Here is a 55,340-nt window from a genome sequence, read left to right on the forward strand (position 1 = left end):
AGTATCGCAACTACCCTAGCAGAGCCACTAACCAACAACATTCAAGCACGACTTCCAGGGCATTATGAAAACACTAACAACCGTTTCCGCCGTTGTCTTATCCTTGGCTTTGGCCGCCTGCTCCACCGCGCCTCCGGCGCCCGTGGTTGCAGCCCCGCCTCCGTGGGCCGAACCCAGGCTTGCCAGCCTGACCGCCGTCGCCGAGGCACAGGGTTTTGTGGTGATGCGCGAAGGCGAAGAGATCCGTCTGATCATCCCCGTCGATGGCACCTTTCACCCGAAGCGTACGCTGCTTCTACCATCAGGCCTGGCGCCACTGGGCAAGGTTGCACAGGCCCTGAAGAGCGACATGGGCAGCCAGTACGCGGTAATCGGCCACAGCAGCAGCGATGGCGACCGGGAACTCAATCGTCGTCTGAGCATGGAACGGGCCCAGGCGGTAGCCAGCGTACTGATGCTGGGCGGCGTCAGCAGCCAGCGACTGAGTTTGCACACCATGGGCGAAGACAAGCCGATGGCCGACAACTCCACTCTGACCGGCCGCGACATGAATCGGCGCGTGGAAATCCGCATGACGCCCTACCCCGCCCGCAATATCGTGCTGGCCAACACCCAGCCCTGAGCTGCAGCTAAACTCCCTTCTGCAAAGCGTTAAAAAACCACCTGCGGGCATCGCCCGAGGTGGTTTTTTATTGCCTGGCTCACTCCCTGCAATCAGGCAGAGATGGGTGCGCGCCAGTCGTCGGAGCCAGAGGTTCCAGAGACTTCATGGGTCCAGATGATCTTCCGGTAGGTAAAGTACACGTCTTCCAGGTGGGTGAAGTGGGACAGGTTCGGATCCTGGCAGTTGGGCATGCGTGACTGCACATCGACGATGATCGCGTCCTGCAGTTCTATGGTGTAGTAATGCTCCTGAGTACCGGTGGCCGAGGTGCGATACCACTCCAGCCGGCAGCTGCTCAAACGCTCGCCGGAGGTCAGGGCGTTGAAGATCAGTGGTGAGGACTTGTCAAACACCTTGGTGATCATCAGCGGCTTGTGTACGCGCTGACCAGTTGGCTGACCGGACTGCGGATCACGCGGGATGATCACCTGGTGGTCGAACGCCTGGACCAGAATCTGGTCCTCATGGCCTTCCTGGAAGATGTTACCGACCGAATCCTCGGTAAAGGTACCGGCAGTGATCAGGCCTTGTTTGGTGCCTTCGAGGGACATATAGGCGGGTGTTGGCATCGGAGCTCTCCTTGCGGGTTTGTGGACGAATCACGTCCTGGAGCTCTTATCGTTACAAGACCCGTGCCGAACCTACTTTATCTATTAATATCAAATACTTGGAAGTGAAAAAACACGCCGACCAGAGAAGTGTGACCCAGGTCACAGGAAAGTGCGCAACACCTTGCGCAACGCGGTGCAGAAAGCTGCCATCAGGTCTGAACCCTCGGAATCACCGCCTTCGATGGCCGGAACAAGCCTCGACTCGCATTGCCCTGCGCAGGAACCTGCTCAGCCGCAACCTTTACTCCCAGGGCTTGCCCCGCGTTCTCTCGACTTTACCCAGGCGTGCGTGCATCGCGGCCTTGGCGAGCATATGCGCACTGACCGGCGCGGTCATGAACAGAAAAAGTGTTATCAGCAGCTCATGCAGGCTGAGGCCCTCGCGCGCGGAGCTGAAATACACCAGTGAACCGATCACCAGGGCGCCTACTCCCAGCGTCGACGCCTTGGTCGGCCCATGCAGGCGCATGAAGAAATCCGGCAGCTTCCACAGGCCGATGGATCCGACCAGCGCAAAGAGACTCCCCAACAGGATCAGCGCAGCGACGATCCATTCAACAGCCGTGGCGCTCTGTATGGCTTCCAGCATGTCAGCTCCCCTATTCAATGATGTCGCCGCGTAACAGATGCTTGGCAATGGCGACCGTGCCGACAAAGCCCATCACCGCTATTAAGAGCGCCGCTTCGAAAAACAGATCGGAATCCAGATACAGACCGAGCAGCACGATCAGCGCAATGGCGTTGATATACAGGGTATCCAGAGCCAGGATGCGATCAGGCAGATCAGGCCCCTTGAGCAGGCGAAGCATGTTCAGCACCATCGCAATCGACATGATACCCAGGCACAGAAAAATTACGGCTGAGAGCATTCGAACACCTCCATCAGGGGCCGTTCATAGCGCTGCTTGATCGTCTCGATCAGAGCCTGCGCGTCGTCCACGGTCAGGGCATGAATCAACAGGGTGCGGCGATCATCGCTGATATCGGCGGATACCGTACCCGGTGTCAGGGAAATCGTGCTCGCCAGCAGGCTGATGGCAAAATCGTCGGTAAGCTCCAGCGGGTATTCGATAAACGCGGGATGCAGGTTGGCATTGGAGCCGACCACCAGTTTGGCCACTTCCAGGTTGGCAATGGCGATGTCGCCCAGCACCCGTACGGCAAATCGCAGAAGCACCAGCGGGTGATGCAGTTTTGGCGGATTGGGCCAGAAAACGTCGGTCAGTTGCGGTATGCCCCAGGCGAGAATAAGCCCCAGGAGCCAAGTCCCGGCGGACACGCTGTTCATGATCAGCAACCAGACCAGCAGCAATACGAGGCTCAGCCAGGGGTGAGGAAAAAACGCACTACGTGACATCATGGCTGGTCTCCCGACGCTACTGGAACGATCGACATGACCTGCTCGATATAGGTAGACGGTGTAAGCAACTGCGCCGCAGTGGCATCAAGGTAGACCAGTACCGGATTGGCCAGTAACACCAGCGCCGGACTGCCTGCGAGTAACAGCAGAGCCGCAACCAGACGCGCGCGGTCCAGCGGTTCGGCAATCGCCGGCGCTGCATCGTTGCGCCAGAACAGGGTGGTTCCGGCCCGGCTCATGGCTACCAGCACCACCAGGCTGCCACCCAGCAGTGCGGGATAGAGCAGTGCCGCCTGCAAACCGGTCCCGGCTGCCGACAGCAGCATCGCCTTGCCGAGGAAGCCTGACAGTGGCGGCATGCCGATCACCGATATCGCGGCAATAAAGAACAACGCACTGATCAATTTGCTGTGTTCCATCTGCGGCCCGGGGGTCAACCGGGACCCGAAACGGGGACCACGCAAGCGGCTGATAATCCCCGCCAGCAGGAACAGCGCGCCGCTGACCCAGGTGGTGTGAACCAGATAGTAGAGGCTGGCAGTCAGCGCCTCCTGCGTCCCCATCGCGATGCCTGCCAGCAGGGTCCCCACCGACACCACAATCAAGTACGAGACAAGCCCGTTCAGACTAGCGGCGGCCAACGCGCCGATCGCGCCCAGGACGATGGTAATCAGCGCTACCGGCCAGAGCCAGCCACTGGCGAGGTTCGCCAGCTCTCCGGCTTCCGCGCCGAAGATCAGGGTGTATACCCGGAGGATCGAATACAGCCCGACCTTGGTCATGATCGCGAAGAGCGCAGCCACAGGGGCGGTCGCGGCGGCATAGGCCTTGGGCAGCCAGAAATACAACGGAAAGATCGCCGATTTGAGTCCGAATACGATCAACAGCAGCATGCCGGCTGCGCCCGCAACCGGAGCGTCAGCCGGTCCCAAAGTAGCGATCCTGAGCGCCATGTCGGCCATGTTCAGGGTACCGGTAATACCGTACAGCGTACCGGCGGCGATCAGGAACAGTGCCGAGCCGAACAGATTGAGTACCACGTAATGCAAGCCGGCGCGCACGCGGGCTGACCCTGCCCCGTGCAACAGCAGAGCATAGGAGGCGATCAGCAGGATCTCGAAAAAGACGAACAGGTTGAACAGGTCGCCGGTGAGGAACGCACCGGTAATACCCATCAGCTGGAACTGGAAAATTGCGTGGAAGTTACGCCCCAGGCCGTCGTCACCCCGTGCGGCATAGATAATCACGCCGCTGGCCAATACGGCAGCAATCCCCAGCATCAACGCAGCCAGCCGGTCGACCACCAGCACTATGCCGAACGGCGGCGCCCAGTTGCCCAGCGCGTAAACCAGGGTTCCGGCGTCTGCCTGGCTTATCAGCATCAGGGCCAGCGGCACCTGTATCAGCGTTGCCAGCAATGAAAGGGTGCGCTTGAGCGTCATACTGCTGCGCGCCAGCAACAGCAGGAGAGCGCCGACGAACATGGGTATCAGTACAGGCAGGACCGGCAAGTGATTCATCAACGGTCTCCCTTGCCATCGACATGATCACTTTCGAGTTCACCCTGGGCACGCAATGCCAGCACCAGTACATAGGCGGTCATTGCAAAACCGATAACGATAGCCGTCAGCACCAGAGCCTGGGGCAAGGGATCAGCGTACTCTTGCGAGCGTCCGAGAATGGCCGGCATACCCGTCGCCAGGCGGCCCATCGCAAAGAGAAACAGGTTCACCGCATAACTGAGCAGGGTCAGACCGACGACCACCGGGAAAGTACGCGCCCGCAGCAGCAGATAGACGCCGCAGCTGGTCAGGACGCCCAGCGTAATGGCATAGAGCAGTTCCATCAGATTACCTCCCCGGAGCTGCGACCACTCGACAGTTTGCCCAGATTGGTCAGGATCAATAGCGTTGCACCTACCACAGTCAGATATACCCCCAGATCAAAAAGCAGCGCGCTGGCAAGTTCGACCTTGCCCACCAGCGGGATCCCAACGTATTCAAAGGTGCTGGTGAGGAATGGATAACCGAATACCAGACTCCCCAGCCCGGTCAGGCCGGCGATGATGACACCGACCCCGGCCAGATGATGGTAATCAACGCGCCAACGAGCGGCGGTCCACTGCACTCCACTGGCGAAGTACTGCAGAATCAGCGCCACTGCGGTAATCAGGCCGGCGATGAAGCCGCCGCCGGGCAGATTGTGACCACGCAGGAAGATATACACCGATACCATCAGGGCCAACGGCAATATGAGCCGCGACAGGTTCACCAGCATCAGTGGATGTGCATCACTGGCCCACGGGCGACCCTGGACATCGGTTTCCGGGGTACGCAAGCGCAGCCCGTCGATCAATGCATAAATGGCGATGCCGGCGATAGCCAGCACAGTCACTTCGCCCAGGGTGTCGTAACCGCGGAAGTCGACCAGAATCACGTTGACCACGTTGGTGCCGCCGCCGCCGGTCTTGCTGTTGGCGAGGAAGAACCCGGCGATGGTTTCATACGGGCGCGTCAGCACCGCAACCGCCAGGCCGCTTACCAACAGGCCCGAGCACGCGGCTACCACCAGATCGCGAACCTGGCGCAGGCTGGAGGACTCGGCAGGCGTGCGCCGCGGCAGAAAGAACAGCGCCAGCATCAGCAGCACAATGGTTACCACTTCAACCGAAAGCTGGGTCAGCGCCAGGTCCGGAGCTGAAAAACGTGCAAATGCCAGCGCAACAAACAGGCCGACCACGCTGAGCATGACCAGCGCAACCAGGCGGTGCCGGTGCCAGAACACGGTCGCCAGGGCAGCTACCATCAGCATCAAGGCACCTGCCAGGGTGACGCCATCAACCGGGCTCATCGGGATGTCACCCCGCAGTGCCGGCAGTTGCAGCAACCAGAACCCACTGGTTATCAGTGCGGCGACAAGCATCCAGGCCAGGTAGCGCTGCAGGGACGCGTTTTCCAACAAAAGCGTGAACTGCCCAGACCGACGTACAAGGCCTTGTACGGCTCCCTCGAATACCAGCCGGGCATCGAACTCGGGCAGTCCCTCATACCAGTCGTAAAGCCGGCGACGTCCGGCATAGACCAGCACGCCGCCAACCAGAGCAACAAAGCTCATCGCCAATGGAAGGTTCAAACCATGCCAGATCGCCAGACTGTAATACGGCAGTTCGCCGCCAACTGTGGCGCTGGCCGCAACCGCCAGCAAACCGGCAACGGTAAAGGCCGGCACCAGACCTACCAGCAGACACAACGCCACCAGTACCTCAACCGGCACTTTCATGTAGCGCGGCGGCTCATGGGGCGGGTATTTGGGCAGGTTGAAGGGTTTGCCGTTGAAGAACACGTCATGGATGAAGCGCAATGAATAGGCAACCGAGAAGACCCCGGCGAGGGTCGCAACGAGCGGAATAACCCAGCTGAAATTGCCGAACTGGGTCTGCTGCAGCGTCTCGGTAAAGAACATCTCCTTGCTCAGAAAACCGTTGAGCAGGGGCACGCCCGCCATTGCCGAGGCGGCTACCATGGCCAGGGTGGCGGTGTGTGGCATGAACCGCCACAGGCCATTGATACGGCGCATGTCGCGCGTACCCGTTTCATGATCGATGATGCCAGCCGCCATGAACAGTGAAGCCTTGAAGGTGGCGTGGTTGATGATGTGAAAGACACCGGCCACTGCAGCAAGCTTGGTGTCCAGGCCGAACAGCAACGTAATCAGACCCAGATGGCTGATCGTCGAATAGGCCAGCAGCCCCTTGAGGTCATGCTTGAACAGCGCGGTGAAGGCGCCGAGCAGCAGGGTAATCATCCCGGTAATACTAACCAGGAAGAACCAAAGGTCGGTATCAGAGAGCGCCGGGTACATGCGCGCAAGCAGGAATACCCCTGCCTTTACCATGGTTGCCGAGTGCAGATAGGCGGAGACCGGCGTGGGGGCGGCCATCGCATGCGGCAGCCAGAAGTGGAACGGGAACTGGGCGGACTTGGTGAATACACCCAGCAATACCAGCACCAGCACCACCGGATACAGACTATGGGCGCGGATCAGGTCACCGGCGGCCAGCACCGCCGAGAGCTCGTAACTGCCGACGATGTGGCCCAGCAGCAACACGCCGGCCAGCAGTGCCAGCCCGCCACCGCCGGTCACCGCGAGCGCCATACGGGCACCCTTGCGCGCGTCGGTGGAGTGCGACCAGTAACCGATAAGCAGGAAGGACGACAGGCTGGTCATCTCCCAGAAGAACATCATCAGCAACAGGTTTTCTGACAGCACCACACCGAGCATGGCGGCCATGAACAACAGCAGATAGGCGAAGAAACGGCCCATGGGGTCGCTTTTCGACAGGTAATAACGCGCGTAGAGAATGACCAACAGGCCAATACCCTGGATCAGCAGCGCAAACAGAAAGCCCAACCCGTCCAGGCGGAAACTCAGATTCAGACCAATCTGTTCGAGCCAGGGCCAACTCTGCACCAGCACTTCGCCGGCAAATACCCCATCTGACAGCCGCCATAACAGGAAGAGTCCAATTGCCGGCGGCAACATGGTAGCCAGTGCACACAGGGAACGGCCATAGCGAACCGTCAACAGGGGTAACACGCATCCCAACAGGGGAAACAATACAATCAGCGCCAGGGTCATGCAGGACTTACTCCATCAATGGCCTTTGAGGCTTCTTTAAGCAGGTCATTATCCACACACAGCCCTGCACTGTCATGGATTCGGCCAATCGACTGGATGAGGCCTGCCTATTTTGACCGCTCCCGGTCCCGGGAATTCCCCGACTCCCGGTCCGGATCGAATGCATCCCCGAGCGGGCCGACCCGGGGCCTGACTCCGGCCATATACCCGGCACGGGAAATCGCGTGGGCCGCCAGGGGCGCCGTAAGCAGCAGCACCGCTATAGCCAGGAGTATGCTGAACCAGGCCATGCCGGCAGTAGCACAAAGCACTCCCAGCAGCACCAGAATAGCGCCGAGCGCTCCGGCCTTGCTGGCCGCATGCATGCGCGTATAGGCATCGGGAAGACGCAGCACCCCAAGAGCCCCGAGCAGGCTGAACGCAGCGCCCAGCAGGATCAGGGTCGAGCCGGTATAAGCAAGAAAATCATTCATTTTCATCTCCTCTCTCGCTGCCCGGCCCGTGAAGATTGTCGCTGCCGTGAGTACCCCTGAATAACAGCGCGAAGGCCACGCTGCCGAGAAAACTGACGATTGCCAGCACAAGAGCCACATCCAGCAATACCGCCTGCTCGCTCATCATCGCCAGCAGTGCCACCCCGGCGACCCCGATCATCGTCATGGCATCGATTGCCACCGCGCGATCGGGTCTGCTCGGCCCGGCCAGAAGCCGCCACATGATCAACAGCGTACTGAGGATCAACATGCCCCCTGCCAGCGGCAGGACCCAGTCAGCTCCGGCCAGAACCACAGTCATTGTCCCTCTCCACCAGGCTGTACCCAGCGCATGAGACGCAGCTCTATCTCGCCAACGGCAGCGGCCACGCAGTCCACCGAACGGGTATCAAGCACATGTATGAATATTTCCCCATCCCGCGCCCGGTAATCCAGGGCCAGCGTGCCTGGCGTCAGCGTCAGCAGACAGCCGATCAGGGTAACCAGCCGCCTGTCACGGGTGCGCAACGGCACGCTTATCACGGCGGGCTCAAGCGGATAGCGCGGGGTGAGAACGATCTTCGCCACGTCAAAGGACGCGCGCAACACCTGCCAGATGTACCAGGGCACGAATACCGCGCCCGCCTCGATGCGCAGCGCATACACACGGCTGCCACGGTGAATCAATCCACATAGCCTGAACAGCGGGTAGATCGCTGCAAACGCGCTCAGCCAGTACAGCGGGCTCAACGACGCCAGAACCGCAGCCAGCACGGTGGCGAGCAGCAAATGCACATAGAGCATCATTCGGCCCTCCCGTTCAGCAGTTGCAGATAAGCGGGCGCTTCGATCAATTGTATGGATGCGGCCATCGCGTACTCCATCACAGGGCCCGCGCCCAGACCAATCGCAACAGTAATCAGCGCCAGCACGCTTACCGTGACCCAGGCGCCCCGCGGGCCACTGCCGGTCGCACCCAGTTGGTCCGGCCGCGGGTGCGCCTTGAGAAAACTTTCATTCCAGATTTTGCTCATCGACAGCAAGGTGAATATGCCGGTAAACAGAGCAAAGAACGCGGCAACCCAGACACCCGCTTCAAGGCTTGCCTTGACCAGCACAAACTTGGCCCAGAAGCCCGACAAGGGCGGTATCCCCGCCAACGACAATGCCGGCACCGCGAACAGAACGGCGAGCAGCGGTACCCGCCCATACAGCCCGCCCATTCCTGCCAGACGTTCGGAACCGGTGATACGCGCAGCTATCCCGCCAACGAAGAACAGGTTGGCCTTGACCACGATATGGTGAACCAGATAGAAGACCGCGCCGGCCAGCGCCAGCGGAGTAGCCAGCGCCAGACCCAGCACCATGTAGCCCACCTGGCTGACGATGTGAAATGACAGAATGCGCCGGACCTCGGTCTGTGCCGCCGCGCCCAGCACTCCGATAATCATTGTGGCGCAGGCCACCCAGAGCAGAACCGAGTGAACCACACCCGGCTCCGGCCAGAGCAGCGTGACCAGACGAATCAGCGCATACACGCCAACCTTGGTCAGCAGCCCGGCAAACAGCGCCGAAACCGGGGTCCAGGCCACGTGATAGCTGGCCGGGAGCCAACCGAACAATGGAAACAGGGCAGCCTTGATCGAGAACGAAACCAGCATCAGGATCACGCCCAGCCAGGCGCCATCGCTGGCTTGTTCGGCACGGAACAACAGCGCCAGCTCACCCATGTTCAAGGTACCGGTGGCCCCGTAGACCAATCCTGCTGCAAGCAGGAAAAGCAGGGTCGCCAGCATGTTCAACACCAGATAGATCATGGTGCCGGACAAACGCCGCTCCCCGCCTCCGAGCGCGATAAGCGCAAAAGAGCCAATCAGCAGCACTTCGAACCAGACGTATAGATTGAACACGTCGGCGGTAATGAAAGCACCGCAGATGCCGGCGAGCAGGCCGTGGACGAATAGATGCGTGTCGCGCAGGAACGCGGCCGGCATCGGCTGGCGAAAACAATAGAGCAACGTCGCCAGGCCAATCACGCCGCTAATGGCGACCATTACAGCGGATAACCTGTCTATCACCAGACTGATCCCATAGGGCGCTGGCCAGCCACCCATCTGGGCACTCAGCACGGTGCCTTCGGCAGCCATTGCCACCAGATAAAGACCGGTCAGCAGTAACAAGGACGCCCCGATGAGACTGATAGCCGTCACCCAGGAGTGATGCCGTTTGACCAGCAACGCCAGCAGGAGTGTTGTCAACGGGATGAGGACCGGCAGGACTATCAGCGTATTCATCAGTCCTGACCCTCGACCGGCGGCCGTTTGCGCTCTTCATCCTCGTCCGGAGAAGGTTGCTCGGTGACATGACTGACGCTGTCGGTGTCCTTGTCACCGTGCAGTTCATGGGTGCGCTTGAGCACTGAGAGAGCAAACACGAACAACGCAAAGCCAATCACGATAGCTGTGAGTACCAGCGCCTGGGGCAAGGGGTTAGCCGCATCCAGCCCATGCTGGCCGGCAAAGGTGAAGGCCGCTTTGCTGCCGGCAAACCGGCCTGCGGTAAGTACACCCAGATTGATAGCGTTACCCAGTACGGCGATGCCAAGCACCACCCGCATCAGATGCCGGTCGAGCATCATCCACACTCCCAGCGCAGCCATGATGCCGGCAGTTATAGCGCCTATCCATTCCATCAGACGCTCCTCCCGATCAGATTGCGCAGCATATGCATGACCGACCCGAACACGGTCAGAAATACTCCCACATCAAACAACAGGGGCGTCCCCAGCTTCACGCCGAATGGTTCGACCCACAATCCGGTCATGAACGAGGCGTCGGTGGCCAGGCCGAACAGCCCGGCACCCACCGCACAGGCCAACCCCAGACCGATGATCGTCGGCGGTGCGATGCGCGACAATCCACGCTGAATGCCCCGGCCGAAAGTCACGATCAACAGGGTAAAGCCGGTTGCCGCCACCAATCCGCCGATAAAACCGCCACCGGGCAGATTGTGCCCACGCCAGAGAATAGCCAGCGATACCACCAGCAAAATGGTCGCCAGCGGACGCATACCCTGGCGCAGAAGGACTGAACTGAACTCGGGAAGCCCGCGCGGCCTCTTTTCCGGCAACTGCCCAGCACCGAGCAGCGTCGAGGCGGCCAGCGCGGCAATCGCTACAACCAGAATTTCGCCCAGGGTATCGACCGCCCGAAAGTCCACCAGAATCACATTGACTACATTGCTGCCATAGCCGCCGGGCAGGCTGTTGGCCAGGAACCATTCGGCCAGATCGCCCGGCAACGGCTGACTGACCGCCGTCATGATCAACAGAGTGACCGCCAGGCCAAAGACAATGGCTACCCCGGCATGCCACAGGTTCATCGTTGTGCTGTCGTCACCACTGGCCGGCACCCTTGGCATGCGACGCAGCACCAGAGCCAGAAACACCACCGTCAGGGTTTCGACCATCAGCTGTGTCAGAGCCACGTCCGGCGCATTGATTGATACAAAGAACAACGCCAGACCCAGGCCGCTGGCGCCCAGCGAAGCCACCAAAGCCAGCCGCCCCGGCATGAAGGCTGCGCCAGCAGCGCCGCCCAGAGCCAGCAGACAACCCAGCAGCCCCGGCACCGACACCTCTGATAGAACGGGAGCATGGAAAGGCCGTGCATTCATCAGCATCAGCCCGCCCAGCACACTGACGCTCACCACCAGCGTCATAAGCGCCATATGCAAACGCAAGGAGCCATGCTGGAACAGCCCGGCCACAGCCCCGGCAAACTGGAAAAGGCGTTTCAGCGACTTGTCCCAGAGCAGATCGCCACTGAACTCCCAGACACTTCCCAGGCGCCTGGCCAGAGCGCGTACCGAATCGGCGCGGAAATAAAAAAATGTCCCCAGTCCCAGGGTCAATACGCTTGCCAGTACCGCCGGTGTGATGCCACCCCACAGATACAGGTGGACGTTCACTTCGCCGCTGGCAGCGGCCTGCACAGCGGTGTTGACCAGCCAGATTTCCGGCCACTGGTTCCAGGCGCCCAGGCCGAACCCGCCTATTGCCAACAACAGGGGTCCGGTCCACATCAGCGGACTGACTTCATGCGGCTGCCCCTCCCAGTTACCGCGCGGCCCAAAAAAGGTCTTGAAGAAAATGAGAGCGGCAGCTGCGACCAGCAGAGCATTGGTCAGCACCATCACCAGAGTGACCGTCCAGCCGACTGCGCCCATCTCGATCAGCCCCGCATACTTGAACTCCTTGGCTATGAAACCAAAGAACGGGGGCAGGCCGGCATTGGAAAACGCCGCCAGACCAACGGCTATACCAGTCACTGGCATCAGTGCAAACAGCCCGCCAAGGCGACGGATATCCCGCGTGCCGGTGGAGTGATCAATGGCGCCGACGGCCATGAACAGCGCGCCCTTGTAGAGCGAATGTGCGACCAGATACAACACGAAGGCCTGCAGGCCATAACTGGTATTGGTGCCGATCAGCATGGTCAACTGACCGAGCACCGCTACTGTGGTGAAGGCCAGCATGCGCTTGAGATCGTACTGGCGAATCGCGAGCACCGCGCCGAGCACCGCAGTCAAGGCGCCAATGGCGATCAGGGTAGTGCTCCAGCCCACCCCGCCCCCCAGCGTGGGATTGAGTCGGGCCAGCAGGTAGATCCCGGCCTTGACCATGGTCGCCGAATGCAGGTAGGCGGACACCGGCGTCGGAGCGTTCATCGCGTTCGGCAGCCAGAGATGAAACGGGAACTGCGCCGACTTGGTAAAGCAACCAATCAACACCAGTACCGTGATCGCCGGAAACAGCACGTGAGCCTGCACCACTTCAGCCTCCAGCTGGGAAAACTGCCAGCTTCCAGAGGCGATACCCAGCAGCACAAGCCCGGCAAGCAGAGCCAGGCCGCCACCCCCGGTGATCAACAATGCCTGCAGCGCCGCGCGACGCGACTCGGGCTTCTCGTGATTGAAGCTGATCAGCAGAAAACTGGCGATACTGGTCAATTCCCAGAACAGGAACATCGCGATCAGGTCGTCCGCCAGCACCAGACCGAGCATCGCCATCATGAAGGTCAGAAGATAGGCATAAAAGCGCCCAAGCTGGGGATGATCATGCAGATACACGCCGGAATACATCACTATCAACGTGCCGATCCCGGTGATCATCAACGCGAACAACAGAGCCAGGCCATCGAGCCGCAGACCCAGTTCCACGTTGAGCAACGGGACCCAGGTCAGACTCTCGAAAATCACGCCTCCGTTCGCCACACCAGAGATCTGCAGCGCAAACCAGATAAAGCAGGCTGCCGGGACTATTGCCAGCAGTAAACCCGTATGGCGTCTTGTCAGGCCATGTACGAGAGGCGCACACAGCCCGCTAACAAGAATCGCGAAAAGGCTAGCCAGCATGCCAGCAGGTTCCGTTCAGCTTCAGAAATGGCATCAAAATGCGCTCCATCAAACCTTGGTGCACTTAATTTACACATTTAGGTCCTGCGGGAAAATCTGGGCCAAATCGGCAAAGCGATAGAGCTGAGCTATGAAACGCGGTGTATAAATAAGAAGAGAAACGGTTTGAGCTCGTAATATCTTGAATTAAAAACCGTTCTGCCAGGGCCGGATGTACCCTCAGGATTCATCCGACCCGGCGAGCCGGAACCCAAGCAGATTACTTCACCACCCTGGTCTGCCCGTTGACAGTCTGTACCCGCACCCGATCACCGGGTCTGAAGGTCACCTCGGGCGAAGCCTCCTGAACGAAGGCGCGCACGGTGCCGTCATCCTCGCGAACGGTTATCTCGACACCCTGGGCGCGGGTGATGCCCTCTTCAGCCGCGGCGCCAGCCATGCCCCCGGCTAATGCGCCAATCACCGTGGCAATGGCGCTGCCGCGACCGCCGCCGACACCACTGCCGGCTACTCCGCCGATCGCCGCTCCAGCTGCGGGACCGATGATGGTCTTGGTTCCCTCGATCTGAACCGGGCGTACCGACTCGACAACGCCGGTGCGGACGATCTGTGGCCGTCTTGCCTCGTCACGGCTGTAGGTTTCACCCGTCAACTGCGAGGCACATCCGGAGAGCACCAGCAGACTACCGAGCATACAGATCAACACAAACTGTCTTTTCATGGGTCACTCCAAAAAGGGAAAAGGCCTTACCGTTGGACGCCGCAAATGCGCGGACGTTGCGCAGAAGAACAAAGATCGCACGCATCATCCCACCAATTGCGCGCCCGGCAAATACAGCAGATACAATACCTTGAAAGCCGGAACAATGAGCCTGCGGAGATCATCAACATCGCTATCGCCGCGCTCGACCGCGCTTGCGGCAAAATGAGCTGCGCCCAGCCTTCAGCCGGCCACTTCGGGCAAAAGCGCAAAGTCGACTGCCAGCATGACTCCTCCGCTCGCAATCACCGAACCGAGCATCCCGACGCCGTAGGCAACCGCTGCCGCCAGCGCCCCTACAAGCAGCATTTCGCCGCCGGCTTTCCAGGGGGGCAATCGCGATACGGCTCCACGACCGGCGCCGACGGCAAACAGAGTCAACAATGTGAGCACCGCAGCTAGCGGAAACTGCAGGGACGGGGCCAGAGGCAGCAAATAGGCGATCAACGGAACGATACCGGGCACAATGAACCCGACGAAAGTGGCGAATCCATGGCGCGCCGCTGAACCGCGTTCGCGCTGATCCTTGATGTCAGTGGGGGTGCGCTCGGAAAGATAATCGCTGGTCGCCATGGAAAACCCGTCTGCCAGCAACGAAGCAAACCCGAGAATCAGCACCACGGTATTGGACAAACTGGCGCCTGCGACCCCCGCCACAATAGCGAAGGTGGTAACGAGGCCATCGTTAGCGCCGTAAACCAGATCAGGCAAATATTTTTGTAGCAGCGACCGCCATTTCTGCGGCCTGTTCTGAACGTCATCATCAGGCATGCAGAAACTCCTCAATTGACCGAAAAGAGCAATATCGTTAGCCAGTTGGACGTCGGAAAAGCAGGAATGTGCCCGGAGCCAGCTTGGCAACCGTCGCGGACGGGGGCAGGAAGGATTTGTTGCTGCCGGAGGTCGAAAATGCTGCGCAGGCGCGCTATAATAATCGCCATTTTTTTAAGCGGAGGGTCGCAACTTCATCATCGGCTCCGCGCCTTTTCCAGTCGTATCGTCGTAGCCAGGCCAGCACAATAACAATACCGGGCAGGTTGCCGAACATCATCTTGTCCGGAGGTTTTCCCATGCCGCTGTTTCACGCAGCCTGGTTGTATTATCTGAGCAATCCCGCGTTGGTCATCAATGGTCTGGCGCTGTTCTACGCAGTAGCCGGCAGTTGGCTCGTTTTTGCCGGCCAGTGGCGATCCGGGCGCGGCACAGCTCAGCTCACTGCCGGCGTTTCGACCGGTCTGGACGATGACAGCGCAGCGCTGAACAACCGCGTCAGCCGCATGTTCGGCCGTATCGGCCTGGGCTGCCTCGCTCTGGCGATGCTGTTGAGTCTACTGAGCACCCTGGCCTGAGTCCGCTGCGCAAGCACTTGCCACCGGGTTAGCGTACTGGAGCAGGAACCAGTATTGCTCTGCCAGCGAACAACCGGCCAGCCGCTGTTCAAAACGGGCTTTTTCGCTGGCCAGCCGCTCGGGGCTGAAATTCGCACGCCAGTTTTCGATCAGCGCATTCACACCCGGATTGCTGCGGGTCTCGGGCAACTGTTCGGCGGCCATGAAGTTGCTTGGCTGTAGCCGGTAGTTCTGCAGTATCTGCCGATCCGACTCCCGCGCGACGGCCTTGGCGTCGGGATAATCGCCGGTCAGGGGCGTACCAAATGCCACGTGCACATGCCCCTTGTAGCCGGTCAGGCCCTTGGCAATAGAGCGGTCGTCCTCGCCCGGCTCCTTCACGTAGGTTCCGGTGCGGGCGCGCTGCTCAAGCTCCCGTGCCTTCATCTGGTCGCAGGGATCCCATTCGTAGGCAATGGAAACCGGCACGATGTTCAGGCTGCGCACGATCTGCGCAAAATCCTCGCCCCTGCGGCTCATGCAGAGCATCTTGATGATCGCGGTGTCGGTTTCGTCCTTGCCATCCTTCGCGCGCCCCTCGGCCTGGGCTATCCAGATCGAGTGACCGGTGGCTATGGAGTGGTTGATGTAGGCCGAGAGCGTCTGGTAGACAGCGAGCTTCTCACGTCGGCCGGTCACCGAGCGGTGCACGATGAAGCTCTTGTTCAGACGCATCAGGTCACTGACAAACGGGCGTTGCAGCAGATTATCGCCAATCGCGATGCGCGGCGTGGGATGACCTGCGTGGTAGAGAGCGTAATTGACGAACGCCGGATCCATCACGATATCGCGATGATTGGCCAGAAACAGGTGAGCACGATCCTTGGCCAGGTGATCCAGACCGCTGTAGGTGACCTCGACGACGCTACGCTCGATCAGTCGATCCAGATACGGCTCGATCCGATGCTGCAGCGATTCCACGCTGGTGATCTGCCCTGCTTCGCGGCGCAGGCCGGCCCCTACCAGGCGCTTTACCAGGCCCGGCGCCCACCGGTGCAGCCGCGGAAAATGCTGACTGGCCAGGATGTCGAGCAATTCCTCGTCCCGCGTCAAACGGTGCAGTACCGCGGGGACTTCGGCGTCGCTATAGGGTCTTATCGCGTCGAACTCGACCATGTGATCCTCTTTTAAACTTGATTCAGCCGCGCATTATGCGGCCCGACGAGCTGTTTCGCCAGATTGGCGATAGGGCTACACTGCCGGTAAATCAACAGCAGGAGACAATCACATGCAGGCGATCGAAGAAGCATCCTTGCAGTGTCCGCACTGTGACGAGCCCATCACCCTGTTGCTTGACCTCTCAGGCGGCACTCAGGCCTATGTGGAAGACTGCCAGGTCTGTTGCCAGCCGATCCACGTCAGTCTGTGGATCGACCATGCCAACGACGACTACCACGTCGACCTGCGCCGGGAGCAGGACTGAACATGCTCTGTGCCTACCGACCAGGGGACATGTCCGAAGCGCAGCTGTTGCGTCAGTTGCTTACCGATCACAACATCAATTGTCATATCAGCGGCGAGTACCTGCAAGGCGGCATCGGTGAACTCCCCGCTGCGGATCTGCTCGGCCTCTGGGTGCCGGCAGAAGATCTGGGGCTGGCCCGCGAACTGATCAACGACTGGCAACAGGCAACACCTCTCATGCCGGAAATGGATGATATATGAGTGGTCGCCTGGCGCAGTTCAGCGCGCCGATCAAGGACCCGCCGGCGGAATGGAAACCTCAATGGAATCTGGCCCCGGGGCAGCGAATACTGATCCTGCGCAAGCACGCTGGCTCAGTCGAATGTGCCAGCGTATTGTGGAATCTTACCCCGACCTGGCTGCGCCAGCTCGACCGCGCCGCATTCAGCGCCCAGGCCGAATACCTGCATGAAAAACCCATGTTCGGGCAGGCGCTGGCACAGCGGCGCTGCATCATTCCAGTCGACGGATTCTTTATCTGGTACGCCCAGGGCAAACGCAAGCAGCCGTGGTATCTGCGCCGGCACCAGGGTGGGCTGGCGATAGCCGGGCTATGGGAACGCTACAGCCTGGCCGATGGCAGCTTCTGGGACAGCTGCGCACTGGTTACGGCGCCGGCAAAGGGTCTGCCGGCGCGGCTATCGCCGCGTATGCCGGTGACCTTCAACGCCGCGGAACAGGCGATTTGGCTGGCCTCCGCGACTGCAGTCAGCGCACTGCAGCCGCTGCTGTTGAACGCCGCATCCCAGGTAAGCATGATGCATCCGGTCAATCCGTCAATGAGCAGCCCGGCAACCCTTGGCGCGCAGTGCTGCGCGCCAAGCGGCCGGGCCATCACCCTTGAGTAGAACCCCGACCGGATGGCGCCACTGATCAGACCTTGAACTGATTGATCAGCCGGCGCTGCTGTTCGGCCAGGCGGGTCAGACCGGCACTGGCCTCGGATGCTTCCTGCGCGCCACCGGCAACCGACTTGGCCACCTGGTCGATGGTCGCCACATTGCGATTCACATCCTCGGCTACCGCGCTCTGCTCTTCAGCCGCGCTGGCGATCTGGGTGTTCATCTCGGTGATGATGGAAACCGCCTGAGTGATCGAGGTCAGCGCCGCATCGGCCTCTTCAGACTGCAACACGCTCTCCTCTGTGCGCGAACGGCTCTGCTCCATGACCTTGACGGTATCACGGGTTCCCTTCTGCAATTGCTCGATCATTGTCTGGATTTCTTCGGTCGAGCTCTGGGTCTTCTGCGCCAGATTGCGCACCTCGTCAGCCACCACGGCAAAACCGCGGCCCTGCTCGCCAGCGCGGGCAGCCTCGATCGCCGCGTTCAGCGCCAGCAGGTTGGTCTGCTCGGCTATACCGCGAATCGTCGCCAGAATACCGGTAATGTTTTCGCTGTCGCGCGCGAGCGATTGCACACTGGCTACTGCTTTGTTGATATCTTCGGCCAGACTCAATGTGGCCGCCGCACTGGCTTTGACCACATCGCGCCCATGGCTGGCAGAGCCGTCGGCGTTGCGCGCCGCTTCCGCCGCCTGGGAGGCGTTACGGGCCACATCCTGGGCAGTTGCGGTCATCTCGGTAACCGCAGTGGCCACCTGGTCGATCTCGCTCAACTGACGCTGAATGCCGTCGTTGGTGCGCATTGCGATGTCGGCGGTATTCTCCGACGCGTCGGTCACTTGGGCGACCGAGCCGACGACCTCGCGAATCATCGCCTGCAGTTTGTCCAGAAAGCTATTGAACCCTTTGGCGATCGCGCCCAGCTCGTCATTGCGATCCACCGTCAGCCGCTTGGTCAGATCCCCTTCTCCCTGGGCAATGTCATCAAGCATCGCCACCAGCCTGCGGGCCGGCCGCGCCAGACTGAGACCCAGCAGGATCATCACGACCAGACCGGCCAATGCGATCACCACGCCAATCGCAATCAGGGTGAGCATGTCGCTTGCCTGGCGCGACTCCAGTTCCTCATTCAGCAGGTTCACATCCTGCATTACTGCGTCAAGCGGCAACGTAATCATCAGGGTCCAGCTTGTACCGGTTTCACCGATCGGTACCGGCATGACCAACTCTATGTGGCCGCCTGCCTGGTCGATATCGTAAATCAGCTCGTCCCCCAGCGACTTGAGGTTGGCAATTTCGTTGGCATCTAGAATCTGACTTGCCGGATCACCTGGGCGCGCGCCTTCTCCGGTATAAGCAACAAGTCGACCGTTGCTGCTGATCAGCGCCTGCTCCCCGCGGCCGTCGAAAAGGTCGGCGTTGCCCTGCTGCAGGGTCTGCTGGATGAAATCCAGGGAAAGATCGACACCGACAATACCGCGGAACTCGCCCTCGGAAATGATCGGTACCGTGAACGAAGACAGCATCACCTGAGTCCCGCCCAGATCGTAGGGCGCGGGATCGCTGACACAGGGCTTGAGGGTGTCGCGCGGGCACAGGTAGTACTCGCCTTCGCGCACCCCGGTGGCAGTCAGGGTCTCGCTTTCCAGATCTGCCAGGGCGGCCAGCTCCAATTCTCCTTCGGCGTTGCGGAACCACCAGGGCATGAAACGACCGCTACCGTCATAGCCATCGGTTTCCACGCCCTCGAAGTACTGGTCCATATCATCGAACGCGTTGGGCTCCCAGCCCACATAGACGCCCAGCAACTCCGGGTTCTGTTCCAGCGTATTACGCAGGACGCGAACCATTTCCTCGCGGCTCATCATCAGCGTGGACAGACCATCGGGCTCGATCTCGCCAAGCAGGCGGTTCAGCTCCGCAAGCTGTCCGCCGATCATGAACGGATCGCTCAGGCGCCGCCGTATACGCTGGCTTTCGGCCGCAGCCACTGCGGTCAGACGGCTCTCGACCTGACGCTCGATCAGCTCGCGGCTGCTATCCTGTACGAAACGCTGACTGCGATCAGCAGAGTTGATGCTGTAGAGCGTTACCAGACCCACGGCAACGAACAGGCAGGCCCCTGCGAGCACCACGATGGCAGACTGAATGGACTTGAATTTCATGCATTGCTCCGACTGGACTGGTTCCATTGGGTGATATCGGCTGATTGGCGCAGATCTTCAACTCGATTTTTCGGCCGTTGTGAATTTTAATCCACTGGCTGGTGCCAATTAGATGCACACTGGAGCCAATGCAAACAGATCAGGCGACCGAATCAGTCGCCCCAACAACACAGGATTATCCGCAATGCGTACTCGTCTCATATTACTTTTGTTGCCCCTGCTGATCCTGACAGGGTGCCAGGCAGTCCAAACCACCGAGGGCGGCGCAGTGGGCGTCGACCGTAAGCAGTACATGCTGGGCGGTCCATCTTCTGTAGAAGTCAACAAAATGGCGGCGCAATCGTACGCCAAAATATTGGCCGAGGCTCGCGCCAAAGGTGTTCTTAATACCGATCGTCAGATGCTCAATCGTCTGCGCCGGATATCCACCCATCTGATTCCCGAGGTCACCCATTTTCGTCCCGATGCAAGAGACTGGAACTGGGAGGTCAACCTGATCAAGAGCGAGCAGATCAACGCTGGTGTGTTGCCGGGCGGCAAGATCCTGTTCTACACCGGCATTGTCGACAAGCTGCAGCTGACCGACGCGGAGATTGCCCAGATCATGGGCCATGAAATCGCCCACGCCTTGCGTGAACACGGCCGTGAAGCCAGCTCGCGCGCGGGCGCATCACAATTAGCATTGCAGATCGGCAGTGCCCTGCTCGGATTAGAGGGTGGCACCCAGCAGATCGCTGGTGCCGCCGTGCAGTATGGGGTAATGATGCCCCATAGCCGGTCGAACGAAGCGGAAGCCGATCTGATCGGTCTGGAACTGGGCGCTCGCGCCGGCTACAAGCCGGAAGCAGCGATCAGTCTCTGGCAAAAAATGGCCAGCGCATCGGGCGGCGGACCGCCGGAGTTTCTCAGCACCCACCCCTCTCCGGGTGGCCGGATCGAAGCCCTGCGGGATGCCATTCCAAGAGTCAGACCCTTATATGAGGCGTCGACCAAACGCTGAAAATAGCTGGCAACGGGTAACCGGCAATGAATGGATACCGGTCGACTGCAGTGCGCCGGGCGAAAACGCAAAAGCCTGTCTAGGCTTAAGCCTGTCGCGACTGCAGACTTCATCTGAGAGGAGATAGAACATGAGCATCAAACTGGGCGACATAGCCCCCGATTTCGAACAGGATTCCAGCGAAGGCAAGATACGCTTCCACGACTGGATCGGCGACAGCTGGGTTGTGCTGTTTTCCCACCCGGCTGACTTTACGCCGGTGTGCACGACTGAGCTGGGCTTGACGGCAAAACTGAAGGACGAGTTCGCGGCGCGCGGCGTCAAGGCAATAGCCTTGTCGGTCGATCCGGTCGAATCGCACACGCGCTGGATCAACGACATCAACGAGACGCAGGACACCGTGGTCAACTTTCCGATCATTGCCGATCATGACCGCAAGGTATCGGACCTGTATGACCTGATCCACCCCAATGCCAGCGATACGCTGACGGTACGCTCGCTGTTCATTATCGATCCGAACAAGAAAGTGCGTCTGATGATCACCTACCCGGCCAGCACCGGGCGCAATTTCCACGAGATTTTGCGCGTGATCGATTCACTGCAGCTCACCGACAACTACAAATGCGCCACACCAGGCAACTGGGTCGACGGCGACGAGGTGGTCATTGTTCCGTCGCTGCAGGACGAGGAAGAGATCAAGCGCCGCTTCCCCAAGGGCTACCGTACGGTCAAGCCCTATCTGCGGATGACGCCCCAGCCAAACCGCTGAGCCTAACGCTCAGGACCAGCATGCCGGAGGCGCTATGCAGCCCCCGGCTTTTTTTTGCCTAGCTGGCCGCCAGCGCCAGCCAGCCGGCATACAGCCCCATCAGCAGGAAGGCGAATGCCGCGATGCTGCGAATCAGACGAAGCGGCAGCTTTGCCGCTGCGGCATTGCCCATGAACACTACCGGAACGTTGGCCAGCATCATGCCCAGCGTGGTGCCCAGCACGACCCATACATAGGTTTCGAACTGGGCCGCCAGCACGACGGTGGCCACCTGGGTCTTGTCGCCCATTTCGGCCAGGAAGAAGGCGACCAGAGTCGCCATGAAGGCGCCATAATGGCTGATTGGCGGGGTGTCGTCATCGTCGAGCTTGTCCGGCACCAGGGTCCAGGCAGCTACGGCGAGAAAGGAGACGGCGAGGATGCCGTACAACCAGGTGTCGGTCAGCAGCGCACTGACCACCTGCCCCAACGCACCGGCGAGGGCGTGGTTGGCCAGGGTGGCGACGAGAATACCGAGAACAATTGGCCAGGGCCGACGAAAGCGCATGGCCAGTACCAGGGCGAGCAATTGCGTTTTGTCGCCAATTTCAGCCAGGGCAACGATACCGGTCGAGACCAGAAAGGATTCCACGAGATTTCCTGAGAGGGCGGGCCAGATCAACCATTGACACGTAACGACCCCCCGCCCCCGGTGGGTCGATACATGTCAAAGGTCTCGTCAAACCCGGCGGGCCCCAAATGGATGGGCGACGGCGGGTCGCAAGTACCATGGTCTGCGGACCAATTGTGTTGATACTTGCCTCTATCGAGAGACTACTCCCCCAAGACGGGCGCAAATGTAACCCACACTATGTGCAGGGTCAACCGGGCGCGACGGCCGAGTAAACCTTGAACCGGTTGTTCTCGCGCAGCACTTCGCAGGGTCCGATATGCGCCTCGATCAGCACTGGGTAGCGCAGAAAGCCATTTGCGACGATACGCATCTCACCGCCTGGCAACAGATTGCGGGTGATCTGCTCGAAGAAGCGCTCGGCGACGCTGGTGTCGTGCTTGATACCGGTATGAAATGGCGGATTGCTGACTACCGCAGCGAGCCGTCCGTGCACGTCGCTGAGCCCGTCGGACGGATAGACATCGGCCTCCACCGCGTTGCGTGTCAGCGTCTCACGGGCGCAGTACAACGCCAGTGCGTCGACGTCGACCATCTCGAAACTGCTGGCGGGATTACGCCGGGCCAGGGCCGTGGTCAGCACGCCGGCGCCACAGCCAAAGTCGAGCACCTTGCCGGCGGGCAATGGTGCCAATTCTTCCAGCAACAGCTGGCTGCCCTCGTCGAGGCGGCCATGGCTGAACACCCCGGGCAGGCTTACCAGCTCGATGGTCTGGTCTTCCAGCTCGATACGGATCTCGCGTTGCCAGTGATTGAGATCGAACGGTGCCACATCACCATTCACGGCCATGCGCCAGAGCTGGCAGTGCCGGGCCGAGTCGAGCTTTTCTGGACCCGTGCCATAGGGCTGCATGAGTTTTTCGGCGCGACTGATTCCGCCTTTCTTTTCCCCCACCAGATACAGCGGACAGCCCGCAGGTAGCAGAGGCACTATCTGTGCCAGTGCGTATTCGGCGCGCTCCAGCGCCTTGGGCACAACCAGAACCGCGGCCTCCAGACCCTCGGTCTGCGGACACAGGTGCGAGAAACTCAGATTCGCTTCATCAAGCTGACCGGCCAGGCTTCGCTGGGTCGACCAGTCCCAGGTCCATACCTGCCAGTCGGCGTTGATGCTGCTGACCAGGTCATCGGCCGGGGGATTGACCAGCAAGACGCGCCGGCCGGTAAGAAGGTCGGCACTGCGATCGAGAATCTGGCTGGTGTTTTCCATAGGAACTCCGCTGCGGGGTGAAAGCTGAAGACTCGGGGCGGGGATTGTAATCTTGGGCTGCGCAGACTGAAAGTGGGTAGGATCCGGTCATCGCTGTCGCGGCCCGGTTCAATGTCGTTTATCGGGGTTCGGCGTGGGGGAGCTCACAGCCTGGCAGGGCTGCGAAAGCCGCCGTAAATCCATCCATGAAGGCTTGTCAGAAACGCCCCTGTTTCAGACACTTTCTCCACCCCGCCTGGCCGTGCGCTCGGCTGGCATCGGCGTGATGCGTGGTTTGCTGAGCGCTATCAGTTTTTGCGCGGCTTTGCGCGGCTGGTCGGCTCTGCCTGGAGGGGGTCGTCAGGCCAGTAGTGTTTGGGGTAACGACCTTTCATGTCCTTCTTTACTTCCAGGTAACTACCGGTCCAGAAGCCGGCCAGATCCTGCGTCACTTGCACCGGCCGCCTGGCGGGCGATAGCAGGTGCAGCTTGAGTGCCACGCGTCCGCCAGCGATACGCGGCGTGGCGGTGCTACCGAACATCTCCTGCAGGCGCACGGCCAGCACCGGCGGGCTTTCGCTGTAGTCGATACGTATTTGCGAACCTGTTGGCACCGTCCAGTGGGTTTGCGCCTGCTCCTCCAGCTCTCGCGGCAAGGGCCAGGGCAGCAGGCCTGTGAGAATGGATCCGAGATCCAGGTTGTTGAAATGCGCCAGGCGGGTGACCTTGCCCAGCCAGGGCGCCAACCAATGCTCCAGCGTATCGAGCAACGCCTGGTCGGAGAGATCAGGCCAGGTACTGTCGGTCGCCGATTGCAGATCAAGCTCGCGTAACAGCGCGACGCGCGCCTGCCATTGCCGCAAGGCCGGGGTCCAGGGCAGCAATACCAGGCCCTGACGGCGCACTACCTGGCATAACGCCTGGCTACGTTGCTGCGGATCAATCTGCGCCAGCGACTGGCGGCTGAATACCAGGGAACCGAGCATCTGCTGACGCTCGGCGACCAGGGTTTCACTACGGGCGTCCCATTCCAGGGTATCGCGGCTCGCCAGCAACTCTGGCAGGTAAGTTTCGATCAGCGCCGGCTCCAGTGCGGCGGCGAGAAAGATCCGTGCGCTGGCCTGTCCTGCATGCCCACCCAGACTGGCTACTGCCAGCCATTGTCTGCTCTGCAGGCTGTCGACACTGGCGAACGCTGCGGCCCGGCCATTGGCCAGCCGATATTCGCTGCCCGGCTCCCCGCGCCGACTGGCGATACGGTCTGGATACGCCATGGCGAGCAGAACTCCGGCCCAGGATTCGTCACTTTGATCAGCTACCGGTTTGAGGATGGGCATGCGCTCCATCAGCCGCTGCCATTGCCTGGCCAGGGTTCGCGCCCGTTGCAGGGCGCCGCGGTCGGCCGATGACTCCGCCCGGGGATCTTCGAACAGCGCCAGACGGCGGGTCAGGTCTGCATCATCCGCGCCGCGTAACAGGTCGCGCTCGCTCACAATCGCCGCCACACGGCAGGCCATTTCGCCCAGCCCCAGACTCCGGCCCCGCAGCAACATGTGGGCCAGGCGCGGATGCATCGGCAATTCGGCCATCGCATTGCCATGCGGTGTCGGCAGCCAGGCGTTATCACTGCGAACCAGGGCGCCGAGGCGTTCGAGCAATTCCCGGCCCTGCTCCAGGGCCGCAGAAGGCGGCGGGTCCAGCCAGGCAAGCTCCTGAGGGCTCTGTATTCCCCAACCCGCCAGTTGCAACGCCAGCGGAGCAAGGTCGGCCTGGAGTATCTCCGGCTCACTGCGGGCCGCCAGTTGATCCTGCTGGCTGGCCGACCACAAGCGGTAGGCCACGCCCGGCTCCAGTCTGCCGGCGCGACCGGCGCGCTGATCGGCTGCTGCCCGGGAAACACGCACCGTGTTCAGCCGCGTCATGCCTGATACCGGATCGAAAGCTGGCTGACGCGACAGGCCCGAATCTATGACTACACGCACACCCTCGATGGTCAGGCTGGTCTCGGCAATTGAGGTGGCCAGCACGACCTTGCGTTGGCCCGCCGCTGCAGGCGCGATCGCAAGCCGTTGACTGGCGAAATCCAGCTCACCGTGCAGCGGTACGACCTTCACATCAGGTCTCTCACCCAGAACCTCATGGAGCTGGCGCTCGACCCGGCGGATTTCGCCGACACCGGGCAGAAATACCAGCAGGCTGCCGCTTTCTTCGGCGAGCGCCTGCAGCGTGGCCTGGACCACCACGGAATCTACCGGATGACCCGGACGCAGCGGATTGCCATAGCGCACATCCACAGGGTACTGACGCCCCTGACTGCTGATCAACGGGGCGCCATCAAGCAGCTCGCATACTGCTGCGGCATCCAGCGTGGCCGACATGACCAGCAATTTGAGCGGAGGATCATCGCGCAGGTACTGCTGCGTCTGCAGACAGAGCGCCAGACCCAGGTCGGCATCGAGGCTGCGTTCGTGAAATTCGTCGAAGATTACCAGACCTACCCCGGGCAGTTCGGGATCGGCCTGCAGCAGCCGCTGCAGAATGCCCTCGGTAACCACCTCAATTCGGGTTGCTGCACTGATCCGACTTTCCAAGCGGATGCGATAACCGACAGTCTGGCCTACCGGCTCGCCGAGCAGATGCGCCAGTCGTTCCGCAGCCGCACGCGCGGCCAGGCGGCGCGGTTCCAACATGATGATCTTCTGCCCCGCCAACCAGGAACTGTCGAGCAGCGCCAGCGGCACTAAGGTGGTTTTGCCTGCACCCGGCGGCGCCTGCAGCACCACGGCCGGATTCTCGGCCAATGCGCCAGCAAGCTGCGGCAATATCAGGGTAACGGGCAAATCGTGCATGCGAATACGGCGCCATGGCTAAAAACCGCTATCATACGCGGTATGCAATACCGGGTAAGGAATCGGGGTTGCGGCGGGTAGTCCCGTTTCTTTCTATTTTTGTGCGAGTCTTTTTCTGGAGGTCGATGATGCGAATCAAATCTGTTGCCTGCGCACTGGTAGCTGCCGCGCTGGCAAGCCAATTGGCTGCGTGCGGCACGGTGTTCTATCCCGAGCGCCGTGGTCAGATCAGTGGCCAGATCGATCCGGGCGTTGCGATCCTCAATGGCATCGGTCTGTTGTTCTATCTGGTGCCTGGGGTAATTGCCTTCGCAGTGGATTTCGCCACTGGCGCCATTTATCTGCCCGATGCGCGTTACAGCATTGCGCCGGAAAAACTGCACAAGACTGTCGGGCCAGATGGACAGGTAGATGCCGCCAGGCTGAAAACCCTTATTCATCAGGAAACCGGTGTCGAGCTTCCGCTTGAACAGGCGCAGCAACTGAACCGCCCGGGCGCTGAGCAATTGGCAGCTCTGGGGCTGCCGCCGCGCGCCTGATGCGCCAGCCAGCCTATCTGGAACTACCCGAGCGGGAACGCCTGCTGAAACTCGCTACCTACGCCTCGGTAGCGGTTGCACTCGGGCTCATAGCCTTGAAGAGCGGCGTCTGGATGCTGTCTGGCTCGGTGAGCATCCTGGCCTCGCTGATCGACTCGCTGATGGACAGCGCCGCTTCGATCATCAATCTGTTCGCGGTGCGCTATGCCCTCAAGCCCGCTGATCGTGAACACCGCTTCGGCCATGGCAAGGCTGAGGCGCTGGCGGGGCTGGCCCAGGCGGCGTTCATAACCGGCTCGGCACTGCTCGTGCTGCTGCAAGGTATCGAGCGCCTGCTCGATCCGCAGCCCATCGCCGCTACCTGGCTCGGCATCGGCGTGATGATTCTTTCAATTATCGCCACGCTCGGCCTACTCGCCGTGCAGCGGCATGTGATCACGCGCACCGGATCGACTGCTATCACTGCCGACGCGCTGCATTACCGCTCGGACCTGCTGCTCAACGCCAGTGTGATCGTCGCATTACTGCTGGCGGCTTATGGCATTCGCCGCGCCGACGCGCTGATGGGATTGGCGATAGCGCTTTACATCGCCTATAGCGCCTTGCGTATCGGGCTGGACGCGATACAGATCCTGATGGATCACGAACTGCCCGATGAGGTGCGCGCTGAAGCCCTGGCCCTGGCGCGCGCGGTTCCCGGCGTGGTGGACGTGCATGACTTTCGTAGCCGGCAGTCGGGGCATCACTGGTTCATGCAGATGCATGTGGAGCTGCCTGCGCAGATGGCTCTGGCTGACGCCCATGAACTGGGCGAAGCCGTGCGCGCAGCGCTGGAGAAACGCTTTCCGCAGGTCGATGTGCTGATTCATACCGACCCTGTGTAGTCCGTTGCCGCAAACAAGAACGGCCGGCTTCCTGGGGAGCCGGCCGTTCTCATGGCGTCCTTCATGCATCCGGGTGGGAGGCTGCCTGTACCCGAACCTTGTGGGCTGGGAGGCCGGCTGGCGAGAATCCGGTAGGATTTTTGCCTCCCTCTCCCCGGATAAGGGAGCGGGCTGGACGAACCGGCCTTGGCTTCGAACTTGGGACCATGATACCCGGCCCCTGGCAGCATTTCTTGCCTAATATTGTCCTGTTATACTAAGGAACCGCAATATTATTTCCAATATTACGGTATTGCAGCAATAAAGGATCGACAGCTGATGAATGAACACAATCTTGATCGCTATGACCTGAAGATTCTGGCAGCCCTGCAGCACGACGCTCGCATCAGCAATCAGGAACTGGCAGAACATATCGGGCTTTCGCCCTCGCCCTGCTCCAGACGCGTCAAGCAGCTGGAAGACAGCGGCTTCATCCGTCGCCAGGTGGCCCTGCTCGATCCCCGGCATCTGGGTCTGACGCTCACCGCTTTCGTGATGATCGGCATGGACCGTCACACCCCCGAGCGTTTCGCCGGGTTCGAAACCGCGATCCGCGAGTGTCCGGAGGTTCTCGATTGCTGTCTGGTGACGGGCATGGACGCTGATTATCAGCTACGGGTGGTGGTGCCCGACATGGAGCATTACCAGCAGTTCCTGCTCGGCCGGCTGACTCGCATCGAGGGGGTTTCCAGCGTGCGCTCGAGCTTCGTCCTGAACCAGATTGTTGGCAGCACCGAACTGCCGCTCGGCCATCTGCACAAGGTTTGAGCAGCGGCGCCATGCGACGAGGCGCCGCAGGTCACCCGGTATGAAACCGTTATAATACCCACCCAAGCCAACGGCTCACGTCCAACGACGCACGCCCTGAGGGAGTTACTGTGGATTATCAACAGTTCGAAGCCATCGCCATGCCCCTGATGATCTTTGCCCTGGTGGCATTCATGGGCTACATCGTCTGGGATCTTGCAAAAAAATCCAAAGCCGGTCGCTACGGCACCGCAATCCTGTTCCTGGCCCTGGGACTGGGTGTCATCGGTTTCGTCATCAAGGCGATCATCATCGAACAGGTGGGCGGCTGAATTGCCGCCCTGTTTGTCGTTAATATCCCCTGCACCAAATTCTGAATCCTGATTCACTACATACAAATGAATCAGGATTCAGACCATGGCCTACCGCACTACCGAAGCCCGCCTGGAACGCGATCAGGCCCTACGTGAACACATTCTAGGCTGCGCCCTGCATCAGGTGGCCGAAGGTGGATTCGCGGCGCTGACGATGAATTCCCTGGCCGAAAGCGCAGGAATTGCGACCGGCAGCCTGTATCGGCACTTTCCCGGCAAGGCAGCGCTGGCCTGCGAGGTCTTCGCGCGTGCCACACGGGTCGAAATCGACAGCCTCAAGACCGCGTTTCTTGGCCAGGGTAACGCGGCGCACAGGTTGCGTCGGGGAATCACCCAGTTCGCCGCACGGGCCTGGCATAGCCGCCAACTGGCCTATGCGCTGATAGCCGAGCCGGTTGAAGCCGAAGTAGATGCCCAGCGCCTGCGCTATCGCGAGGCCTATGCCGAACTCTTTACCCGGCTGATCCGCCAGGGCAACGAGGACGGCAGCTTCGATGTTCCCAATATCCCTGTCACGGCCGCCTGCATGGTAGGCACCGTTGCGGAATCACTGATCGGGCCGCTTTCCCCCCAGGCCCGGGCATTGCGGGCCAGCGGCCTGCCCAGCGAGAGCCTGGAAAGCGTCACCCGCGCCCTCACCCTTTTCTGTCTGCGCTCCCTGGGCGCCAAGGAGTCTGTCAATGCAACCCTCTAGCCACGCCGAGCTGTACGCCGAAACCCATGAAGTGACCAATCAGGCTCCGCCGCTGGAAGGCGTCAACTTGTACCGCGCCGATCTGCCATTGCAGGAGTGGGTACGCCGTTTCGGCGGTGAGTGGGCAGATTCAGAGCTGGCAGCCTACGGTGAACTGACCGGCGAACCGCTGATGCAGGCGGGCTTTCTGGCCAACGAGAACAAGCCGGTATTCAAGAGCCATGACCGCTTCGGCAACCGCATCGACGTCGTCGAGTTTCATCCGGCATACCATGAACTGATGGGTGCAGGCATCGCCCAGGGCATTACATCTGCGCCCTGGACCGACCCGCGGCCCGGCGCCCATGTAGCGCGCGCCGCCAGCATGTATCTGCACAACCAGATCGAGTCAGGCACCTGCTGCCCGATGACCATGACCTACGCCTGTATTCCCAGCCTGCGAATGCAACCGGATCTCGCTGAGGTCTGGCTGCCGAAGATCCTGTCGCGCCAGTATGACCCGCGTAACTTGCCGATCGAGCGCAAGACCGGCGCCACCATCGGCATGGCGATGACCGAGAAACAGGGCGGCACCGATCTGCGCACCAATACTACCCGCGCGCACCCGGTCGGCGCCGGTGGCCCTGGGCAGGCCTACGAACTGGTCGGCCACAAGTGGTTCTGCTCGGCGCCCATGTGCGATGCCTTCCTGACGCTGGCTCAGACCGAAAAGGGCCTGAGCTGCTTCCTGCTGCCGCGTCACAGGCCCGACGGCAGCCGCAACCAGTTCTATATCCAGCGCCTGAAAAACAAGCTGGGCAACTGGGCCAACGCCTCCAGCGAAGTCGAGTACCGTGGTGCGCTGGCCTGGATGGTCGGCGAGGAAGGACGCGGCATCCCGACCATTATCGAAATGGTCTCGTTGACCCGTTTCGACTGCATGATCGGCTCCAGCTCGCTGATGCGCCAGGCCCTGACCCAGGCCACACACCACTGCTCGCACCGCTCGGTAGGTGGCCGGCCACTGGCCGAGCAGCCATTGATGCAGAACGTGCTCGCCGATCTGGCGCTCGAGAGCGAGGCGGCACTGGCGCTGACCATGCGCATGGGCAAGGCAATCGACAGCAGCAGCGACGAGCATGAGAAGAAGTTTGCCCGCCTGGTTACCGCGATCGGCAAATACTGGATCTGCAAGCGTGCCCCGGGAATGATCAATGAAGCCCAGGAATGCCTTGGCGGCGCCGGCTATGTGGAAGAAAACATCATGCCCCGGCTATATCGCGAGGCGCCGGTCAACTCGATCTGGGAGGGCTCGGGCAACGTACAGTGTCTGGACGTGTTGCGCGCGCTGTCCAAGGAACCGGGGGTGCTGGAGGTGTTGTTCAGCGAACTGGGCGATGGCCATGGAGATCCGCACCTGACCCGGCACATCGAGAAGATCAAGGTAGATTTCAGTGATACCGACGACATCCAGTACCGCGCCCGCCAACTGACCGAAGACGTAGCCGTGGGGCTGCAGGCAAAACTGCTGCTGGAAGCTGGCAATGACGTGGTATCCGGCGCCTTTATCGCCAGCCGCCTGGCCGGCCATGGGCGGGCCTACGGCACATTGCCGCGCGGTACGGACGCAGCCGCACTGGTCGCGAGGGCGACACCGGGCAGTTGATTGTTCTGAGCGAAGGCCGAGCTCCATCTGGAATAACGAAGTAGCGTTCGACTCCTCTCGGCCGAGTTTCAACTCGGCCACTTCCGGGAGCACGACGCGCGTTTTTTCGTGGAGAAGTGGCTCGACACACCCTCCGGCCCGCACTAGCATCATCTGCCAACCAACTGTCAGGTCTGTTAATGACTCCCAAAAGCCCCCGGCGCCCTGCTCTTACAGCTTCCACAAAGCCAGCAAAAACGCGGCGCAAGGCGCAGCCACGACCGGCCGTCACCCTGCTTGTCGCTCTGAACAAACCCTTCGATGTGCTCACCCAGTTCACCGATGGCCAGGGCCGGCAGACGCTCAAGGACTATGTCGATATGCCCGGCATCTATCCCGCAGGCCGTCTGGATCGCGATAGTGAAGGACTGTTGCTGTTGACCAACGACGGTCAATTACAGGCAAGCATTGCCGATCCGAAGCACAAGCTGGCAAAAACCTACTGGGTGCAGATCGAGGGGCTGCCGTCCGAGGATCAACTGGAACAGCTTCGCAGGGGAGTACAACTCAAGGACGGCCCTACGCGGCAGGCCGAAGTCGAGCAGATAGCCGAACCCGAGCTGTGGCCACGTCATCCGCCGGTACGCTATCGAGCCAGCATTCCGACCAGCTGGCTGAGCATCACCATCCGCGAGGGACGCAACCGCCAGGTACGCCGGATGACCGCCGCTGTGGGCTTGCCGACGCTGCGACTGGTGCGGGTGCAGATAGGCGAGTGGACGCTGGGGGATCTTCAGCCAGGCCAATGGCGGGAATTGAGGGTGCCAGTTTAAAGCGAGGCCACCACACTACCGCCTAGTAACGTAGCCCCAGCGTGCGAAATAAGGCACCTATCAGCCAGATGGGCCCGATCAGCAGAAATTGCATATCCTTGAAAAAGGACGGCTTCTTGCCCTCCAGATGATGTCCGATGAACTGGCCGATCCAGGCCAGCACAAAAATCGCGATGCTAGGCAACAGCACCACATCCATATTCCACAAAATCAACAGCATCAGCAGGCTGATTACCAGCATCACTGCGGCTATCCGCCAGGACAACATGACATAGAATGCCATGGCTGCGGCCACCGCGATCAGCGACACCCAGGGGTGGATCGCCCAGAGTATGCCCAGCACCGCAAAGGTGATCAGCGGCACGCAGATCCAGTGCAGCAGTTTGTTTATCGGATTGTGGTGGCTCTCGCCATACTGATCGAACCACTGGTCTATCGCTCGCATGCTCGCTCCATTATATGTTCTCTGTATTTATTTTCTGTATCGCAAAAGCTGGCCCGCTCCCCTGCCGGCGCCTGACGCATGATGATAAGCTTAGCCCATGAAAACACTACTCCCTTTCCGTCCTGTTGTCCTCTGCCTTTCCGGCCACGATCCCAGCGGCGGCGCCGGCCTGCAGGCCGATATCGAAGCATTGATCGCCCAGGGCTGCCATGCGGCACCAACCATCACCGCCCTGACGGTACAGAACACCGTGGACGTCAGCGATTTTCGCGTACTTGACCGTGAGTGGGTATTGGCCCAGGCCAACGCGGTGCTGGAGGACATGCCGGTATCGGCGGTTAAGCTCGGCATGCTCGGCAACCTATCGATGGTGGAGACGGTGCTAGAGCTGATGCAGGAGCACCCCGATCTGCCCCTGGTCTGTGATCCGGTACTGCGCGCAGGGGGTGGCGGTTCGTTGGGCAAGGACGATGTTGCCTTTGCACTGCGTGAACAGTTATTGCCCATAGCGCTGATCGCCACACCCAACCTGCCTGAGGCACGTATTCTTGCCGAGCTGCCAGAGGGCACAGCCGACGAATGTGCCGCCAGACTGCTGCCCTACTGTCGCCATCTGCTGATTACCGGCGGACACGGCGACGAGCGCGAAATTCACAACCGGCTGTATTGCCAGGACGGCAGTCAGCACACCTTCACCTGCCAGCGTCTGCCGGGCAGTTACCACGGCTCGGGCTGCACGCTCGCCAGCGCACTGGCCGGACGCCTGGCGCTCGGCGAGGAACTGGTCAGCGCAGTACGCTCGGCGTTGGACTATACCTGGCGCACATTGCGCGATGCCGAGCAGCCGGGTATCGGTCAATATGTGCCGCGCCGTCTGCCGCTGGATTTCTGTTCATGAGTGAACAGCTCAGCGGCCTGTACGCCGTTACCGACAGCCAGTTGCTCCCCCCGGACAAGCTGCTGCCCTGGGTAGATGCTGCCCTGGCAGGTGGCGCGCGCGTGCTGCAGTACCGGGATAAATCTGCCGATGCGGCAAGGCGCCTCGAGGAGGCACGGCAACTGAGAGGCCTCTGCCATTACTACGGCGCAACCCTGATCATCAATGACGACCTGAAGCTGGCCGCCGAACTGGGCGTGGGGCTGCACCTGGGCCGGGATGACGGCTGCTTGCGCGAGGCGCGCGCGCAACTCGGTGAGCACGCCATTATCGGCGCGACCTGCCACGCCGATCTGGATTTCGCCGCCGAGGCCGAAGCCGCCGGAGCCAGCTACATTGCCTTCGGCCGCTTCTTCCAGTCGATTACCAAGCCCGGCGCGCCGCAAGCAACGCCCGTACTGCTCGAACAGGCCCGCCGGCGTTTCGACCTGCCGATAGTCGCCATCGGCGGGGTTACCCTGCACAACGCCCCGCAACTCATCGGTGCCGGCGCCAGAATGCTGGCCGTGATCAATGGCCTGTTTGGCGCGCCCAGCGCAAGCGAAGTCGAGCGCCGCGCCCGCGGTTTTACCGAACTCTTCCAGTCAACTTGAAGGAACACTCCATGTCCCGCTCCGAAACCCTGTTTGCCCATGCCCAGAAACACATCCCCGGCGGCGTGAATTCCCCGGTGCGTGCGTTCAAGAGCGTCGGCGGCACGCCACTGTTCTTCAAGCACGCTGAGGGCGCCTATGTGGTCGACGAGGACGACAACCGCTATGTCGATTACGTCGGCTCCTGGGGTCCGATGATTCTTGGCCACAGCCATCCGGCCGTGCTCGACGCGGTACGCGAGCAGCTGCAGCACGGCCTGTCCTTCGGCGCGCCGACGGCAATGGAAACCGAGATGGCCGACCTGGTCTGCAGCCTGGTGCCATCGATGGAAATGGTGCGCATGACCAGCTCCGGCACCGAAGCGACCATGAGCGCCATTCGCCTGGCTCGCGGCTATACCGGACGCGATAACATCATCAAGTTCGAGGGTTGCTACCACGGCCACTCCGACAGCCTGCTGGTCAAAGCCGGCTCCGGCGCGTTGACCCAGGGTGTACCCAGCTCCGCAGGCGTGCCCGCAGATTTTGCCAAGCACACGCTGACTCTGCCCTTCAATGATATTGCCGCGGTGGAAACCATGCTCGGCGAACTGGGCAGCAGCGTCGCCTGCATTATCGTCGAGCCGGTAGCCGGCAACATGAACTGCGTGCCACCGGTGCCCGGCTTTCTTGAGGGCTTGCGTAGCCTGTGCGACCAGCACGGCGTGGTGCTGATATTCGACGAGGTGATGACCGGCTTCCGCGTCGCGCTCGGCGGCGCCCAGGCGCACTACGGCGTCACACCGGACCTGACCACCTTTGGCAAGATTATCGGCGGCGGCATGCCGGTGGGCTGTTTCGGGGGCAAGCGCGAGATAATGGAGGTGATTGCACCGATGGGCCCCGTCTACCAGGCCGGCACGCTGTCAGGCAACCCGTTGGCGATGGCCGCTGGCCTGACCACACTCAAGCTGCTCAACCGTCCCGGCTTCCATGCCGAACTGACCGCCTACACCAGCCGCATGCTCGCCGGTCTGCAGGAGCGGGCAGATGCCGCCTCCATCCCCTTCGTCACTACCCAGGCTGGCGGCATGTTCGGTCTGTATTTCTCCGGCGCCGATGACATTCTTACCTTTGACGACGTGATGGCCGGCGATGTGGAGCGCTTCAAGCGCTTCTTCCATCTGATGCTCGCTGGCGGGGTTTATCTCGCGCCCAGCGCTTTCGAGGCGGGCTTCACCTCGATCGCCCATGGCGAGACAGAGCTCAAGCTCACCCTGGACGCTGCGGAAAAGGCCTTTGCTGCCCTATGACCGCCATCGTCTACCTGGTACTGGCAGTCGGTTTGCTGCTGTTGTGTTTCTGGTTATGGAATCGTCGCGCCGACCGGCGCGAGGGTGCTCGCGGCGCAATAACCGCCAGCCTGGTAGCTCTGATCCTGGTCGCCAGCAGCGCCTTGCCGCTGGCACTCGCCCAGTGGGGGCTCGGCAACAATAGTGTCGAACATGCCCAGCGCATGATGGGTCTCGCGGCGCAGCACATGAGTCTGCCACTGCTGGGCCTTGCATGCCTGTATCTGGCCAGTGGCTGGCGCTGGAAACCGATGGTCTGGAGCCGCATCATTCTCGGCATCCTGGTCTTCTATGAGTTGTCACGTTATCTGGAATGGCAGAGCGGCTATCTCTGGCTGGTCAGCCTGATCGGCGCTGGCGCTTTGGGTATCAGTGCAGTGCTCAATGTCGGACGTGATCGCCGGGTGGGCATCCTCTGTCTGGCAGCGATTGTCTGCCTGCTGGCGCCCGCGATGCTTGGCGGCCTTGCTGACCGGCTGCCGCTGCTGAGTCTGCTAGACGCCTCCACCTATGCAAGCTGGCTGGTGCCCGGCTTTGTCGCGGCCGGACTGGCTGTTGGCGTGCTCGCCGAACAGGCGCACAATGACCACCAGACCCCCACCGGACCCGAGGCCTCAACACAGTCATGATCATTTCGCTGCCCAGACATCTGCTCTTCGCCTGCGTGCTGGCCGGCGTCGCCCACCCCGCGGTGCAGGCGCAGGAGCAGAACGGTAAACCGCTGCTGATCAGCACAGATGAGCGGTGCGCATTTAACCGTGTGGACGACGAAAGCCTGGAGCTGGCGATTGAAGCCTGCCGCGCCGCCGCAACCGCCGGAGACCTGCAGGCGCAGTACGAGATGGGTGAGTTCTACTACCAGGGCGAGCGTATCGAGCGCGACATCGAAAAGGCGCTGAAGTGGTTCGAGCGGGCTTCGATCCAGGGCCATCCGCGGGCCCAGTACCGGCTCGGCCTGATGCATTATCAGGGCGAAGGCGTCACCCGCAACCTGCCCCAGGCCTACATCATCCTGAAAATGTCGGCGGTCAACGGCGAAGAAGCGGCGATGGATGCCAGTGACCGGATCGAGCTGCAGATGAACGAGGAAGAGTTATCCGTGGCGACCCATGTACTGGGCACGCTGTTTCGCGATTATCTGATGCAACTGCGTGAAGAACAGCTGCAGGAGCTGCAGAGTCAGCCGCCAGCCCCGATCGGACCGTCAGTTCCCACCGGGGAAGAAACGCCCGAAATCCCCTGAATGCTTGCGGCCGGGTGCTCGACGCCTGGTCAGCCCGGCGGCGGCATCGGAAAGTTCATCACGTTGCCACCGCCCTTCGCTTCGCTGATCTTCGCCTGCCCAATACGCTCGACCTCATCAATCCGCACGATCGATTGCAGGGGTATGAAGCTGCGCTCCACGCCCTCGAACTGCGTCTTGAGTTTCTCTTCTGCCGGGTCGACCAGCAACTGCGAACGCTCTCCGAAGAGCAGTTCTTCTATTTCCAAGAAGCCCCAGAGGTCGCTCTGGAATATGTTGCGCGCATACAGCTCGTAAACCTGCCCCTGATTAAGGAAGATCACGCGGAATATCGGTTGTTTGTCTTTGCTCATAGCTGAACTGTAAAAACCTGTGGCAAGCGAGCCGGCTCACTGCGTCCGACGGGCGCGGATGATACCACAGCACAGGACATCGGCTCCCCCATCGGTGTATAATTTCGCTTTTGACGAGGCTACGCCCAGCGCATCCCATGGCCAAGAAACTCTTTATTCAGACCCACGGTTGCCAGATGAACGAGTATGACAGCTCGCGCATGGCTGACCTGCTCGGCGAAAACCAGGCGATGGAAATGACCGATCGCCCGGATGAAGCCGATATTATTCTGCTCAACACCTGCTCGATTCGCGAAAAGGCGCAGGAAAAGGTTTTTTCCGAGCTGGGCCGGTGGCGTCCCCTGAAGGAAAAGAATCCGGACCTGATCATCGGTGTCGGTGGCTGCGTGGCCAGCCAGGAAGGGGCGGCAATCCGCGACCGTGCGCCCTATGTTGATGTGGTATTCGGCCCGCAGACATTGCACCGCCTGCCCGAAATGATCAATGCCGCGCGCACCAGCCACCAGCCGCAGGTCGATGTTTCCTTTCCGGAAATCGAGAAATTCGACCGCCTGCCGGAACCGCGGGTTGATGGCCCGACTGCGTTTGTCTCCATCATGGAAGGCTGTAGCAAGTACTGCAGCTTCTGCGTTGTGCCCTATACCCGCGGTGAAGAAGTCAGCCGCCCATTCGACGACGTGCTTGCCGAGTGCATCCACCTGGCCGAGAACGGCGTACGCGAAATCACCCTGCTGGGGCAGAACGTCAACGGCTACCGTGGCCAGACCCACGAGGGCACTATCGCCGATCTGGCCGATCTGATCCGGGTGATAGCCGAGATCGATGGCATCGACCGCATCCGTTACACAACCTCGCATCCGCTGGAATTTTCCGACAGTCTGATCCGCGCCCACGCCGAGGTGCCGGAACTGGTCAAGTATCTGCACCTGCCAGTGCAGTCCGGGTCCGATCGGATACTCGCCGGCATGAAGCGCAATCACACCGCCCTGGAATACAAGTCGCGGGTGCGCAAGCTGCGCGCTGCGGTGCCGGACATGATCCTCAGCTCGGACTTCATCATTGGCTTTCCCGGCGAGACCGACAAGGATTTTGAGCAGACCATGAAACTGGTAGAGGACGTCGGCTTCGATTTCTCCTATTCGTTCATCTACAGCGCCAGGCCCGGCACGCCGGCCTCCGATCTGCCCGACACCACGCCGACCGAGGTCAAGAAGCAGCGCCTGCAGATACTGCAGAATCGTCTCAATCAGCAGGGCTTCGAGAACAGCCGGCGCATGGTTGGCAGCGTGCAGCGCATTCTGGTCAGCGATTATTCGAAGAAGGACCCAGGCATGCTCCAGGGCCGGACCGAGCACAACCGTATCGTCAACTTCCGCTGCGACAACCCGCGCCTTATCGGCCAGTTCGTTGACGTAGCTATTGATGAGGCGTTGCCGCACTCCCTGCGCGGCACGCTGGTGGCCGAGACCGTCCACTGAGCCGAGCACCGAACCGTCCATTGAAAATACCCCACAACTCCCCCGGAGCGCGCACCCAGGGTGCGCGCAGACCGCTGATCGCGGCCTCTTTGCATCGTGCCTGTAGCGCGCTATGCTGTGAATTCCGGACTCCAACGAGGTTACTGACAGATCATTTTGAACGCTCCCCTGCACATACACCGTTTCAGCATCGAACCCGTCGATCCACGCCGCCTGGCCAGTCTCTGCGGCCAGTTCGATGAACATCTCCTGCTCATCGAGCAGCGCCTGGGCATCGAGGTGCGCAACCGCGGCAACCAGTTCGAGCTGATCGGCGATCCCGAGCTCGCCCGTTCCGCCGAAGCCGTGCTGCGCCAGCTCTATCGGGAAACCCGCGACAACGCCGAACTGACTCCTGACACCGTCCACCTGTTTTTGCAGGAGTCCGGCCTGGAAAACCTCAGCGAAACGCTGCACAACAGTGCCGGCGGTCCGGTGGTGTTGCGCACGCGGCGAATGGCGATTCAGCCGCGCGGGCCCAACCAGCAGAACTATGTGCGCTCGATCCAGGAATACGACATCAATTTCGGCATAGGTCCGGCCGGTACCGGCAAGACCTATCTGGCGGTCGCCTGCGCGGTGGATGCGCTGGAGCGCGAGCAGGTACGGCGGATTCTGCTTGTGCGCCCGGCGGTCGAGGCTGGCGAGAAGCTCGGTTTCCTGCCCGGCGATCTGGCGCAGAAAATCGACCCTTACCTGCGCCCGCTGTATGACGCATTGTACGAAATGCTGGGATTCGAGAACGTTGCCAAGCTGATCGAAAAACAGGTGATCGAAGTGGCTCCGCTGGCTTACATGCGCGGTCGCACGCTGAATAACAGCTTCATCATTCTGGATGAAAGCCAGAACACCACCCTGGAGCAGATGAAAATGTTCCTGACCCGCATCGGCTTCGGCTCCACTGCGGTGATTACCGGTGACGTGACCCAGGTCGACCTGCCGCGCGGCACCAAGTCGGGCCTGTCGCACGTGGTGGAGGTGTTGAAGGACGTCAAGGGCATCGGTTTTACCCATTTCAAGTCCAAGGACGTGGTACGTCATCCGCTGGTCCAGCGCATCGTCGAGGCCTACGATCGCTTCGAACTGCGTCAGGAAGGCGAGCGCAAGGAGCGCAGCAATGAGTCCTGAGCCAGCACCTCTGGAGCTGGATATCCAGCGTGCGTCCGAGTCCTCCGAGCTGCCCGACGACGACAGCTTCAGGCGCTGGGCCGGGCTGGCACTGCGTGACCGCCCCGGCCATGAACTTACCATCCGCCTGGTTGACGAAGAAGAAAGCCAGAGCCTGAACCGCGACTATCGGCACAAGGACTCTCCGACCAACGTGCTCTCGTTCCCGGCGGACCTGCCACCGGAACTGAATATCCCTCTGCTCGGCGATCTGGTGATATGCGCCCCAGTGGTTGAGCGCGAGGCACGCGAGCAGCACAAGCCGCTACAGGCGCACTGGGCGCATATGGTCATTCATGGTTGCTTGCATCTGACCGGCTATGACCATATAGACGACGACGAAGCCGAAACCATGGAGTCTCTCGAGCGCGAGCTGCTGGCACAACTGGGCATCGCTGACCCCTACCTGAGCGAGTCTCCATGAAGCAATTCCTCAGACTGACCAAAACCGCTGTACCCATTTCCGAAACGAGTAGAAAGGAACCATGAGCGAAGATCGATCGACCAACGGACACAAGACCTGGCTGGACAAACTAGTCCAGGCTTTTGTCCATGAACCCAAGAACCGCCAGGAATTGCTGGAACTGTTGCGCGAAGCGCATGCCAACGAAGTACTGGATATCGAGGCCCTGTCGATTATCGAGGGCGCGCTGCAGGTCTCCGACATGCAGGTCCGCGACATCATGATCCCCCGCTCGCAGATGATCACCATCAAAGCGAGCCAGCCACCGCGCGAATTCCTGCCCGAAGTGATCGAGGCGGCGCACTCGCGCTTTCCGGTCACCGGCGAGAGCCTGGATGACGTGCTGGGTATTCTGCTTGCCAAGGATCTGCTGCCCCTGCTGCTCGAGGAAAATTCCGAGCGCTTCAACATCAAGGAAATTCTCCGTCCGGCCACCTGCGTGCCGGAATCCAAGCGCCTCAATGTATTGCTCAAGGAATTTCGCGCCACGCGCAATCACATGGCGATCGTGATTGACGAGTACGGCGGCGTATCGGGTCTGGTGACCATCGAGGACGTGCTCGAACAGATCGTCGGCGATATCGAGGACGAACACGATATCGATGAGGACAGTCAGATCAAGCCGCTGCACAGCGGCGATTTCCTGGTCAAGGGTCTGACCCCGATCGAGGACTTCAACGAGCACTTCGGCACCGAGTTCCCCGATGAGGAGTTCGATACCGTTGGCGGCCTGGTGATGAACGCATTCGGCCACCTGCCGAGGCGCAATGAGGTAGTCGAGCTGGATGGCTTCCGCGTGCGCGTGCTCAATTCCGACAGTCGTCGGGTCCACCTGCTGCGAGTCACCCTGGTCGAGTCCTGAGAAACCCATGCCCCTGCTGAGCACCCCTTTACGCTGGCTTCGCGCACCCGGCTGGCCGGGCCATATCCTTGCCCTGCTGGCTGGCTGCCTGAGTACCCTGGCGCTGAGTCCGTTCGGCCTCTGGCCGCTGGGCATGCTCTCGGCTGCGCTGCTGTACCAGGGGCTCAAGCAGCCAGCGCGCGGCCAGGCCGCTCTACGCGGCTGGTTCTGGGGCCTCGGGCTGTTTGCCAGCGGTGTTTCCTGGGTCTATATCAGTATCCATGTGCATGGTTATGCCTCGCCGGTTCTGGCCGGACTGCTGACCGCCGGCTTTGTCGCCGGTCTGGCGCTGGTGATCGCGCTGATGAGCTGGGTATGGGCAGGCTGGCTGCGCCCCAACAGCTCCGTCTGGCTCGCCTGTGTCGGCTTCGCCGCGCTCTGGGTACTGCAGGAAGTGTTCCGCGGCTGGTTTCTCACCGGCTTCCCCTGGCTGTACCACGGATACGTGCATACCGATACCTGGCTGGCCGGGTGGGCGCCGGTCGGCGGCGTCTGGTTACTTGGATTTCTCAGTGTTCTGACTGCTTGTCTGTTGAGCGAGCCCAGGGTCTGGCGGCGTCTGCGCCCCGCGGCCGGCGGGCTGGTACTGCTGTTGATCATCTGGGCCGGCGGCAGGGCGCTGATCACCCTGGAATGGACACAGCCGACCGGTTCGCCTTTGTCGGTAGCCCTGATCCAGGCTGATATCCCGCAATCACGCAAATGGGATCCGGCGCACATCGACCATACCCTGACCCTGTATCGCGATCTGAGCATTGCCCAGGGACCCGTCGACCTGATCGTCTGGCCGGAAACCGCCGTCCCGGTTCTGCAGAGCCAAGCCCGCGCATTCACCGATGGGATGGCCAAACGCCTGGGCGAACAGGGCACAACGTTGATTACCGGCATACCGGTGGATGAATACGAGAACGGCGAGCTGCAAATCTATAATGCAATCATGGTCGCAGGTAAAGAGGACGAACAATACCTCAAGCACAAGCTCGTGCCCTTCGGCGAATATGTTCCGCTACAGCAGGTACTGCGCGGGCTGATCGCGTTCTTCGACCTGCCGATGTCGAGCTTTTCCCGTGGACCGGCCGCACAACAACCGTTGGAAGCAGCCGGTTATCGTCTGGCCCCGTTCATCTGCTACGAGGCGGTGTATCCGCATTTCGCCGCACGCCTGGCTGCGCAAAGCGAACTGCTGATCACCATCAGCAACGACAGCTGGTTCGGTCGTTCGATCGGGCCGCTGCAGCACCTGCAGATGGCCCGCATGCGGGCCATCGAGAGTGGCCGCTGGATGATACGCAGCACCAACAACGGCGTTACCGCATTGATTGATTACCGGGGCCGGATCACCAAGCGTATTCCGCAATTCGAACAGGCGGTACTCAATGGCCAGGTGCAGCCGCGAACCGGGCTTACCCCCTACCTGCGCTGGCGTAACTGGCCGCTGGGATTAATGGTGCTGGCCTGTCTCGCAGCCTGCATTGTAGTGCGCAACAGAACTCGCAGAGCTGACGCCGGAACCTGAGCTGGGCAGCGATATGGTGGTTTCCAGTGCCTGGAGAATGCGCCAGAGCAGGCGCTGATCATCCTGCGTCAACCCACTGAGTTCCAGTTCGGTGAGTACCGGAGGGGTTCCGTCCATCCATTGGCGCGTATACGCCATGTCCATTGCCTGATCCAGACGACGCAACAGTCGTCCGTAGGAGGAGTCCCGGCTCCGATCTTGCGATTCGGGTACCGTCCCTTTCATGAAACACATCTCCTCTGGTGTTGATCGGCAAGCGCCGTAACGCTCACCTGTTACCAAGAGCATAGTTGTCCTCACGGTCTACGCAGGTCCTCGGCGACGAATGGCATGGGCTACCTGCCCGGGGTCCGGTGGTGTATCCTGCGCTATTGATTTTATGCCGCAGCCAGTCGGCCTGCATCGCATAACTACCCTATCGCCAGACGAGTCCAGACAGTTCACATGCAAGAACAGTATTCTCCCCGCGACACAGAAAGCACCGCCCAGGCCGAATGGGACCGCAACGAGGTCTTCAAGGTCTCCGAGACGCCCGACCAGGACACCTTCTACTGCCTGTCGATGTTCCCCTACCCGAGCGGCAAGCTGCATATGGGGCACGTGCGCAACTACACCATTGGTGACGTGATCAGCCGCTATCAGCGGATGCAGGGTCGCAACGTGTTGCAACCGATGGGCTGGGATGCGTTCGGCATGCCGGCTGAAAATGCCGCGATGAACAACAACGTGGCCCCGGCCAAGTGGACCTACGACAACATCGACTACATGCGTACCCAGCTCAAGAGCCTGGGGCTGGCGATGGACTGGTCGCGAGAGTTCGCCACCTGCACGCCGCAGTACTACCGCTGGGAACAGTGGCTGTTCACCCGGCTGTTCGAGAAGGGCGTGATCTACCGCAAGAACGGCACCGTCAACTGGGACCCAGTTGACCAGACCGTGCTGGCCAACGAGCAGGTGATTGACGGTCGTGGCTGGCGCAGCGGTGCGCTGATCGAGAAGCGCGAGATCCCCATGTACTATTTCCGCATCACCGATTACGCCGAAGAGCTGCTAACGTCCCTGGACGACCTGACCGGGTGGCCGGAACAGGTCAAGACCATGCAGCGCAACTGGATCGGCAAGTCCGTGGGCATGGAAGTTCACTTCCCCTACGACCGCTCAAGCATTGGCGAAACCGGCAAACTCAAGGTGTTCACTACCCGGCCCGACACCCTGATGGGTGTCACCTACATGGCGGTCGCTGCCGAACATCCGCTGGCCACCATTGCGGCCAAAGGCAATCCGCAGTTGCAGAGCTTCATCGACGAATGCAAGCGCGGCGGCGTAGCCGAGGCTGATATCGCCACCCAGGAAAAGAAGGGCATGCCTACCGGCCTGTTCGTCGAGCACCCGCTGACCGGCGAAAAATTGCCGGTGTGGGTCGCCAACTACGTACTGATGACCTATGGCGAGGGCGCGGTCATGGCCGTGCCGGCACACGACGAGCGCGATTTTCATTTTGCCACACAGTACGGGCTGCCAATCAAGCCGGTGGTGCGCACCAGTGCTGGCGACGAGACGCCCGCTCCCTGGCAGGATGCTTATGGCGAGAAAGGCGTACTGATCAACTCCGAGGAGTTCGACGGCCTCGACTATGCCAGCGCCCTGGTCGCCATCGGCGATGTGCTGTCCCAGAATGATCTCGGTGCACCGCGCACCCAGTATCGCTTGCGCGACTGGGGTATAAGTCGCCAGCGCTACTGGGGCTGCCCGATTCCGATCATCCACTGCGGCAAGTGCGGCGACGTACCTGTCCCGGAAGACCAGTTGCCGGTGGTGCTACCCGAGGATGTCGTGCCGGATGGCAATGGCAGCCCGCTGGCGCGTATGCCTGAATTCTACGAGTGTTCCTGCCCCCGTTGCGGTGCAGCCGCCAAGCGCGAAACCGATACCATGGACACCTTCGTTGAAAGCTCCTGGTATTTCGCCCGCTATGCGTCACCGCACTTCGAGCAGGGCATGGTCGATCCCGCCGCGGCAAACTACTGGCTGCCGGTCGATCAGTATATCGGCGGCATTGAGCACGCGATCCTGCACCTGCTCTACGCCCGCTTCTTCCACAAGTTGATGCGTGACGAAGGCCTGCTCGATTCCGATGAGCCGTTCAGGAATCTGCTGACCCAGGGCATGGTGATAGCGGAAACCTATTATCGCCTGGCCGAGAATGGCTCAAAGATCTGGTTCAACCCCGCCGACGTTCAGGTCGAGCGCGACGCCAAGGGCAAGATCGTTGCCGCGCGTCTGGCCAGCGACGGTCAGCCGGTCGAGATCGGCGGCGTCGAGAAGATGTCCAAGTCAAAGAACAATGGCGTCGACCCGCAGTCGATGATCGACCAGTACGGTGCCGATACCTGCCGACTGTTCATGATGTTTGCCTCGCCACCGGACATGAGTCTGGAATGGTCGGATACCGGGGTCGAGGGCGCGCACCGTTTCCTGCGCCGGGTATGGCGCCTGTCTCACCAGCATGTCGCGGCCGGTCCAGCGACCACGCTGGACAAGAGCCGTCTGGACGATGAGCAGAAAGCCATGCGCCGCGCGATCCACCTGGCCATCCGTCAGGCGAGCCAGGATATTGGTCAGAATCACAAGTTCAATACCGCCATTGCCGCAATCATGACGTTGATGAACGTGCTGGAAAAGGCGTCGCAAGCCAGTAAACAGGACCGCGCATTGCTGCAGGAAGGACTTGAAGCGGTCGTTCTGCTACTCGCACCTATTACGCCGCATATAAGTCATGGTCTTTGGCAGGCATTGGGGCACGATGATCTGGCGGTGGACGCGCGCTGGCCGGCTGTGGATGACTTGGCTCTGGTGCAGGACACCCTGCAGCTGGTCATTCAGGTCAATGGCAAGCTACGCGGGCATATCGAGATTGCCGCCGGAGCAACTCGCGAAGAGGTGGAAGCAATGGCCCGTGCCAATGAGAACGTAATACGCTTTACCGAGGGCCTGACCATCCGCAAGGTGATCGTGGTGCCCGGCAAGCTGGTCAATATTGTCGCCAACTGACATGCAATGGAGAGCCAACATGTTTCTGAACCATCCCCGCCGGTTGATCGGCTGCATCCTGATCGGTCTCAGCCTGGCGCTCAGCGGCTGCGGTTTCCACTTGCGCGGCACGGGCGTGGACAATGTCCAGCTCGATGAGCTACAGCTCAGCGCAAGCAACAGCTATGGCGAGTTGTACCGCAATATCCGTCAGGCATTACGAATTGACGGCGTAGAGATCAACGAGACCGCGCCTTATCGCCTCCAGCTGCTGGAAGAGCGACAGGACAAGACTGCAGTGACCTACACCAGCCGCGCGACTCCGGCCGAGTTCGAACTGGAGACCAGCCTGACCTTCCAGATCAGTGATGACAGCGGTCGTGCGCTGGTAGGACCGGCAACGCTGAAGGCCGAGCGTCTCTTCGTCAACGATACCGACAATCTTACCGGCACCAGCGAGGAGGAAGAGCTGCTGCGCCGCGAGATGCGCGACGATCTCACCCGACAACTGCTATTTCGCCTGTCCAGCCTCAGCGAGAGCGAACTGTCCGCCCGCGAACAGGCGCTGGACCGGCAAACGCCCTGAGGCCGAATGAAACTCAATGCTGCCCAGCTGGCCCGCCAGCTCACGGATAGCCTGGCTCCGGTCTACGTGATCAGCGGTGACGAGGCCCTGCTGGTCGGCGAAGCCGCCGACCAGATCCGCGCGGCCTGCCGACGCGATGGCAGTGAGGAGCGGCTGGTCTTCCACGTGGACCGAGGTTTCGACTGGGGTCAGCTGCACGACACCAGCCACAGCCTCTCACTGTTCGCCCAGAAACGGCTGGTCGAGCTGCGCATACCCGGCGGCAAACCCGGTGACGAAGGAGCCAGGGCAATCCTGGCCTGGCTCGACAGCCCGCCGCCGGACACCACACTGCTGGTCAGCCTGCCCAAGCTTGACGGCAGCGCTCAACGCACCAAGTGGGCCAAAGCGCTGATCGACCATAGCCATAGCCGTTTCATCCAGATATGGCCAGTCGACGCCCAGCAATTGCCCGGTTGGATGCGTGAACGTCTTGCTGCCGAGGGCATCACGCCCAGTGCCGAGGCACTCGATCTGCTGAGTACCCGGGTAGAAGGCAACCTGCTGGCGGCCGAGCAGGAAATCCAGAAACTCAAACTCTACTGCGACGCCGGTCATCTGGACCTGGAGACAGTCCAGCGCGTGGTCGCCGACAGTGCCCGCTTCGACGTGTTCTCATTGGTTGATGCGATGCTGCAGGGCCAGCCCGAGCACGCACTGAGAATCCTCCTGGGATTGCGCGGTGAGGGAGTCGAAGCGCCGGTGGTGCTCTGGGCGCTGGCACGGGAGGTTCGCAATCTGGCCAGCATGGCCCATGATCTGAATCGGCAGATCCCGCTGGACCGGGTGTTTGCCAGCCAACGCCCGCCCGTGTGGGACAAACGCAAACCGGTTCTGGGCCAGGCACTGCAACGGCATTCCGCCGCCGCGTGGGACCAGTGGCTGCAGGCCGCGCAACAGATTGACGAGCAGATCAAGGGGCAGCGGCCCGGATCGTCCTGGGATGGCCTCAGCGCAATGGTTCTGGCTGTGGCCGGTGTGCGGCTGCCGCTCGGCGCCGGCCCGACACACTGACGAGCCGGGGCAAACCCTATGCTGTCCAGGCGTCTTCTACCCTTTCTGCAGGAAAACCCGTCCCTGGCGCTCTTCGCGCTGCTGGCGACGGCAGGATCGGGTTTTGGTCAAACATTTCTGCTCGGGCTGTTCGGCGATCAGTTGCGTAACGCATTCAGCCTGTCACATTCCGCCTATGGCCTGACCTATAGCCTGGCAACCCTCTGCTCGGCTGCGCTTCTGCTCAGGTTCGGCTCATTGCTGGACCATTGGTCACTGCGCCGGGTCACGCTGCTGGCGATTGGGGTACTTAGCATCGGGTGCATGGTGCTGGGACTGGCCAACTATGTCTGGATGCTGGCGCTGGGCTTCCTGCTGGTGCGTTTCGGCGGCCAGGCCATGCTGTCGCATATCGGCATGACGACTGCCGGGCGCTATTTCCAGTTACACCGGGGCAAGGTGGTGGCTTTCAGCGCCAGCGGCTTCCCGCTTTCAGAAGCATTGCTGCCGCTGCTCGTATCAGCACTGGTGGTCAGTGTCGGCTGGCGTGGCAGTTGGATCGCCTCAGCAGCCATACTCCTTCTTGTGCTCCTGCCGCTGATGCTCTGGCTGAGCCGCAAGGCCGCTCACCCCCTCGCAGCAGGCGCTGCGGACCAGCAGACCATCCCTGGCTGGACCCGCGCGCAGGTTTTGCGCGACCGCGGCTTTTATCTGCTGCTACCTGCCTCGCTGGCAGTGCCCTTTATCGTCACCGCGCTGTTCTTTCACCAAGGGGCGATCGCCACACTGAAGGGCTGGAGCCTTGAAGAGTTTGCCCGGGCCTTTATCAGTTACGGTGCCGGACACCTGCTGAGCCTGCTGCTGGCGGGCATCCTGATTGACCGAATGGGCGCGCAGAGATTGCTGCCTGCCGCGCTGATGCCGCTTCTGGCCGGCCTGGTGGTTCTCGGCGTGGGCGAGGTTGACTGGACACCCTGGGCCTTCCTCGGCCTGCTCGGCCTTAGCCAGGGCGCAATGAACGCAACACTGGGCGCCCTGTGGCCGGAACGCTATGGCGTGCGGCATATCGGCGCGATCCGCTCAGTGATGCAGGCAATCATGGTGCTATCGACCGCGATGGCGCCGGTAGCCCTCGGCCTGCTACTGGACGCAGGTGTCGGTATCACGTGGTTGGTATTGTTACTTGGCGGTTACACGGTGGCTTCGGCGTTGCTGGCCGGCGCGGCGCGCTAGTCAGGGCAACACACCGACTGCGGGCAGGTCCAGCCCAGGCAGCAAGAGCGTATCCGGAACGCCGAAGACGCGGTCCCAGTCTCCAACATCAAGGAAGCCGAGTATCCGCGGATGTTTCACTCCGGGCTCAGTGGTCAGAAAAATCGAGGTACCATAATCGGGTGTGTCACTGGAAAAACCCAGCGCTTCCTCGAAACGGGCAATGCAGGTGCTGTGGGTGATCAATACCAGATTCTTTCCAGGCTGCTTGAAATGCATCACGTCCTTGAGCAGGGAATCGCTCTTGCGACATTTATTCAGCCAGTCACGGTCACTGCTGTAGCCGCCGAAGAGAATATCTGCGGTCTGATCGGTGCGCGTCATGGGGCTGTTGTATACCGCTGCACGGTCTACTCCCAACTGGTAAAACTCTTCGGAAAGCTCCACCCCGACATCTACCGAGCGAGCGGTAATGCCGTCACGGCCGTCAAGGCAGGGCGACTCGGAACGGTCACAACGCTCCAGATGGCGAACCAGCACGACCATATCACCGAGCTGCCAGCTGTTTAGCACCTTGTGCCGGTCAATATCCTCTTCAAGAGACAAATCAGGCAGTTCCGGCGGGTCGAAAATCCAGACTGCCAATGCAACTGCCGCAAGAAATGGCACTGCCAGGCCAACCGGGCGGGCAAATCGCTTCAAATTCACGTTTTCTCCTTTCGTCTCACTGGCTGGCCCTAGGGCTTGTTACGCATCCCGGGCACGGGTCGAAAGTTCAGTATTTACCGGCACACTCCACTCAGTATCAGGCCGCCGAATCAATCCGCAGCCGTCCTGCCGCTATCAGGTCATCACATGCTTCGCAGTAGCCAAGGTAATCGGACTCCATGTGCGAGCCGCTCAGCGCAGCAACAACACGGGGCGGGAGGTTTTCTGCAGGATATTGGTGGTGGTGCTGCCGACAAAAAACTGGCGGATGCGCGAGTGTCCATAGGCACCCATCACCAACAGGTCAATATCATGCGCCTGCTCATAGTCCATCAATACAGTCTCGACTTCTCCGGCCTTGATACTAGCCTGTACCTGGAAGCCGGCCTTTTCCAACCGCAGCTTGGCGGCGTTGATCGCCTCCCAGGCGTCGTTGGTCTCAGCCCCGACCATCACCAGATGGATTGGCAGTCCGACGAACAGCGGACTGTCAGCCAGCATCTCGACACCCTTGCGCGTTGTGGCGCTATTGTCGAATGCAAGCATGACGCTGGCCGGCTTGCGGAATTCCCCTGCGGTGACCAGAATCGGCCGGTGCAGGGTGCGGATCACGCTTTCCAGATGGCTGCCTACGTGCTGGCCTACCGAGTCGCCCACCTCGCCCTGGCGACCTATTACCAGCAGGCGGATTTCCGGCTCGAGCTCATTCAGCGTTTCCACCAGATCGCCGTTGCGTTGGCGGCTCAGCGGTTCACTGACGCCGTCGGCCCGGGCACGTTCGATTGCCGCTTCCAGCATCAGCCGGCCCTGCTCACGCATCAGCTTGCCGCGTTTCTCATCCAGCTCGGCCAGCTCATCGAGCAGATGCTCGCGGCTGCCGAGTCCGATGTTGCCGGACAGGTCGCCACGCGGCTGGGCATGTTGCTGGTCCAGCACGTGAATGAACACCAGCGGAGCGTCCAGGCACAGACTGGCCCAGGCGGCGTAATCACATACACCAGTGGAGGACAGCGAGCCATCTATACAGGCGAGAACGGAATTCCTGGTCATCGATTGATTCTCCTTGTTCATTTAATGACCCATCAACTGGTCGACGCCATCGGGCTTGTCATGCACCCCGAAGCGATCGACGATGGTGGCGCTGGCTTCATTAAGGCCGAGAATCTCGACCTCGGTGCCCTCGCGGCGAAACTTGATGACCACCTTGTCCAGTGCAGCGACGGCAGTAATGTCCCAGAAATGCGCGCGGGACAGATCGATCACCACCCTATCAAGCGCTTCCTTGAAGTCAAAGGCGCCAATGAACTTGTCGCTGGAGCTGAAGAACACCTGTCCGACCACGCTGTAACGTCGCTCGACCCCATCGATAACCGCCTCACTACCGATGTGCAGATAGTGGCCCATCTTGTTGGCAAAAAACATCGCCGCCAGCAAAACACCGACGAATACGCCATAAGCTAGATTGTGCGTTGCCACTACCACTGCGACGGTAGAGACCATGACAATGTTGGTCGATAGCGGATGCTTCTTCAGATTGCGGATCGAGTCCCAGCTAAAGGTGCCGATAGATACCATGATCATCACGGCAACGAGCGCAGCCATCGGGATCAGCGAAAGGTAGTCGCCCAGAAACACGACCATGAACAGCAACAAGGCGCCTGCAGTGAAACAGGATAGGCGAGTGCGGCCACCCGATTTGATATTAATGATCGACTGGCCAATCATTGCGCAACCGGCCATGCCGCCAAGCAGGCCGGAGCCGATGTTGGCAATACCCTGGCCCTTACACTCGCGGTTCTTGTCGCTCGGGGTGTCGGTCAGATCGTCAACGATGGTGGCGGTCATCATCGACTCCAACAGACCCACCACGGCGAGCGCCGCTGAATAGGGAAAGATGATCATCAGGGTTTCGAGATTCAGCGGCACCTGGGGCCAGAGGAATATCGGCAGCGTATCCGGCAATTCGCCCATATCACCCACGGTGCGAATATCCATGCCCAGGTATACCGCCAGCGCGGTCAGTACCAGAATGCATACCAGCGGTGAGGGGATCAGCTTGCCGACCTTGGGCAGATAGGGGAACAGATATATGATCGCCAGACCGCCCGCGGTCATCGCATAGACGTGCCAGGTCACGTTGGTCAGCTCCGGCAACTGCGCCATGAAGATCAGAATCGCCAGCGCGTTGACGAAGCCGGTCACCACCGAGCGCGAGACGAAACGCATCAGCGACCCCAGCTTCAGGTAGCCGGCACCTATCTGCAACAGACCGCAGAGGATGGTGGCCGCCAGCAGATATTCGAGGCCGTGCTCACGCACCAGGGTCACCATCAACAGCGCCATGGCACCGGTGGCCGCCGAAATCATGCCCGGCCGCCCGCCGGTAAAGGCGATTACCACGGCAATACAGAACGAAGCGTACAAGCCGACCTTGGGGTCCACGCCGGCAATGATCGAAAACGCGATCGCCTCGGGAATCAATGCCAGGGCCACTACAACGCCCGCGAGAATATCGCCGCGGATGTTGGAGAACCACTCTTGTCTTACTGATTGCATCAGGGTCATACAGTCCGTCCACTTCTAAAAAATGAGAACCCGGTCCCATGCATCACGCAGTGCGCACCAAATCGACTGAACAGGCAGTCGAACGCAGCGATAGGCCGCAAATGCATCAGGTGTCGTGCCGGGCAAGTTGGGAAAAAACAGTGACCAGATACAACCTGGCCGGATCAGCGCTGTCCGGACGGAGCAGGCGGGCGCGGGGCTCAGCGATGCGACGCAGGACAAAAGCATGCAAGCAACCGCAGCGCCTGCAGATGACAAGGAGTCATCAGGGGAAGATAGAACCTATGGTGGCGTGGCGCCGGGAAAACTGTTCATCGGTTTATCCGGTAAGGGTCCGTTAAGTCGGGGCGTACTCTACCACAGGGGATAGCTCCAGGCCATCAGCGAAACACTGGCTGACCGCAGCACCGGCTGACCGCAGCACTTTCAGAGCAGCGGCACCGGAAAGCTAGTGCTTCCGTTGCTTTGCCCCTGCACCTCTTCTACCGGGCAACAGCACGATAACCGGCGCCGCCAAACTGTAAATCACGATGAACGGATCCAGCAGATAGTCCCAGTAATTGTCCGATGGCTTCAGATCGAACATGAAAGCCAGGGTAGCCAGAGCCAGCATCGCCACGCCAAGCGTGTTACGCAGCAGGCATAAAACTACCGCCAGCACTGCTACCACAAGTATCAATAGCCGGGGATTGTAGCCCCAGCGGTAGCTGTCTAGCATGCCCAGGCCCAGCGCCGCCGGATAGAGCACCAGCCCGAGTACGGCGAAGCATAACCACAGCGGCCATTTCGCACTGACCGGCATCGGCGGGAGATAGCCCAGCCTGATCAGCGCCGCGGCCAACAGCCAGACAACAGTGGTTATCGCCAGGTCATCGGTCAGCCCGCGCAGCAAGCCCGCCAGGGTAAGCCCGGTGGACAGCGGGATCAGCGCGACCAGAAACAGCCCCAGCAAGGCCGCCAGGCGGTAGCCGCCGGAAAGTCGGCCGACCGGCAACAGAAGAAACAGTACGAGGGCAAAGGTGAGCACCGCCTGCCAACTGGCAATAATCATTTTTGCGCCTCCAGCCAGGCCCGATTGAAGGTGACATGCTTGATGAAGCTATTGTTCCACGAATACACCATGTGGAAACGACCGTCATCCGAGCGGATCAGATAGGGGTATTCGTAATCAAAGTTGCACAGACCACGCCGGCATACGCGGCCTTCCATCAGTTGCATGTAGTCGTCGAGCAGGAGCTGACGCTTGGGGCCGCTGGCCTCGATAAATTTCTCGCGCATCAAGGGTTCGTAGGTTTCCAGCGGGATGGGATCACCCTCGGCATCGGTGGACTCGTCTAGCGTATTGATCAGCGACCAGGTACTCAGGCTGAAGCTTGCTTCGTCGAGCGTCAGGCGAAAGCGGCCGTCGGCCAGGTTGTTCTGCGCCACCAGCAAGGTATCGCGGTGCGAACGCACTGCCGCCAATGATGAATTGGGGTTCCAAGGCGCCACCGGACGCTCATCGCTCCAGGTCTGACCGGCATCAGCTGTCACGGTGGCCAGCACATGACCCTCCTCCGCTTCACCCGCATAGCGCAGCAGAGCTATCGCCCTGCGCTCGTCGAGCGGCACCACTGTGGGCTGCAGAGAGTGAGTGCCATCGGCCATACGAAACTTGTCGACGACACGGCCGTCAGCGTCCATATACAGGTACTCGGGAAACTTGCCGAGGAACTCGTGGTATACGGGCAGCCCAATGGAACCGTCCTTGTGGAACACCGGGGCACTGCGCACCAGGGTACTGATGTTGATGAAGGGCGAGGTAATCAACTGACGCGGCTTCGACCAGGTAATGCCCTGGTCCTCGGATACCATCACGTTGATCGCACTGCCGGCCCAACCGCCGAGGGAAACTGAAACGAAAAACAGCCAAAGACGCTCATCGGGCGCCAGCGCGATGACCGGATTGCCCAGTTTGCGAATTGGCTTGCCCACTGCGGCGCGGGTCATATCCCGGGTGGCCAGGACTTCTTCATCACCCCACTCGGACGTCGCTGCGTCGAAGCGCGCGGCGCGAATCTGCACGTCTGCCGCACCTTCGCGCGATCCGGCAAACCAGACACTGATCAGGTTGCCGCCCGGCAGCGCGGTGATGGATGAAGAATGCACGAAATCATCCAGATCGCTGGAGACGAAGCGCCGCTCCATAATTGGCTCTGCGCTGATTTCGCTGGAGTCGTCCCATTGTGTCGCCGTCTCGAAACCGGACATCTGATAGGGTCTGCTCGACCACCAGGTCAGTGCGAAAAGCACTGCCACAACCACCAGCACGGGAACTCGGTGGCGCAGCGACCACGAATGGAAAAGCATACAGATCCTTGTTATTCGATAGGTAACCAACTCGGAAGGGCCTGGTTCGGCGGCGTTTCAGACCGGCCAGGAGCCACTTTCGGCATGGCCTGCATAATATCCCATGTGATCAATTCTGCGCCCGTTTTCTTCTAGCGCCGTGATCAGCTCCGCAGGAATACCCATGTCTGCGCCAGCAGCCGGCAAAGTCTGAACCCCTGCGCCTGGATCCGGTTGACCAGCTCCACGGTCGGCAGCTCACCAATGTCCGGGGTGTGTATTTCGATCATGATCATGCGCAGCGCCGCGGGCAGCTGGGCCGGGAACAGGCCACACTCACCGCCCTCGATATCCAGAATTAGCACGCTGGGCTCATAGTCCGCCAGCAAGGAAGAAAGCGCTCTTGCCGGAACGCTTGCCTGCTGATCAGCAGCGGCTGGCGTCAGCGCGCTACTCCACCAGTACTCGTCGTAAATCCCCAGTTCGATCTGCTCGCCGTGATACGCATCGGGCACCACTGCCGCCTCGACCAGCTGCAGTTGCTGGCCATTGGCCGCAAAGCTGTTGCGAATCTGTGGATACATTCTCTTGTTCGGCTCGACCACCACGACCGGCTGACCGGATCGCATTGCTGCGAATGACCCGGTTACGCCCGCTCCCGCACCACACTCCATGACCCGATCACCTGGCAGCAGCATCTCGTCGATCAGCTGCAGGTCAGCCTGCTCGTAGTCACCGATGGCAAAATAGTAGGCCATGCGTGCGCTGAAGCCGGACTGCACTGGCAAGATCAATGGATAGAAGGGATGCGTCAGGACGGCCTCACCGTGCAACCCGTCAAGCCATAGCCGGAAGCGCTCAATCTGCTCGTCATCATCCGGCTCTTCCTGCGGCCACTGGTTCAGCCCCCTGGCGCTTACCCGCTGGCGCCGAATTTCGATAGTGTGATGTTCAAGCCGTGGGATCGGCATCACGGAACCCCTGCTGTCTCGGAGTAGCCATACTAGCAGCAGGCCAGCGCAGCATCCATCTGCTTACATACGACCATAAGCTGTCACCGAACAGCGATACGCCATGGTAGAGTTGGTGCAGATCCAGCAACGTCGGAAACACTCAATGTCCAACAAGTCACACCGTCCAGGCACTCCCAGTCGCCATCTGGCTACCGCCGCACTGGCCCTGCTGTTGGCTGCCTGCGCCGACACACCGATACAGCAGGCGCATGCCGAAAGCCCGGCAAGAACTCCGGAGCCAACCACTCCCCCTCCCCTGGCCACTCCCGTTGTCCAGCCACCTGTCGCGGAAAATCAGACGTTCGCCCAATGGAAGCAGGAATTCCGCCAGCGAGCATTGGCAGCAGGCATCGACCAGACGCTGTTTGACCGGGCATTTGCCGGCGTCGAGCCGAATCCCGGAATAC

Annotated in this window: 58 protein-coding genes and 1 riboswitch (1 of these 59 running past the window's edge); of the genes, 29 read left to right on the forward strand and 29 right to left on the reverse strand. The window is 60.8% G+C overall.

Annotation, left to right across the window (positions count from 1 at the left end; translation table 11 throughout):
* Positions 1-142 precede the first annotated feature (142 nt).
* Positions 143-622, forward strand: coding sequence for an OmpA family protein (locus tag ABYA88_RS01885; RefSeq protein ID WP_373184961.1), 480 nt, complete (start codon positions 143-145; stop codon positions 620-622).
* Between the two features lie 92 nt (positions 623-714).
* Here the strand turns inward: ABYA88_RS01885 and ABYA88_RS01890 are convergent, their stop codons facing one another.
* The 15 genes from ABYA88_RS01890 to ABYA88_RS01960 all read right to left on the reverse strand — a co-directional run bounded on the left by ABYA88_RS01890 (position 715) and on the right by ABYA88_RS01960 (position 14,692).
* Complete coding sequence (locus ABYA88_RS01890; RefSeq protein WP_373184963.1) at positions 715-1,233, reverse strand: Hcp family type VI secretion system effector; 519 nt, start codon at positions 1,231-1,233, stop codon at positions 715-717.
* A gap of 283 nt (positions 1,234-1,516) precedes the next feature.
* The gene (locus tag ABYA88_RS01895; RefSeq protein WP_373184965.1) at positions 1,517-1,864 is read right to left on the reverse strand and encodes a Na+/H+ antiporter subunit G; all 348 of its coding nucleotides are present in this window, start codon (positions 1,862-1,864) and stop codon (positions 1,517-1,519) included.
* 10 nt (positions 1,865-1,874) lie between these two features.
* Complete coding sequence (locus tag ABYA88_RS01900; protein ID WP_373184966.1) at positions 1,875-2,144, reverse strand: K+/H+ antiporter subunit F; 270 nt, start codon at positions 2,142-2,144, stop codon at positions 1,875-1,877.
* A complete protein-coding gene (locus ABYA88_RS01905; RefSeq protein ID WP_373185116.1) occupies positions 2,129-2,632 on the reverse strand; it encodes a Na+/H+ antiporter subunit E in 504 nt (167 codons plus the stop codon). The genes ABYA88_RS01900 and ABYA88_RS01905 overlap by 16 nt, the downstream gene beginning before the upstream one ends.
* Entirely contained in the window at positions 2,632-4,155 is a 1,524-nt protein-coding gene (locus tag ABYA88_RS01910; protein WP_373184968.1) for a monovalent cation/H+ antiporter subunit D, read from the reverse strand. Before ABYA88_RS01910 ends, ABYA88_RS01905 begins: the two co-directional genes overlap by 1 nt.
* Positions 4,155-4,481 (reverse strand): Na+/H+ antiporter subunit C, encoded by a 327-nt coding sequence (locus tag ABYA88_RS01915; protein WP_373184970.1) that lies wholly within the window; start codon positions 4,479-4,481, stop codon positions 4,155-4,157. Before ABYA88_RS01915 ends, ABYA88_RS01910 begins: the two co-directional genes overlap by 1 nt.
* Positions 4,481-7,273, reverse strand: a complete 2,793-nt coding sequence (locus tag ABYA88_RS01920) for a monovalent cation/H+ antiporter subunit A (RefSeq protein WP_373184972.1) — start codon at positions 7,271-7,273, stop codon at positions 4,481-4,483. The genes ABYA88_RS01915 and ABYA88_RS01920 overlap by 1 nt, the downstream gene beginning before the upstream one ends.
* 107 nt (positions 7,274-7,380) lie before the next feature.
* On the reverse strand, positions 7,381-7,746 hold the full coding sequence (mnhG, locus tag ABYA88_RS01925; RefSeq protein WP_373184974.1) for a monovalent cation/H(+) antiporter subunit G: 366 nt from the start codon (positions 7,744-7,746) through the stop codon (positions 7,381-7,383).
* Entirely contained in the window at positions 7,739-8,068 is a 330-nt protein-coding gene (locus ABYA88_RS01930; RefSeq protein ID WP_373184976.1) for a monovalent cation/H+ antiporter complex subunit F, read from the reverse strand. Before ABYA88_RS01930 ends, mnhG begins: the two co-directional genes overlap by 8 nt.
* Positions 8,065-8,553, reverse strand: a complete 489-nt coding sequence (locus tag ABYA88_RS01935; RefSeq protein WP_373184978.1) for a Na+/H+ antiporter subunit E — start codon at positions 8,551-8,553, stop codon at positions 8,065-8,067. The genes ABYA88_RS01930 and ABYA88_RS01935 overlap by 4 nt, the downstream gene beginning before the upstream one ends.
* Positions 8,550-10,040, reverse strand: coding sequence for a proton-conducting transporter membrane subunit (locus ABYA88_RS01940; RefSeq protein WP_373184980.1), 1,491 nt, complete (start codon positions 10,038-10,040; stop codon positions 8,550-8,552). Before ABYA88_RS01940 ends, ABYA88_RS01935 begins: the two co-directional genes overlap by 4 nt.
* The gene (locus ABYA88_RS01945) at positions 10,040-10,438 is read right to left on the reverse strand and encodes a sodium:proton antiporter (protein WP_373184982.1); all 399 of its coding nucleotides are present in this window, start codon (positions 10,436-10,438) and stop codon (positions 10,040-10,042) included. The genes ABYA88_RS01940 and ABYA88_RS01945 overlap by 1 nt, the downstream gene beginning before the upstream one ends.
* Complete coding sequence (gene mbhE / locus ABYA88_RS01950; protein WP_373184984.1) at positions 10,438-13,161, reverse strand: hydrogen gas-evolving membrane-bound hydrogenase subunit E; 2,724 nt, start codon at positions 13,159-13,161, stop codon at positions 10,438-10,440. The genes ABYA88_RS01945 and mbhE overlap by 1 nt, the downstream gene beginning before the upstream one ends.
* A gap of 259 nt (positions 13,162-13,420) precedes the next feature.
* Entirely contained in the window at positions 13,421-13,882 is a 462-nt protein-coding gene (locus tag ABYA88_RS01955) for a glycine zipper 2TM domain-containing protein (RefSeq protein WP_373184986.1), read from the reverse strand.
* Positions 13,883-14,104: 222 nt separating this feature from the next.
* A complete protein-coding gene (locus ABYA88_RS01960; RefSeq protein WP_373184988.1) occupies positions 14,105-14,692 on the reverse strand; it encodes a VIT1/CCC1 transporter family protein in 588 nt (195 codons plus the stop codon).
* A gap of 299 nt (positions 14,693-14,991) precedes the next feature.
* On the opposite strand from ABYA88_RS01960, the gene ABYA88_RS01965 reads away from it, so the two are divergent.
* Entirely contained in the window at positions 14,992-15,270 is a 279-nt protein-coding gene (locus ABYA88_RS01965; protein ID WP_373184990.1) for a hypothetical protein, read from the forward strand.
* On the opposite strand, the gene ABYA88_RS01970 is transcribed toward ABYA88_RS01965, so the two are convergent.
* The gene (locus ABYA88_RS01970; protein WP_373184992.1) at positions 15,250-16,425 is read right to left on the reverse strand and encodes a 1-acyl-sn-glycerol-3-phosphate acyltransferase; all 1,176 of its coding nucleotides are present in this window, start codon (positions 16,423-16,425) and stop codon (positions 15,250-15,252) included. The genes ABYA88_RS01965 and ABYA88_RS01970 overlap by 21 nt on opposite strands.
* A gap of 112 nt (positions 16,426-16,537) precedes the next feature.
* On the opposite strand from ABYA88_RS01970, the gene ABYA88_RS01975 reads away from it, so the two are divergent.
* The 3 genes from ABYA88_RS01975 to ABYA88_RS01985 are packed head-to-tail and all read left to right on the forward strand — an operon-like array spanning position 16,538 to position 17,621.
* Positions 16,538-16,732, forward strand: a complete 195-nt coding sequence (locus ABYA88_RS01975; RefSeq protein ID WP_373184994.1) for a CPXCG motif-containing cysteine-rich protein — start codon at positions 16,538-16,540, stop codon at positions 16,730-16,732.
* Between the two features lie 2 nt (positions 16,733-16,734).
* Positions 16,735-16,974, forward strand: coding sequence for a DUF2007 domain-containing protein (locus ABYA88_RS01980; RefSeq protein WP_373184996.1), 240 nt, complete (start codon positions 16,735-16,737; stop codon positions 16,972-16,974).
* Positions 16,971-17,621: an SOS response-associated peptidase gene (locus ABYA88_RS01985; protein WP_373184998.1), complete on the forward strand. Its 651-nt coding sequence runs from the start codon at positions 16,971-16,973 to the stop codon at positions 17,619-17,621. Before ABYA88_RS01980 ends, ABYA88_RS01985 begins: the two co-directional genes overlap by 4 nt.
* Positions 17,622-17,646: 25 nt before the next feature.
* On the opposite strand, the gene ABYA88_RS01990 is transcribed toward ABYA88_RS01985, so the two are convergent.
* Complete coding sequence (locus ABYA88_RS01990) at positions 17,647-19,782, reverse strand: methyl-accepting chemotaxis protein (protein WP_373185000.1); 2,136 nt, start codon at positions 19,780-19,782, stop codon at positions 17,647-17,649.
* Positions 19,783-19,966: 184 nt separating this feature from the next.
* On the opposite strand from ABYA88_RS01990, the gene ABYA88_RS01995 reads away from it, so the two are divergent.
* Both ABYA88_RS01995 and ABYA88_RS02000 read left to right on the forward strand, forming a co-directional pair.
* Positions 19,967-20,782 carry a M48 family metallopeptidase gene (locus ABYA88_RS01995; RefSeq protein ID WP_373185002.1) on the forward strand — a complete coding sequence of 272 codons (816 nt, stop codon included), beginning with the start codon at positions 19,967-19,969 and terminating at the stop codon, positions 20,780-20,782.
* Positions 20,783-20,912: 130 nt separating this feature from the next.
* On the forward strand, positions 20,913-21,551 hold the full coding sequence (locus tag ABYA88_RS02000) for a peroxiredoxin (protein WP_373185004.1): 639 nt from the start codon (positions 20,913-20,915) through the stop codon (positions 21,549-21,551).
* A gap of 58 nt (positions 21,552-21,609) precedes the next feature.
* Here the strand turns inward: ABYA88_RS02000 and ABYA88_RS02005 are convergent, their stop codons facing one another.
* The 3 genes from ABYA88_RS02005 to hrpB all read right to left on the reverse strand — a co-directional run bounded on the left by ABYA88_RS02005 (position 21,610) and on the right by hrpB (position 26,259).
* Entirely contained in the window at positions 21,610-22,182 is a 573-nt protein-coding gene (locus ABYA88_RS02005; protein WP_373185006.1) for a TMEM165/GDT1 family protein, read from the reverse strand.
* Between the two features lie 90 nt (positions 22,183-22,272).
* Positions 22,273-22,385, reverse strand: a riboswitch (yybP-ykoY riboswitch).
* Between the two features lie 26 nt (positions 22,386-22,411).
* On the reverse strand, positions 22,412-23,431 hold the full coding sequence (locus ABYA88_RS02010; protein ID WP_373185008.1) for a methyltransferase: 1,020 nt from the start codon (positions 23,429-23,431) through the stop codon (positions 22,412-22,414).
* Positions 23,432-23,718: 287 nt separating this feature from the next.
* The gene (gene hrpB / locus ABYA88_RS02015) at positions 23,719-26,259 is read right to left on the reverse strand and encodes an ATP-dependent helicase HrpB (RefSeq protein ID WP_373185010.1); all 2,541 of its coding nucleotides are present in this window, start codon (positions 26,257-26,259) and stop codon (positions 23,719-23,721) included.
* A gap of 128 nt (positions 26,260-26,387) precedes the next feature.
* Between hrpB and ABYA88_RS02020 the strand changes: the two genes are divergently transcribed.
* The 7 genes from ABYA88_RS02020 (at position 26,388) to ABYA88_RS02050 (ending at position 31,993) form a co-directional block, all read left to right on the forward strand.
* On the forward strand, positions 26,388-26,798 hold the full coding sequence (locus ABYA88_RS02020) for a polyribonucleotide nucleotidyltransferase (protein ID WP_373185118.1): 411 nt from the start codon (positions 26,388-26,390) through the stop codon (positions 26,796-26,798).
* Entirely contained in the window at positions 26,798-27,682 is an 885-nt protein-coding gene (locus ABYA88_RS02025; protein WP_373185012.1) for a cation diffusion facilitator family transporter, read from the forward strand. Before ABYA88_RS02020 ends, ABYA88_RS02025 begins: the two co-directional genes overlap by 1 nt.
* 318 nt (positions 27,683-28,000) lie before the next feature.
* Positions 28,001-28,489, forward strand: coding sequence for an Lrp/AsnC family transcriptional regulator (locus ABYA88_RS02030; protein ID WP_373185014.1), 489 nt, complete (start codon positions 28,001-28,003; stop codon positions 28,487-28,489).
* Between the two features lie 110 nt (positions 28,490-28,599).
* Complete coding sequence (locus ABYA88_RS02035) at positions 28,600-28,800, forward strand: DUF2788 domain-containing protein (protein ID WP_373185016.1); 201 nt, start codon at positions 28,600-28,602, stop codon at positions 28,798-28,800.
* 85 nt (positions 28,801-28,885) lie between these two features.
* On the forward strand, positions 28,886-29,536 hold the full coding sequence (locus ABYA88_RS02040; protein WP_373185017.1) for a TetR/AcrR family transcriptional regulator: 651 nt from the start codon (positions 28,886-28,888) through the stop codon (positions 29,534-29,536).
* Complete coding sequence (locus tag ABYA88_RS02045) at positions 29,523-31,181, forward strand: acyl-CoA dehydrogenase family protein (protein WP_373185019.1); 1,659 nt, start codon at positions 29,523-29,525, stop codon at positions 31,179-31,181. Before ABYA88_RS02040 ends, ABYA88_RS02045 begins: the two co-directional genes overlap by 14 nt.
* Positions 31,182-31,360: 179 nt before the next feature.
* Positions 31,361-31,993: a pseudouridine synthase gene (locus ABYA88_RS02050; protein ID WP_373185021.1), complete on the forward strand. Its 633-nt coding sequence runs from the start codon at positions 31,361-31,363 to the stop codon at positions 31,991-31,993.
* 22 nt (positions 31,994-32,015) lie between these two features.
* Here ABYA88_RS02050 and ABYA88_RS02055 read toward each other — a convergent pair whose 3' ends face one another.
* Positions 32,016-32,438 (reverse strand): DUF962 domain-containing protein, encoded by a 423-nt coding sequence (locus tag ABYA88_RS02055; RefSeq protein WP_373185023.1) that lies wholly within the window; start codon positions 32,436-32,438, stop codon positions 32,016-32,018.
* A gap of 97 nt (positions 32,439-32,535) precedes the next feature.
* Between ABYA88_RS02055 and ABYA88_RS02060 the strand changes: the two genes are divergently transcribed.
* From ABYA88_RS02060 to ABYA88_RS02080, 5 genes are read left to right on the forward strand one after another with little or no spacing between them, the layout of a single operon-like run.
* Positions 32,536-33,336: a hydroxymethylpyrimidine/phosphomethylpyrimidine kinase gene (locus ABYA88_RS02060; protein ID WP_373185024.1), complete on the forward strand. Its 801-nt coding sequence runs from the start codon at positions 32,536-32,538 to the stop codon at positions 33,334-33,336.
* Positions 33,333-33,968: a thiamine phosphate synthase gene (gene thiE, locus ABYA88_RS02065; protein ID WP_373185026.1), complete on the forward strand. Its 636-nt coding sequence runs from the start codon at positions 33,333-33,335 to the stop codon at positions 33,966-33,968. The genes ABYA88_RS02060 and thiE overlap by 4 nt, the downstream gene beginning before the upstream one ends.
* An 11-nt stretch (positions 33,969-33,979) precedes the next feature.
* Positions 33,980-35,260, forward strand: coding sequence for a glutamate-1-semialdehyde 2,1-aminomutase (hemL, locus tag ABYA88_RS02070; RefSeq protein WP_373185028.1), 1,281 nt, complete (start codon positions 33,980-33,982; stop codon positions 35,258-35,260).
* Positions 35,257-35,928 carry a hypothetical protein gene (locus tag ABYA88_RS02075; RefSeq protein WP_373185030.1) on the forward strand — a complete coding sequence of 224 codons (672 nt, stop codon included), beginning with the start codon at positions 35,257-35,259 and terminating at the stop codon, positions 35,926-35,928. The genes hemL and ABYA88_RS02075 overlap by 4 nt, the downstream gene beginning before the upstream one ends.
* Positions 35,925-36,542 carry a tetratricopeptide repeat protein gene (locus tag ABYA88_RS02080; protein ID WP_373185032.1) on the forward strand — a complete coding sequence of 206 codons (618 nt, stop codon included), beginning with the start codon at positions 35,925-35,927 and terminating at the stop codon, positions 36,540-36,542. Before ABYA88_RS02075 ends, ABYA88_RS02080 begins: the two co-directional genes overlap by 4 nt.
* Positions 36,543-36,571: 29 nt before the next feature.
* Here ABYA88_RS02080 and ABYA88_RS02085 read toward each other — a convergent pair whose 3' ends face one another.
* Positions 36,572-36,895 (reverse strand): DUF1820 family protein, encoded by a 324-nt coding sequence (locus ABYA88_RS02085; RefSeq protein ID WP_373185034.1) that lies wholly within the window; start codon positions 36,893-36,895, stop codon positions 36,572-36,574.
* A 137-nt stretch (positions 36,896-37,032) separates the two neighbouring features.
* Between ABYA88_RS02085 and miaB the strand changes: the two genes are divergently transcribed.
* The 5 genes from miaB (at position 37,033) to lnt (ending at position 42,459) form a co-directional block, all read left to right on the forward strand.
* On the forward strand, positions 37,033-38,373 hold the full coding sequence (gene miaB / locus ABYA88_RS02090; RefSeq protein WP_373185036.1) for a tRNA (N6-isopentenyl adenosine(37)-C2)-methylthiotransferase MiaB: 1,341 nt from the start codon (positions 37,033-37,035) through the stop codon (positions 38,371-38,373).
* A gap of 156 nt (positions 38,374-38,529) precedes the next feature.
* Positions 38,530-39,540, forward strand: a complete 1,011-nt coding sequence (locus tag ABYA88_RS02095; protein WP_373185038.1) for a PhoH family protein — start codon at positions 38,530-38,532, stop codon at positions 39,538-39,540.
* On the forward strand, positions 39,530-40,003 hold the full coding sequence (gene ybeY / locus ABYA88_RS02100; protein WP_373185040.1) for an rRNA maturation RNase YbeY: 474 nt from the start codon (positions 39,530-39,532) through the stop codon (positions 40,001-40,003). The genes ABYA88_RS02095 and ybeY overlap by 11 nt, the downstream gene beginning before the upstream one ends.
* A gap of 61 nt (positions 40,004-40,064) precedes the next feature.
* The gene (locus ABYA88_RS02105) at positions 40,065-40,904 is read left to right on the forward strand and encodes an HlyC/CorC family transporter (RefSeq protein ID WP_373185042.1); all 840 of its coding nucleotides are present in this window, start codon (positions 40,065-40,067) and stop codon (positions 40,902-40,904) included.
* A gap of 7 nt (positions 40,905-40,911) precedes the next feature.
* Positions 40,912-42,459 carry an apolipoprotein N-acyltransferase gene (lnt, locus tag ABYA88_RS02110; protein WP_373185044.1) on the forward strand — a complete coding sequence of 516 codons (1,548 nt, stop codon included), beginning with the start codon at positions 40,912-40,914 and terminating at the stop codon, positions 42,457-42,459.
* Here lnt and ABYA88_RS02115 read toward each other — a convergent pair.
* Positions 42,385-42,684 carry a hypothetical protein gene (locus tag ABYA88_RS02115; protein ID WP_373185046.1) on the reverse strand — a complete coding sequence of 100 codons (300 nt, stop codon included), beginning with the start codon at positions 42,682-42,684 and terminating at the stop codon, positions 42,385-42,387. The genes lnt and ABYA88_RS02115 overlap by 75 nt on opposite strands.
* A gap of 219 nt (positions 42,685-42,903) precedes the next feature.
* Between ABYA88_RS02115 and leuS the strand changes: the two genes are divergently transcribed.
* From leuS to ABYA88_RS02135, 4 genes are read left to right on the forward strand one after another with little or no spacing between them, the layout of a single operon-like run.
* Entirely contained in the window at positions 42,904-45,510 is a 2,607-nt protein-coding gene (gene leuS, locus ABYA88_RS02120) for a leucine--tRNA ligase (protein WP_373185048.1), read from the forward strand.
* A 19-nt stretch (positions 45,511-45,529) separates the two neighbouring features.
* Entirely contained in the window at positions 45,530-46,075 is a 546-nt protein-coding gene (lptE, locus tag ABYA88_RS02125) for an LPS assembly lipoprotein LptE (protein WP_373185050.1), read from the forward strand.
* 6 nt (positions 46,076-46,081) lie between these two features.
* On the forward strand, positions 46,082-47,128 hold the full coding sequence (holA, locus tag ABYA88_RS02130) for a DNA polymerase III subunit delta (RefSeq protein WP_373185052.1): 1,047 nt from the start codon (positions 46,082-46,084) through the stop codon (positions 47,126-47,128).
* Positions 47,129-47,146: 18 nt separating this feature from the next.
* Positions 47,147-48,340 (forward strand): MFS transporter, encoded by a 1,194-nt coding sequence (locus ABYA88_RS02135; RefSeq protein ID WP_373185054.1) that lies wholly within the window; start codon positions 47,147-47,149, stop codon positions 48,338-48,340.
* On the opposite strand, the gene ABYA88_RS02140 is transcribed toward ABYA88_RS02135, so the two are convergent.
* The 6 genes from ABYA88_RS02140 to ABYA88_RS02165 all read right to left on the reverse strand — a co-directional run bounded on the left by ABYA88_RS02140 (position 48,341) and on the right by ABYA88_RS02165 (position 54,891).
* Complete coding sequence (locus ABYA88_RS02140) at positions 48,341-49,027, reverse strand: histidine phosphatase family protein (protein WP_373185056.1); 687 nt, start codon at positions 49,025-49,027, stop codon at positions 48,341-48,343.
* Between the two features lie 192 nt (positions 49,028-49,219).
* The gene (locus tag ABYA88_RS02145; RefSeq protein ID WP_373185058.1) at positions 49,220-50,077 is read right to left on the reverse strand and encodes a universal stress protein; all 858 of its coding nucleotides are present in this window, start codon (positions 50,075-50,077) and stop codon (positions 49,220-49,222) included.
* 21 nt (positions 50,078-50,098) lie between these two features.
* The gene (locus ABYA88_RS02150; RefSeq protein ID WP_373185060.1) at positions 50,099-51,592 is read right to left on the reverse strand and encodes a SulP family inorganic anion transporter; all 1,494 of its coding nucleotides are present in this window, start codon (positions 51,590-51,592) and stop codon (positions 50,099-50,101) included.
* Between the two features lie 448 nt (positions 51,593-52,040).
* Positions 52,041-52,643: a hypothetical protein gene (locus ABYA88_RS02155; protein ID WP_373185062.1), complete on the reverse strand. Its 603-nt coding sequence runs from the start codon at positions 52,641-52,643 to the stop codon at positions 52,041-52,043.
* Complete coding sequence (locus ABYA88_RS02160) at positions 52,640-53,941, reverse strand: exo-alpha-sialidase (protein ID WP_373185064.1); 1,302 nt, start codon at positions 53,939-53,941, stop codon at positions 52,640-52,642. Before ABYA88_RS02160 ends, ABYA88_RS02155 begins: the two co-directional genes overlap by 4 nt.
* Before the next feature lie 143 nt (positions 53,942-54,084).
* Positions 54,085-54,891 carry an FkbM family methyltransferase gene (locus tag ABYA88_RS02165; RefSeq protein ID WP_373185066.1) on the reverse strand — a complete coding sequence of 269 codons (807 nt, stop codon included), beginning with the start codon at positions 54,889-54,891 and terminating at the stop codon, positions 54,085-54,087.
* A 145-nt stretch (positions 54,892-55,036) separates the two neighbouring features.
* Here ABYA88_RS02165 and ABYA88_RS02170 point away from each other — a divergent pair, with 145 nt between their 5' ends.
* Positions 55,037-55,340, forward strand: partial view of a lytic murein transglycosylase gene (locus ABYA88_RS02170; RefSeq protein ID WP_373185068.1) — the start only. The gene runs 1,016 nt beyond the window's last position; only the first 304 of its 1,320 coding nucleotides appear in the window; its start codon is at positions 55,037-55,039; its stop codon lies beyond the right edge, outside the window.

Origin of the sequence: Halopseudomonas sp., assembly GCF_041579695.1 — a bacterium.
Lineage (GTDB): Bacteria > Pseudomonadota > Gammaproteobacteria > Pseudomonadales > Pseudomonadaceae > Halopseudomonas.

What these genes read in the sequence shown, in the direction of transcription:
- ABYA88_RS01890 (WP_373184963.1), bottom strand. Translation starts at nt 1,233, where the DNA reads ATGCCAACACCCGCCTATATGTCCCTCGAAGGCACCAAACAAGGCCTG.
- ABYA88_RS01895 (WP_373184965.1), bottom strand. Translation starts at nt 1,864, where the DNA reads ATGCTGGAAGCCATACAGAGCGCCACGGCTGTTGAATGGATCGTCGCT.
- ABYA88_RS01900 (WP_373184966.1), bottom strand. Translation starts at nt 2,144, where the DNA reads ATGCTCTCAGCCGTAATTTTTCTGTGCCTGGGTATCATGTCGATTGCG.
- ABYA88_RS01905 (WP_373185116.1), bottom strand. Translation starts at nt 2,632, where the DNA reads ATGTCACGTAGTGCGTTTTTTCCTCACCCCTGGCTGAGCCTCGTATTG.
- ABYA88_RS01910 (WP_373184968.1), bottom strand. Translation starts at nt 4,155, where the DNA reads ATGAATCACTTGCCGGTCCTGCCTGTACTGATACCCATGTTCGTCGGC.
- ABYA88_RS01915 (WP_373184970.1), bottom strand. Translation starts at nt 4,481, where the DNA reads ATGGAACTGCTCTATGCCATTACGCTGGGCGTCCTGACCAGCTGCGGC.
- ABYA88_RS01920 (WP_373184972.1), bottom strand. Translation starts at nt 7,273, where the DNA reads ATGACCCTGGCGCTGATTGTATTGTTTCCCCTGTTGGGATGCGTGTTA.
- mnhG (WP_373184974.1), bottom strand. Translation starts at nt 7,746, where the DNA reads ATGAATGATTTTCTTGCTTATACCGGCTCGACCCTGATCCTGCTGGGC.
- ABYA88_RS01930 (WP_373184976.1), bottom strand. Translation starts at nt 8,068, where the DNA reads ATGACTGTGGTTCTGGCCGGAGCTGACTGGGTCCTGCCGCTGGCAGGG.
- ABYA88_RS01935 (WP_373184978.1), bottom strand. Translation starts at nt 8,553, where the DNA reads ATGATGCTCTATGTGCATTTGCTGCTCGCCACCGTGCTGGCTGCGGTT.
- ABYA88_RS01940 (WP_373184980.1), bottom strand. Translation starts at nt 10,040, where the DNA reads ATGAATACGCTGATAGTCCTGCCGGTCCTCATCCCGTTGACAACACTC.
- ABYA88_RS01945 (WP_373184982.1), bottom strand. Translation starts at nt 10,438, where the DNA reads ATGGAATGGATAGGCGCTATAACTGCCGGCATCATGGCTGCGCTGGGA.
- mbhE (WP_373184984.1), bottom strand. Translation starts at nt 13,161, where the DNA reads ATGCTGGCTAGCCTTTTCGCGATTCTTGTTAGCGGGCTGTGTGCGCCT.
- ABYA88_RS01955 (WP_373184986.1), bottom strand. Translation starts at nt 13,882, where the DNA reads ATGAAAAGACAGTTTGTGTTGATCTGTATGCTCGGTAGTCTGCTGGTG.
- ABYA88_RS01960 (WP_373184988.1), bottom strand. Translation starts at nt 14,692, where the DNA reads ATGCCTGATGATGACGTTCAGAACAGGCCGCAGAAATGGCGGTCGCTG.
- ABYA88_RS01965 (WP_373184990.1), top strand. Translation starts at nt 14,992, where the DNA reads ATGCCGCTGTTTCACGCAGCCTGGTTGTATTATCTGAGCAATCCCGCG.
- ABYA88_RS01970 (WP_373184992.1), bottom strand. Translation starts at nt 16,425, where the DNA reads ATGGTCGAGTTCGACGCGATAAGACCCTATAGCGACGCCGAAGTCCCC.
- ABYA88_RS01975 (WP_373184994.1), top strand. Translation starts at nt 16,538, where the DNA reads ATGCAGGCGATCGAAGAAGCATCCTTGCAGTGTCCGCACTGTGACGAG.
- ABYA88_RS01980 (WP_373184996.1), top strand. Translation starts at nt 16,735, where the DNA reads ATGCTCTGTGCCTACCGACCAGGGGACATGTCCGAAGCGCAGCTGTTG.
- ABYA88_RS01985 (WP_373184998.1), top strand. Translation starts at nt 16,971, where the DNA reads ATGAGTGGTCGCCTGGCGCAGTTCAGCGCGCCGATCAAGGACCCGCCG.
- ABYA88_RS01990 (WP_373185000.1), bottom strand. Translation starts at nt 19,782, where the DNA reads ATGAAATTCAAGTCCATTCAGTCTGCCATCGTGGTGCTCGCAGGGGCC.
- ABYA88_RS01995 (WP_373185002.1), top strand. Translation starts at nt 19,967, where the DNA reads ATGCGTACTCGTCTCATATTACTTTTGTTGCCCCTGCTGATCCTGACA.
- ABYA88_RS02000 (WP_373185004.1), top strand. Translation starts at nt 20,913, where the DNA reads ATGAGCATCAAACTGGGCGACATAGCCCCCGATTTCGAACAGGATTCC.
- ABYA88_RS02010 (WP_373185008.1), bottom strand. Translation starts at nt 23,431, where the DNA reads ATGGAAAACACCAGCCAGATTCTCGATCGCAGTGCCGACCTTCTTACC.
- hrpB (WP_373185010.1), bottom strand. Translation starts at nt 26,259, where the DNA reads ATGCACGATTTGCCCGTTACCCTGATATTGCCGCAGCTTGCTGGCGCA.
- ABYA88_RS02020 (WP_373185118.1), top strand. Translation starts at nt 26,388, where the DNA reads ATGCGAATCAAATCTGTTGCCTGCGCACTGGTAGCTGCCGCGCTGGCA.
- ABYA88_RS02025 (WP_373185012.1), top strand. Translation starts at nt 26,798, where the DNA reads ATGCGCCAGCCAGCCTATCTGGAACTACCCGAGCGGGAACGCCTGCTG.
- ABYA88_RS02030 (WP_373185014.1), top strand. Translation starts at nt 28,001, where the DNA reads ATGAATGAACACAATCTTGATCGCTATGACCTGAAGATTCTGGCAGCC.
- ABYA88_RS02040 (WP_373185017.1), top strand. Translation starts at nt 28,886, where the DNA reads ATGGCCTACCGCACTACCGAAGCCCGCCTGGAACGCGATCAGGCCCTA.
- ABYA88_RS02045 (WP_373185019.1), top strand. Translation starts at nt 29,523, where the DNA reads ATGCAACCCTCTAGCCACGCCGAGCTGTACGCCGAAACCCATGAAGTG.
- ABYA88_RS02050 (WP_373185021.1), top strand. Translation starts at nt 31,361, where the DNA reads ATGACTCCCAAAAGCCCCCGGCGCCCTGCTCTTACAGCTTCCACAAAG.
- ABYA88_RS02055 (WP_373185023.1), bottom strand. Translation starts at nt 32,438, where the DNA reads ATGCGAGCGATAGACCAGTGGTTCGATCAGTATGGCGAGAGCCACCAC.
- ABYA88_RS02060 (WP_373185024.1), top strand. Translation starts at nt 32,536, where the DNA reads ATGAAAACACTACTCCCTTTCCGTCCTGTTGTCCTCTGCCTTTCCGGC.
- thiE (WP_373185026.1), top strand. Translation starts at nt 33,333, where the DNA reads ATGAGTGAACAGCTCAGCGGCCTGTACGCCGTTACCGACAGCCAGTTG.
- hemL (WP_373185028.1), top strand. Translation starts at nt 33,980, where the DNA reads ATGTCCCGCTCCGAAACCCTGTTTGCCCATGCCCAGAAACACATCCCC.
- ABYA88_RS02075 (WP_373185030.1), top strand. Translation starts at nt 35,257, where the DNA reads ATGACCGCCATCGTCTACCTGGTACTGGCAGTCGGTTTGCTGCTGTTG.
- ABYA88_RS02080 (WP_373185032.1), top strand. Translation starts at nt 35,925, where the DNA reads ATGATCATTTCGCTGCCCAGACATCTGCTCTTCGCCTGCGTGCTGGCC.
- ABYA88_RS02085 (WP_373185034.1), bottom strand. Translation starts at nt 36,895, where the DNA reads ATGAGCAAAGACAAACAACCGATATTCCGCGTGATCTTCCTTAATCAG.
- miaB (WP_373185036.1), top strand. Translation starts at nt 37,033, where the DNA reads ATGGCCAAGAAACTCTTTATTCAGACCCACGGTTGCCAGATGAACGAG.
- ybeY (WP_373185040.1), top strand. Translation starts at nt 39,530, where the DNA reads ATGAGTCCTGAGCCAGCACCTCTGGAGCTGGATATCCAGCGTGCGTCC.
- ABYA88_RS02105 (WP_373185042.1), top strand. Translation starts at nt 40,065, where the DNA reads ATGAGCGAAGATCGATCGACCAACGGACACAAGACCTGGCTGGACAAA.
- lnt (WP_373185044.1), top strand. Translation starts at nt 40,912, where the DNA reads ATGCCCCTGCTGAGCACCCCTTTACGCTGGCTTCGCGCACCCGGCTGG.
- ABYA88_RS02115 (WP_373185046.1), bottom strand. Translation starts at nt 42,684, where the DNA reads ATGAAAGGGACGGTACCCGAATCGCAAGATCGGAGCCGGGACTCCTCC.
- leuS (WP_373185048.1), top strand. Translation starts at nt 42,904, where the DNA reads ATGCAAGAACAGTATTCTCCCCGCGACACAGAAAGCACCGCCCAGGCC.
- lptE (WP_373185050.1), top strand. Translation starts at nt 45,530, where the DNA reads ATGTTTCTGAACCATCCCCGCCGGTTGATCGGCTGCATCCTGATCGGT.
- holA (WP_373185052.1), top strand. Translation starts at nt 46,082, where the DNA reads ATGAAACTCAATGCTGCCCAGCTGGCCCGCCAGCTCACGGATAGCCTG.
- ABYA88_RS02135 (WP_373185054.1), top strand. Translation starts at nt 47,147, where the DNA reads ATGCTGTCCAGGCGTCTTCTACCCTTTCTGCAGGAAAACCCGTCCCTG.
- ABYA88_RS02145 (WP_373185058.1), bottom strand. Translation starts at nt 50,077, where the DNA reads ATGACCAGGAATTCCGTTCTCGCCTGTATAGATGGCTCGCTGTCCTCC.
- ABYA88_RS02150 (WP_373185060.1), bottom strand. Translation starts at nt 51,592, where the DNA reads ATGACCCTGATGCAATCAGTAAGACAAGAGTGGTTCTCCAACATCCGC.
- ABYA88_RS02155 (WP_373185062.1), bottom strand. Translation starts at nt 52,643, where the DNA reads ATGATTATTGCCAGTTGGCAGGCGGTGCTCACCTTTGCCCTCGTACTG.
- ABYA88_RS02160 (WP_373185064.1), bottom strand. Translation starts at nt 53,941, where the DNA reads ATGCTTTTCCATTCGTGGTCGCTGCGCCACCGAGTTCCCGTGCTGGTG.
- ABYA88_RS02165 (WP_373185066.1), bottom strand. Translation starts at nt 54,891, where the DNA reads ATGCCGATCCCACGGCTTGAACATCACACTATCGAAATTCGGCGCCAG.